This is a genomic window from Weissella paramesenteroides ATCC 33313 (assembly GCF_000160575.1).
Classification (GTDB): Bacteria; Bacillota; Bacilli; order Lactobacillales; family Lactobacillaceae; genus Weissella; species Weissella paramesenteroides.
On record NZ_GG697129.1, the window covers coordinates 188,960 to 230,571 of the forward strand.

39 protein-coding genes and 2 other annotated features are annotated in these 41,612 nt (G+C 37.8%); of the genes, 2 read left to right on the plus strand and 37 right to left on the minus strand.

Features of this window, described 5'->3' with window-relative positions; translation table 11 throughout:
- Nucleotides 1–81 precede the first annotated feature (81 nt).
- From HMPREF0877_RS03780 to HMPREF0877_RS03830, 11 genes are all read right to left on the minus strand, one after another.
- Nucleotides 82–420, minus strand: a complete 339-nt coding sequence (locus HMPREF0877_RS03780) for a hypothetical protein (RefSeq protein WP_002827902.1) — start codon at nucleotides 418–420, stop codon at nucleotides 82–84.
- 375 nt (nucleotides 421–795) lie between these two features.
- Nucleotides 796–1,053: a hypothetical protein gene (locus tag HMPREF0877_RS03785; RefSeq protein ID WP_002827903.1), complete on the minus strand. Its 258-nt coding sequence runs from the start codon at nucleotides 1,051–1,053 to the stop codon at nucleotides 796–798.
- Between the two features lie 532 nt (nucleotides 1,054–1,585).
- Entirely contained in the window at nucleotides 1,586–6,829 is a 5,244-nt protein-coding gene (locus HMPREF0877_RS03790) for a helicase HerA domain-containing protein (protein WP_002827904.1), read from the minus strand.
- Complete coding sequence (gene dptG, locus HMPREF0877_RS03795) at nucleotides 6,810–8,201, minus strand: DNA phosphorothioation-dependent restriction protein DptG (RefSeq protein ID WP_002827905.1); 1,392 nt, start codon at nucleotides 8,199–8,201, stop codon at nucleotides 6,810–6,812. Before dptG ends, HMPREF0877_RS03790 begins: the two co-directional genes overlap by 20 nt.
- An 8-nt stretch (nucleotides 8,202–8,209) precedes the next feature.
- Nucleotides 8,210–10,147, minus strand: a complete 1,938-nt coding sequence (gene dptF / locus HMPREF0877_RS03800) for a DNA phosphorothioation-dependent restriction protein DptF (protein ID WP_002827906.1) — start codon at nucleotides 10,145–10,147, stop codon at nucleotides 8,210–8,212.
- A 407-nt stretch (nucleotides 10,148–10,554) separates the two neighbouring features.
- On the minus strand, nucleotides 10,555–10,947 hold the full coding sequence (gene rpsI, locus HMPREF0877_RS03805) for a 30S ribosomal protein S9 (protein WP_002827907.1): 393 nt from the start codon (nucleotides 10,945–10,947) through the stop codon (nucleotides 10,555–10,557).
- Between the two features lie 25 nt (nucleotides 10,948–10,972).
- A complete protein-coding gene (gene rplM, locus HMPREF0877_RS03810) occupies nucleotides 10,973–11,416 on the minus strand; it encodes a 50S ribosomal protein L13 (protein ID WP_002827909.1) in 444 nt (147 codons plus the stop codon).
- Nucleotides 11,417–11,573: 157 nt separating this feature from the next.
- On the minus strand, nucleotides 11,574–12,323 hold the full coding sequence (gene truA, locus HMPREF0877_RS03815; RefSeq protein WP_002827910.1) for a tRNA pseudouridine(38-40) synthase TruA: 750 nt from the start codon (nucleotides 12,321–12,323) through the stop codon (nucleotides 11,574–11,576).
- Between the two features lie 14 nt (nucleotides 12,324–12,337).
- Nucleotides 12,338–13,141, minus strand: a complete 804-nt coding sequence (locus HMPREF0877_RS03820; RefSeq protein ID WP_002827912.1) for an energy-coupling factor transporter transmembrane component T family protein — start codon at nucleotides 13,139–13,141, stop codon at nucleotides 12,338–12,340.
- Complete coding sequence (locus tag HMPREF0877_RS03825; protein ID WP_002827913.1) at nucleotides 13,131–14,000, minus strand: energy-coupling factor transporter ATPase; 870 nt, start codon at nucleotides 13,998–14,000, stop codon at nucleotides 13,131–13,133. Before HMPREF0877_RS03825 ends, HMPREF0877_RS03820 begins: the two co-directional genes overlap by 11 nt.
- Nucleotides 13,976–14,818: an energy-coupling factor ABC transporter ATP-binding protein gene (locus HMPREF0877_RS03830; protein WP_002827915.1), complete on the minus strand. Its 843-nt coding sequence runs from the start codon at nucleotides 14,816–14,818 to the stop codon at nucleotides 13,976–13,978. Before HMPREF0877_RS03830 ends, HMPREF0877_RS03825 begins: the two co-directional genes overlap by 25 nt.
- A gap of 180 nt (nucleotides 14,819–14,998) precedes the next feature.
- On the opposite strand from HMPREF0877_RS03830, the gene HMPREF0877_RS03835 reads away from it, so the two are divergent.
- Nucleotides 14,999–15,604, plus strand: coding sequence for a TrmH family RNA methyltransferase (locus HMPREF0877_RS03835; RefSeq protein WP_002827916.1), 606 nt, complete (start codon nucleotides 14,999–15,001; stop codon nucleotides 15,602–15,604).
- Between the two features lie 55 nt (nucleotides 15,605–15,659).
- Here the strand turns inward: HMPREF0877_RS03835 and HMPREF0877_RS03840 are convergent, their stop codons facing one another.
- The 26 genes from HMPREF0877_RS03840 to cysS form a co-directional block, all read right to left on the minus strand.
- Nucleotides 15,660–17,339: an NAD(P)/FAD-dependent oxidoreductase gene (locus HMPREF0877_RS03840; RefSeq protein WP_002827917.1), complete on the minus strand. Its 1,680-nt coding sequence runs from the start codon at nucleotides 17,337–17,339 to the stop codon at nucleotides 15,660–15,662.
- A 259-nt stretch (nucleotides 17,340–17,598) separates the two neighbouring features.
- A complete protein-coding gene (locus HMPREF0877_RS03845; protein ID WP_002827918.1) occupies nucleotides 17,599–18,543 on the minus strand; it encodes a metal ABC transporter substrate-binding protein in 945 nt (314 codons plus the stop codon).
- Nucleotides 18,527–19,387 carry a metal ABC transporter permease gene (locus tag HMPREF0877_RS03850; protein ID WP_040760522.1) on the minus strand — a complete coding sequence of 287 codons (861 nt, stop codon included), beginning with the start codon at nucleotides 19,385–19,387 and terminating at the stop codon, nucleotides 18,527–18,529. Before HMPREF0877_RS03850 ends, HMPREF0877_RS03845 begins: the two co-directional genes overlap by 17 nt.
- Nucleotide 19,388: 1 nt before the next feature.
- Nucleotides 19,389–20,123, minus strand: a complete 735-nt coding sequence (locus HMPREF0877_RS03855) for a metal ABC transporter ATP-binding protein (protein WP_040760524.1) — start codon at nucleotides 20,121–20,123, stop codon at nucleotides 19,389–19,391.
- 259 nt (nucleotides 20,124–20,382) lie between these two features.
- Nucleotides 20,383–21,258 carry a serine hydrolase gene (locus tag HMPREF0877_RS03860; RefSeq protein WP_040760525.1) on the minus strand — a complete coding sequence of 292 codons (876 nt, stop codon included), beginning with the start codon at nucleotides 21,256–21,258 and terminating at the stop codon, nucleotides 20,383–20,385.
- Nucleotides 21,259–21,458: 200 nt separating this feature from the next.
- On the minus strand, nucleotides 21,459–21,824 hold the full coding sequence (gene rplL / locus HMPREF0877_RS03865; RefSeq protein WP_002827923.1) for a 50S ribosomal protein L7/L12: 366 nt from the start codon (nucleotides 21,822–21,824) through the stop codon (nucleotides 21,459–21,461).
- 88 nt (nucleotides 21,825–21,912) lie between these two features.
- Nucleotides 21,913–22,416, minus strand: coding sequence for a 50S ribosomal protein L10 (gene rplJ / locus HMPREF0877_RS03870; protein WP_002827924.1), 504 nt, complete (start codon nucleotides 22,414–22,416; stop codon nucleotides 21,913–21,915).
- Between the two features lie 29 nt (nucleotides 22,417–22,445).
- Nucleotides 22,446–22,573 (minus strand) — a sequence feature (ribosomal protein L10 leader region).
- 69 nt (nucleotides 22,574–22,642) lie between these two features.
- Entirely contained in the window at nucleotides 22,643–23,332 is a 690-nt protein-coding gene (gene rplA / locus HMPREF0877_RS03875) for a 50S ribosomal protein L1 (RefSeq protein WP_002827925.1), read from the minus strand.
- A 96-nt stretch (nucleotides 23,333–23,428) separates the two neighbouring features.
- Nucleotides 23,429–23,854 carry a 50S ribosomal protein L11 gene (gene rplK / locus HMPREF0877_RS03880; protein WP_002827926.1) on the minus strand — a complete coding sequence of 142 codons (426 nt, stop codon included), beginning with the start codon at nucleotides 23,852–23,854 and terminating at the stop codon, nucleotides 23,429–23,431.
- 143 nt (nucleotides 23,855–23,997) lie between these two features.
- Nucleotides 23,998–24,552 (minus strand): transcription termination/antitermination protein NusG, encoded by a 555-nt coding sequence (nusG, locus tag HMPREF0877_RS03885; RefSeq protein WP_002827927.1) that lies wholly within the window; start codon nucleotides 24,550–24,552, stop codon nucleotides 23,998–24,000.
- A 104-nt stretch (nucleotides 24,553–24,656) separates the two neighbouring features.
- Nucleotides 24,657–24,827, minus strand: coding sequence for a preprotein translocase subunit SecE (secE, locus tag HMPREF0877_RS03890; RefSeq protein ID WP_002827928.1), 171 nt, complete (start codon nucleotides 24,825–24,827; stop codon nucleotides 24,657–24,659).
- A gap of 23 nt (nucleotides 24,828–24,850) precedes the next feature.
- A complete protein-coding gene (gene rpmG / locus HMPREF0877_RS09970; RefSeq protein WP_002827929.1) occupies nucleotides 24,851–25,000 on the minus strand; it encodes a 50S ribosomal protein L33 in 150 nt (49 codons plus the stop codon).
- Nucleotides 25,001–25,068: 68 nt separating this feature from the next.
- A complete protein-coding gene (locus HMPREF0877_RS03895; RefSeq protein ID WP_040760526.1) occupies nucleotides 25,069–25,620 on the minus strand; it encodes an RNA polymerase sigma factor in 552 nt (183 codons plus the stop codon).
- A gap of 120 nt (nucleotides 25,621–25,740) precedes the next feature.
- Nucleotides 25,741–26,547: a 23S rRNA (guanosine(2251)-2'-O)-methyltransferase RlmB gene (gene rlmB / locus HMPREF0877_RS03900; protein ID WP_002827931.1), complete on the minus strand. Its 807-nt coding sequence runs from the start codon at nucleotides 26,545–26,547 to the stop codon at nucleotides 25,741–25,743.
- Nucleotides 26,531–26,956 (minus strand): Mini-ribonuclease 3, encoded by a 426-nt coding sequence (locus tag HMPREF0877_RS03905; RefSeq protein WP_040760527.1) that lies wholly within the window; start codon nucleotides 26,954–26,956, stop codon nucleotides 26,531–26,533. Before HMPREF0877_RS03905 ends, rlmB begins: the two co-directional genes overlap by 17 nt.
- Before the next feature lie 52 nt (nucleotides 26,957–27,008).
- Nucleotides 27,009–27,629 (minus strand): orotate phosphoribosyltransferase, encoded by a 621-nt coding sequence (gene pyrE, locus HMPREF0877_RS03910; RefSeq protein ID WP_002827933.1) that lies wholly within the window; start codon nucleotides 27,627–27,629, stop codon nucleotides 27,009–27,011.
- Nucleotides 27,630–27,632: 3 nt separating this feature from the next.
- On the minus strand, nucleotides 27,633–28,340 hold the full coding sequence (gene pyrF / locus HMPREF0877_RS03915; protein WP_002827934.1) for an orotidine-5'-phosphate decarboxylase: 708 nt from the start codon (nucleotides 28,338–28,340) through the stop codon (nucleotides 27,633–27,635).
- Nucleotides 28,337–29,308 (minus strand): dihydroorotate dehydrogenase, encoded by a 972-nt coding sequence (locus tag HMPREF0877_RS03920; RefSeq protein ID WP_002827935.1) that lies wholly within the window; start codon nucleotides 29,306–29,308, stop codon nucleotides 28,337–28,339. The genes pyrF and HMPREF0877_RS03920 overlap by 4 nt, the downstream gene beginning before the upstream one ends.
- A gap of 25 nt (nucleotides 29,309–29,333) precedes the next feature.
- Nucleotides 29,334–32,510, minus strand: coding sequence for a carbamoyl-phosphate synthase large subunit (carB, locus tag HMPREF0877_RS03925; RefSeq protein ID WP_002827936.1), 3,177 nt, complete (start codon nucleotides 32,508–32,510; stop codon nucleotides 29,334–29,336).
- Nucleotides 32,503–33,588 carry a carbamoyl phosphate synthase small subunit gene (locus tag HMPREF0877_RS03930; protein WP_002827937.1) on the minus strand — a complete coding sequence of 362 codons (1,086 nt, stop codon included), beginning with the start codon at nucleotides 33,586–33,588 and terminating at the stop codon, nucleotides 32,503–32,505. The genes carB and HMPREF0877_RS03930 overlap by 8 nt, the downstream gene beginning before the upstream one ends.
- A gap of 9 nt (nucleotides 33,589–33,597) precedes the next feature.
- Entirely contained in the window at nucleotides 33,598–34,875 is a 1,278-nt protein-coding gene (locus HMPREF0877_RS03935) for a dihydroorotase (protein WP_002827938.1), read from the minus strand.
- Between the two features lies 1 nt (nucleotide 34,876).
- Nucleotides 34,877–35,779 carry an aspartate carbamoyltransferase catalytic subunit gene (locus tag HMPREF0877_RS03940; RefSeq protein ID WP_002827939.1) on the minus strand — a complete coding sequence of 301 codons (903 nt, stop codon included), beginning with the start codon at nucleotides 35,777–35,779 and terminating at the stop codon, nucleotides 34,877–34,879.
- A 285-nt stretch (nucleotides 35,780–36,064) separates the two neighbouring features.
- Nucleotides 36,065–37,021 (minus strand): KpsF/GutQ family sugar-phosphate isomerase, encoded by a 957-nt coding sequence (locus HMPREF0877_RS03945; protein WP_040760528.1) that lies wholly within the window; start codon nucleotides 37,019–37,021, stop codon nucleotides 36,065–36,067.
- Nucleotides 37,005–37,856 carry a 3-deoxy-8-phosphooctulonate synthase gene (kdsA, locus tag HMPREF0877_RS03950; protein WP_002827942.1) on the minus strand — a complete coding sequence of 284 codons (852 nt, stop codon included), beginning with the start codon at nucleotides 37,854–37,856 and terminating at the stop codon, nucleotides 37,005–37,007. Before kdsA ends, HMPREF0877_RS03945 begins: the two co-directional genes overlap by 17 nt.
- Nucleotides 37,857–38,060: 204 nt before the next feature.
- The gene (locus HMPREF0877_RS03955; protein WP_002827944.1) at nucleotides 38,061–38,540 is read right to left on the minus strand and encodes an S-ribosylhomocysteine lyase; all 480 of its coding nucleotides are present in this window, start codon (nucleotides 38,538–38,540) and stop codon (nucleotides 38,061–38,063) included.
- An 85-nt stretch (nucleotides 38,541–38,625) separates the two neighbouring features.
- Nucleotides 38,626–38,837: a binding site (T-box leader), on the minus strand.
- 79 nt (nucleotides 38,838–38,916) lie between these two features.
- Nucleotides 38,917–40,332 carry a cysteine--tRNA ligase gene (gene cysS, locus HMPREF0877_RS03960; RefSeq protein WP_002827945.1) on the minus strand — a complete coding sequence of 472 codons (1,416 nt, stop codon included), beginning with the start codon at nucleotides 40,330–40,332 and terminating at the stop codon, nucleotides 38,917–38,919.
- Between the two features lie 246 nt (nucleotides 40,333–40,578).
- Between cysS and HMPREF0877_RS03965 the strand changes: the two genes are divergently transcribed.
- Complete coding sequence (locus HMPREF0877_RS03965) at nucleotides 40,579–41,595, plus strand: aldo/keto reductase (protein ID WP_040760529.1); 1,017 nt, start codon at nucleotides 40,579–40,581, stop codon at nucleotides 41,593–41,595.
- Nucleotides 41,596–41,612 lie beyond the last annotated feature (17 nt).

Sequence of the window (41,612 nt, forward strand, 5' to 3'; positions counted from 1 at the left end):
TATCACAATCCTTTGGAGTTTTTTTAAAATTATTAGTAAATAAAAACTTCAGTTCATTTATGCTTACATCATGAAATATTTTTATCTAGATAATGTTTTTTCTATTTCTTGCTTGTCTAGGTCACTAACATATTTTTCTGAGCTGAACAGAGCTTGTAATTCGTTTTTATACTGTAATCGCGCCCTTGCAGCTGCAAAACCATTGAGTTGTTGCACTCTTTGGTACTTCGTAACATTTTCAACTACTTTCTTATGAGTACGATTTTGTAAAATATTATCAATTTCATTCTGGATAATCACATTATCAGTAGATTTCCGAATAAGTTTTAAATCAGTATCTGAAATCGTATTATCTTTTATTGCTTTACTCAACCCATATTCTTGTAATAACATAAATCGCAACTTTTCGTCTAACGTCATAAAACGCTCCTGTTTAACGTCACTTGGACTTAATTTTGACAAATTAAAAACCGTGCTCAAATATACGAACACGGTTAAAGTGACGTATATCCGTTTACAGTGAAGCACCTTACCATTGGGCAGGTTGCTACTAGGTCATTGTGTGTAACCACTCGCTAGTTCTTGATATAGCTCAGAATTAAATTGTTATTTTCATTATATTAACGATTAGCTAATTTATCAAGAAAAAAGTAAAGTCCTTATGTTCGTTTATTGGAACTTTAAATATGGCTTTATATTCCTTGATTAGTCATCTTTAGTATCATCATGAGAAATCATATCTGCAGATATGAAAGATTCAATATCATCTTTCATTCTTTCATCATGTGTTACTATTTACGCAGCTATGTATGTTTTAATATCATCATCGTTATCACTTGTATTGGACATATTTTCTTCCACAACCTTATGAGCTAATTTTATAAGAATATATCCCAAAAATAAACAGTGAAGAATATCATTCGCATGGTTAAAGGAAAAAGACCATGTAAAAACATCTTCAACTAATTCCCACAAACCAAGCCCTATTAATATATAACCAGTTATTAGAAATATGGGAAGAAAGTCATCTAAAAAATTGTATATTCCCTTCATATGGTCTCCTTATTTGATTATATGTAATTACTTAATTTCCCGCGTTATAATGTTATAATCGATTAAATTATAACTCCCTTCTTCCTAAATTACACACATTACTGCTTTACTAGTCTGTCACCAATAACGCTTCAAATAATTTTTTTGAACTGAATTAAAAAAATTTGAATAAAATTTAGTCAATGAATAGGTCATAAAAATTTCCGAAATTTACTTATTGCTTTAATAAGAAATATAGTTATTGATGATAGATCTCAACTTGCCATGTCTTTTATAGTCATCATAAAATGTCATAAGGGCATGCGGATAATTTTCATCAAAAATATTAAACTTGGTTTTTCTTAATTACATTTTATTCTTAGCTTTGGTTATAAATTAATATTGATGTAAAGATGAAACGTAAAAAGCCCATGTGTATGACATAAAAATCAAACTCATAGGCTACTTTTACTCAGAATATATTTATTTATCTGTTTTACTATTGTTCACTTTATTTTATACAAAAACATTTAATAAATATATCTAATTAATCTTAATCGGATCTATCTTCAAATGAAGTAATACTAATTGGTTGAAACTGTATATTTGATAACTTCCCATTTTCTAATAAATTCGGTCCAACATCAATTGCCTCACCCTTTTTTAATCCTTTAAGAAGCGATTCAACTTCAGCACGTTGCTTATCATCAGATGTTAAGCTTCTGGCTAAGTTGTGTACTTGAACCTCAGGAGGTAGAAAATGGATTGACTCTGCTGGGTTATATATTGCTTTTTGCCCATCACCCTTAATTGAATCAATCTGTTGTGTAGCAAAAATTCCTGACCATCCAAATTTACGTCCCTCTTGTAGTATTTTAACAGTAGGTGCATTTGATCCGAAATTTAAGTTTTGCACTTCATCTAGTACAATTGGAATTGGCCTATTCTTAGCATTTTCTCCTCTACTTTGGGAATAACCCCACAAATCCCACAGCATAAATTCAATAAGAATTTTTTGTATATTGGGCTGAAATCCTTTTAGTTGAAAAATGTGTATAGTACCTGTGTTTGATAGCATACTATCCCAGCTAAATTGGTCTTTATATGAAAAAGGATCACGATCTAGCAAAGATGATATTCGACCAATAAGTTTATCATGTGGTGTATCATCGTCTACCAATCTTCCCTTTAATTTAGTAAATGTCAATCTGTCCCCAAAAGTTTGATAGCCTTCTTTAAGAGCCACAGCTAACTCATTTTTTTGTTGTGGACCCAAATTAAATACAAAATCAATTACCTGTGTAACCCTATCAACCATATCTTGAGTGTCTTCTGGAAACTTCAAACCACCTCCAAAATCAATTTCTCTTAGTTTAAATGGATTTATTGGTAATTTTTCTTTAAAAATAATTTTTTGATCAATCTTACTGCCAAGTGATTTCAATAACATTGGTTCCAATTGATTTGGTAAAAATCCATCAGTATAATCTACAACGATAGCATCAATATTTTTTACTGATAAACTATGCAATAATGTCTGTATAAAATATGTCTTTCCTTGTCCAGATTTACCAGTTATTAATAAATGTCTGTTGGCCAATTCTCGATGGCCATATTCCCAATAAAATTGTTGGTTTGTAGTTGTTCCCTTCCCAAGTAAAAGACGAACATTTTCAAAATTATTCTTGTGTTGAACTTCATTATTATCAAAATATTGTTCATTTATTGAAATCGAATCTGATACAGATGGCACAGATTCAATACTCTTTTCTATTTTATGAATATCATTTGTTTTTTTAGGAATTCTATTAAACATGTTTGATAATAATTTAGATTTTGGAAAATCAAATTTATCTGTCTGTATCCAGTCAGTTAATTGTCCAATATTTCCATCAACAAAATGATAAGCATCTTCCTCTGGAACTTTTATCAAGGTTATATCTCTGCTATCATCAATCATAATACTTCGATTTGTTATATGACTAGTAAATTCAAATATAAATCCTTTGTGATAAAATTTTTGTATATCAAATGACACAGTATATTGTCCCATAGATAACTCATCTAATATTTTATCCATAGAATTCCTGAAAACTGTAGGTATAGCAATCAGTTCACTACCAATAAGCTTTTGCATATTAGTTACTAAAATCGACTTAAAGAAATTTCTATAGAACATCCGTGAAAAGTAATCATCATTTTGATCTGATAAATATTCTTCAAGAATTTTAGCAGTGTGCTTTAATTGACCGATAGCTTTATCTGTAACTTTATTATCATTATTACCAACTTTGACCTCTACCGGTACAAAGTGTAACTTCAATTCTCCATCAAATTTATCAATTCCAATAAACAATAAATCATCACTAGTAACACCTTTTTGAGACAGATTTTTAGAACTAAACATTCCTTCGGATTGTTTTAATCCAACCATCGTTGAAACACGTAAAATTTCTTCTAACGATATTGGAATCCAAAGAATATCCGGTGCATACAAAATTCCCATTGTTTCCTTAAACGCAGAAATTAAACTTAATTTTTCCCTAATTACTGTTGTATTATGTGATTTCCAACCTTCAGACGCCAACCTTAGTAGCCATTCTCCATTCAAAACATTAAATGACTTAATAATATTTTCTGTATCAACATCATTTATATCAGCCACATTCTTAATCAACTTATTTTCTAACACAGTTTTATACTGTTCAATATTAGCGGTTACCGTAATAGCTTCGTACTGTGAATTTGTATTTTGATCCATATAATGAATAACAAAAAAATTATTTTCTTCACTAGAAGAGAAAAAATAATTCAAATCTACATCTGGATTTAAAATTGTTACCCAATCACTATTATTCAAAAATTGCGGAATTGTATTATGATCTAATCTACGAACATTATTCGTTAACATTTTATTTTTCAGATAATCATTTATATCATCATTTGCTGCTAGTATAAAACTATTCCATTGGATTGCAAAATCAATCAATTCATTATTACCAGCATTACCACTTTCACCAACACCAAAACCACTTGTAAAAAAATCATCACTATCAGCTGTAAATTGTAACGAGTTAACCAGACCATCAAGTGCATAATTTTTAGGAAGACTCATTATTGATTTTTGTGCTGAATTATTAGATTGCGTAAATTGATAAAATGTTACATGATAATATACATCTGAATTAATTTCAGTATAAATATTAATTTCTTCATGCAACATATTTAAAATTTCATAATCCTCAAATTCAATATTAGAATTTTTTCTATATTCATTAACCAGCAAGTCATTTAAATGATCTAAACTAGTCACCTCATAAAACTGTTTAAATAATGAATTAATTGTAATACCAATATCTTTAAAATATATGTTTACTCCCGTCATTTTAGTAATATCAGAATTAGGAGTAATTTTATTTAGCATAAAATGAATGATAGCATCAAATAGATTTCGTTCATCCACAATATTAATAACAGCGACGTTCAAAGACAATTGATCATTTATACCAAACAAAAACTCATATTGCTGTTCATAATTTAGTAATCTCTGTTGTATAACTTTAGAAGTCATATCTGTCAGCATTCGTTTCTTTTGTTCTTGATAATTTAACCATCCTGGTCTTTCTGAAGAATAGTGTGCCTGTAGCAGGTGCCCATCACGTTTAATATACGGTACCAAATTTTCGGCATTGAGATGTTTCAACATAAATTTTGAAGGAACTTGTGATTTTTCGAGTGTTTTTGCAAGCTGAACTTGATATTGCAATAACATAGGGTTTAATGGTGAAACATCAATCTGACCATTCTCTAATTCAACAATCCCAATATTTCTAATGTTTTTCAATTCAATATCAGAAATTTTTTGTTCATCAACTAAACTATGGAATGCCTTTTTAATTGTTTCCAAAACTTCGTTCACTATTAAAATATATTCATCACTTAAAATAGCTAAACTTGGTAAAGTTTTTTGATTTTGGTAATATTCAAATAATCTATTATATGCATTTTCAACCTCTTTGGGTATATGTAACTCAATTGCATCATATTTATCAACGTCTAACTTACCATAAACTGACTTCTTTAAAATCATCTCTTGTTCAAGATTAAGATAAGTCTGGTAAGTATTCATAACGTTTCTGATTACACTACCAAATAAAATTTTCCCATCACTATAAATCAATTCTTCTTCAGAATTTAATCGCTCATATTCAATATCAATTGGTTTGGCTGGAACGGGTTTGTCCATTCCTCGGAAAATTATTGGAAGTTTATCATTACCAATTCTAACAGGAATAATTGGATCAACATCATCTTCCAGTACCAAATTATCTAAATTCAGAATACAATTTTCGAGATTTCTATTTTCTAAATCAGCTAATTGGGTTACATCTAATATCTCATTACTATAGTATCCCAATTGTTTCTCAGGATTATCTGTAGATATTCCCAGTCCATATTGACTTTTTTCCCCATTATGCTGTTTAAAAACTAATATTTCAAAATCAGGCTTGAGTTTTTTTATTTTGTTTAATTCAAAGGGCAGAATCATAAATTTAAGTTTAAAAGTTAATGATGGAATATTCTTATGACGATATGTTATGAGTCCTCCATATGTTTTAGTGTCATCAAAATGGTTTAAAAAAATTCTAATTTTTTTACCTGAAGTTTCAACCTTAAAATCATCGGTCGTTATCCTTTTTTCACCTAAACCACTAAAGACATACGTATTTGTTTCAACTATTCCGGATTTTTGGACATTATTATCAAAATAAAAATCAAAAGCAAACGTATGACTAGATATTTGACTCTGAGGACGACCTACTGAAGAAAATAATATATTCATCTTGCGTCGTTGTGTTGCAGATTCTCCACTTTTTCTAATCCATTTATCTGTTATATCGTTTGCAAAGTTGTCATAATCCAATTCTAATTTGACTTTTTTATTTTTTTCAAATGCATCAGAAGCACTTAATACTTCTTTGAAAGGGACATTTCTCCATTCATCAGCTGTAGATAATGTATTTATTAAAGAATTATCAGCAATTAGAAAATTTCCTAAACGGTCAGGTGTATCAATCGCCTCCTGCGCTTTAGAAATCTTACTAAATAATTCTTTATTTTGGTTAATTCGTGTCTTTATGATATCGGAATTATCTGTATTATAACTAAATGAACCTAATTGAGAATCTTCAAACAAGTGCATGTCAGAATACTGATTTGAACTTATCTTAACATCTTCTATGATAGAAAAAATAGTGTCAAAATCTTTCAAGGCCGTTGTATTAACACCTTGATCCATATTCTTCAAAAAATCTTTTATTATTTGCTTTTCAAAAATTTGTAAATTTGACTTTTGTACTTCCTTGTTAATATCTTTTTTTATTTCGTTAATATCAAAAGGACCATTTTTCTGTCCAACATCATAAGCTCCTCCAAGAATTGAATCTAAAGGATCTGTAACAATGAAAAATATAGCTGTATTTTTAAATTCCCCTAATTGTGCACTAATACGGTTACGTAAAGTGACCAAAAAATCATTAGTCACCTCAGATGAAGCACTAATAATTAATAGCTTTACATCTTCAATTTTAAGTGCATGCGTAGAGAATTTTAGTGTAGGAGAATTAAATTCAAAACCATCACTTATTTCATCCGGCTTGAACGCATTATATAAATTATCCACTTCAACTTGATCATCAAGTAGTGTAAAAAAACGATCACCTGATTGTATATTATTATTAGATTTAACCCATTTATTAAATCTTGTTATTAAAAAATTATAGTATTGATTTAACATACTGTGCATCCCCACTATCGCTCATCTTTTCCAATAGATTTACTTCTTCATAAAATTTAACAATTTCATTTTTACTAGTTTTATCAAAAAATAAGCCATGATGTTCAAATCCTTCAAAAACACGTCTAAGTAACAAATGTTCATTATTACCTACTACAATTGCTGTAAATAATAAAATGATTTCTTGTGATGCATTTAATACGTTTCCCAAACTCCCTCTGGATTTTAAATAGTTCAACTGTTTTATTTCATCATATGACTTACGATATCTTTTTTGAGTTTCAAGCGATTCATCCATCTTTAACCACTCTTTTAATTCATTAATTTCTTTAACCAATTCATTTTGAATATCAGTTTCAACGGAAATGTTGTTTTTTATATAATCATGGCTAATTGTTTGCGAATATATGCCTTTAAAACTTTGTAAATTTTGTAACAAAGTAAGCAATTCTTTGCTATCCAATGATAGCAATTCAGCAAGCTTTTTTTCACTTGAGTAGGTTTCGGGATTATTAATAATAAAATTTCCCGATAAAACATTCAAGTAATGCATAATATCAATATCAACCAAAATATCTGCTGATAATTCTTTTACTTCATGATAGCCATCAGTTACCGCATATCTCGAACGCGATACTTGTTCTTTTTCGTACGCAAAGTAGTAACGCTTATTATTTTCATTTCTATCTAAAATAGAACTTCCTGTATATACAATATAAATTAAGTAATAGAAACTAAATAGCTTATTAATATTTAAAGATATAAAATCAAAATTTCCGCTCTCCATGAGTATATGAAAATCCTCAGTAAATAATGATTTATAATAATTTGCATTTATTAGTGTAAATTTTTCTTTATTTGTATCTTGAATTTCTAAAGCCGGCAAAGAATCTTTCAATACTTGCGAGTATAAGTTATTCGCATTTTGACCAGATAGGTAATTTAACCAATCTTTGTTATTCTCTAAGTCTAGTAATTGGACAAGTAGATTAGCAACTTGAATTTTCCCTTTTTTATCTTTAGAATCCGAAATAGATATATAGGGTATTAATTGTGATCGCTTTGTATTTTTAAATGCAGTTTGAAAAATCTCAAGTAGCTGATTATCGCTTATATTATCAGGAACCTCTACTGTTTTACGTAAGTTTTCAATAAATTTTTGATTTAAATCTGATAATTCAGGCTTATTCCCTTTAGATATTCTCGCAATAATACCTGTAACCTCTAAAAATTCCTCTTCGAATTTATATCTTTCTGGTTCTCGTGTAAAAAAAGGTAATAAAGTATATCCAAATTTATGCATATATTTTATATATTGTTTTTCCGGATTTAGTTTCAAAAAATCAATTAAGTCTTTAACTGCGCTATTCATAGTTAGTACTATTCTCCTAATTCACGTAAAATAATCTTATCGTACACTTTTTTTAATTCATATTCCTTATTTAAATTAGGGTTATATAATATGTTAGTTCGTTCACCTTTTGTTGATCTAGTAATCGAATTAACAAATTCTTCGAACTTCACTACCATTTGGATATCCTCTCTTTTTAAGATATACCCTTTAACAACTTTTCTAAGTAAAGCATATGTTTTATAGTCAATTTCAATTTGTTGTATCTCGTTTTTTGCAGTGGCATTTTGATTTTCAACAGTTACAACAACACTAAAATTTTTAACTTCCCATGAAATAGGCTCTAATTCTAATTCAACTGCAATTGCAGTTGAATTTTTTGCTCGCATCGTGACAACATATCTCTCTTTAGAAATTCTCCCATTCCATAGATTTACACTTTCATTAATTAACTTAAATAAATCCAGACTACTTCCCGTATTATTTACATCCTGTAATATTTCTATAAAGTCTTGAAATTCAGGATTATTTAATACAGAATTTTGTGCATTAATTAAAAATTTTACTCTGAACATTGTATTCACTAACAATTTAAAATATTTTAAATTGTCTTCCTTATTTCGAAATTTATCAAACATAGGTTCAAATCTTTTATAATCATCTCTAAAGGTTTCTTTAATAAAATTAAATACATCGTTTGAATGAAACAATTTCACGCTCAGTTTATCAACTTCTCTGTTTTGATTATTAGTCGGATCCATAAGACTAATAGTTTTTAGTAAAGCTGATGTTTCAGAATTATCAAAAACTAAGAATGGCAAGTACGAATCATAGTTAATCTTTTCTTTATTAGAAATTAAAATATCATATATAAAATTCATTAGTGTGCGAGCTGAAATTATTTCTTTATATTCAATTTGAGCTCTAATTAAAAGATAAATAATGCTGTTCTTTATATTAGAATCTAGTAGTAATTTATAATTAGCATGAAAAGCTTGCGTATGGTGATTTTTTTTATCTTGTAAATATGCTTGATAGAACGGGTTTTCCTCTTTCATTGAGAATACTTTATCAAACATTGCCAAAAAAAATTGAGATTCTACTTTATTATCATTAACTTCAAACATCTCTTGATTAAAAAATGAAACATTACTAAAAACTGGATGCGTATATGGTTGAACTTCACCATTGCTTATTCCTGATTTTTTTAAATAATTAACCAACTCATTAAAGTTATCATTCTGCTCGAGTTTATATAATAAATTAGTAATAACCCCTAAATTTATTGCAATAATCAAACGTTTTTGTCCACGTTGAATATTGTGATCATTATACATCTCTAATTTGTTAATAAGTGTTTCAATAGCAGTATGATTGGGACTATCACTTTCAGTTGCATCATTAATTAACTCTATTTGTCGATCATTAAACTCATTCGCATACTTTTCTTTCATATATGCCAACAAATGTGACTTACCATCTCCAACATTTCCAACTAGAAAAACTATCCCTTTTGTTTTTTCTAATAGTTTCTGGATTTGGAGTTCTAATTCAGCTTGAATTGGTCTTTCGACATGCATATATTTTTTTAACTCACTAAAATACTCAGAATCTACTACTGCTTCTTTTGACCGCATAGATAATGTTTCCAACAAAGGGCCTAGTGCTGTTTTCTCTACATCTCCTGCAGCATTTCCATTCTCAATATCTAAAATTAAGGAGGCTAACTTTCTTCGCTTTTCCTCAATTTTCTCTTTTGATAGTTCTACTTCTTCATGTTCTAAAATATATGTGACCCCAACAATTTCATCAAAAATAAAATCTGTAATTTTTTTATTTTTTCTCAGGCTCCAAGCAGCATCCCACAGATTATCGGCTGAAAACTGAACTGTTTTAAATTTTTTTGGTCCAACAATTGCTTCATATAACCTTGATGCTTGTCTTTCATATTCTGAATAATTACACATAAACTCTCCTCAACAATAAATTATTAATTAACATTATGATACTAATGTTTTTTCCCCTCAATGATTTTTTAATTTAGTTTATTTTTTATAACTCCCCACTCAAATAAAAAGGCATTAACACATCAAGTCTTGGTGAATTAAAATGTTGAAATTCCCAATACCAATATAATTACCTAAAAATAAAGTAATATTGTTAAATACTTTTTTGTTTTACGAACTATCTCTCCTTTTTTTATATTACGTAAATCATACTATTATAATAATATCAAAAATTAGTATAGTAAAATATAGCTAATTACTGAATTAACTTTAAAATCAACCAAAAAACTCCCAAGTCGGCAAAACCAACTTGGGAGTCATTTTTGTATTCGGATCTTTGACAATCCAACAAAGTGTAATAGTAAATATTAACGCTTTGAGAATTGTGAAGCCTTACGAGCTTTCTTAAGACCTGGCTTCTTACGTTCCTTCTTACGAGGGTCACGAGTAAGTAGACCAGCCTTCTTCAATGAAGCGCGGAAGTCAGGATCAACAGTCAATAGGGCACGGGCGATACCGTGACGGATTGCACCAGCTTGACCTGAGAAACCACCACCATCAACGTTAACCAAAACATCGTAGTTTCCTAGAGTTTCAGTAACGTTAAATGGTTGCACCATAACCTCACGCAAGTTAGCGAAAGGAATGTATTGTTCTGCTGAACGACCATTGATCGTGATAGCACCGTTACCAGGTACCAAACGTACACGGGCAACAGAGTTCTTACGACGGCCAGTTCCAGAGTATTGTACTTGAGCCATGATTAAACTATTCTCCTTTCGTTAATTAAATAAGGTTGGTGATATCCAACACTTCAGGGTTTTGAGCTGCGTGTGTGTGCTCTGAACCAGCAAACACGTGTAGCTTCAAAGCTTGTTGGTGACCAAGAGTACCCTTTGGCAACATACCTTGAACTGAAAGTTCGATCAAACGTTGTGGGTTCTTCTCGCGCAAGTCACCTGCTTGACGCATCTTCAAACCACCTGGGTGGTTTGAGTGGTGGTAATAGATCTTGTCAGTGGCCTTCTTACCAGTCAAAGCAACCTTACCAGCGTTGATAACGATAACGTTATCACCAGTGTCGATGTTTGGTGTGTAAGTTGGCTTGTTCTTACCACGTAAGATTGATGCTACGACAGTTGACAAACGTCCCAATGCAATATCAGTTGCATCAACGACGTACCACTTGCGATCGATCTCACCTGGCTTTGCCATATAAGTTGTACGCATGGAAAATTTCCTCCAGTTTTCTGTTTGTTTACTTTACCAATAATTAAAAAGTCGTACCAGGACATTCCCATTTGTGGTTGGTAAACAATACCGATTTCTATCTTATCCTGTTTTACAGGAATAGTCAATGAAATGTCCTTGACAACTTGATGTTTTTTTAATATTTAACATCCATTAAATATAATCCTTGGGCTGGGGCCGTAAATTGCGCTTGTTGTCGGTCTTTTACTTCGAATAAACGCTTGATATCATCTACCGGACGCACCCCATTGCCAATCTCTAACAAGACGCCGACCATGATACGAATTTGGTTATATAAAAAGCCATTTCCTGAGAATTCAAACCAAATTTCTTCTTCCTCAGGTTTAACCCACATTTTTGCAGAATAAACCGTGCGCACCGTTGTTTTTTGTTGATAACCAGAAGCCACAAAGCTTAACCAATCATGTTCACCAACATAATCACCGATGGCTTGCTGCATCAATTCCGGATTTAAACGGCGATGCCAATGACCCGTATAATTACGCTTAAATGGATCAATATACTCACTCGTTGAAAAGCGATAAAAATAGGTTTTATTATGAGCATTAAACTGGGCATGGAAGTCATCACTGACCTTCTCAACTTTTTTAATACCAATATCGTAAGGTAGCATCGTTGATAGCCCCTTTCGAACGGCGTCAGCTGGAATATCAAATGGCAAATCAAAATGTGCCACCTGTCCCTTGGCGTGTACGCGAGCATCCGTCCGACCGGACCCTTGCACACGAATATGCTCGGCTGGATTCTTAGCCATTTTATTGACCACTAACTCCATCTCTGCCTGCACAGTTCGCTTATTAGGTTGTACTTGCCAACCAAAAAAATCAGTCCCATCATAAGCAATGGTTGCTTTATAACGTGGCATGTTTTAAATCCTTTCTACATCATCCACCGCGTTGCAATCAAAGCAATCGTGAAGATAACAAATCCAATCATGGCAACAGTATCTTGGGTATGCCAAGTTAAGATACGATACTTTGTTCGATGGTCACCACCACGATAACCACGTGCTTCCATCGCATCCCCCAACTCAATAGCCCGCTTAATGGCGTTCACAAATAACGGAATCAACAAAGGCACAAATGATTTGATACGTGCCATCAGACTGCCCTCATTAAACCGCACACCACGTGCCCGTTGTGCATTCATAATACTCTGCGCCTCATCCATTAACGTTGGAACAAAACGTAACGCAATCGATAACATCAAAGCTAGTTCAGAAACCGGTAAGCCTACTTTCTTGAACGGCTTCAATAAACTTTCCATCCCATCAGCAACGGCTAATGGCTGCGTCGTTAATGTCAAAATCGTTGAAAACATGATAATCAACATGAAACGCACGAACACGACAATACTATTGATCACACCATCAGTTGTGATTGTAATAAATGCCCAGTGCACCAAGATATCCCCAGTCTGAACAAAGAACAGTTGGAGTAATGTCGTAATGAACATCAATAAGACAAGTGGACGTAAACCACGTAGGAAGACACCAATGCCTAGTCCCGTCATCATAATTGCCAGCAAGGTAAAGGCCGCTGCTAATGCATAACCAATGACATTGTTCGCAAAGAAAACAACAAAGATAAATGCAATACTTAGTACCAATTTAGTACGAGCATCTAGCCGATGGATCCATGAGTCACCTGGCATATAGCGACCAATAATCATATTACTGAACATGATCCACCTCCCCGTTTAATCGGGCAGCTAATTGATCAGCCAATTGATCGATGTCTAACACATCATGTAATTGCACACCTTTTTCTGCCAAGGCATCCGCAAACTGTTTGGCTGCAGGTACATCCAGTTGCTTTTCATGTAACCAATTTTCATCCGCAAAAATCGTAGCCGGTGATCCTGATTTAACAACCGTCCCATGTTCAAAGACCACCACATGATCAGCATATTGGGCAACATATTCCATTTGATGCGTAATCAGCACCACCGTAATTTGTCGTTCTTTTTGTAAATCAGTAAACAAAGTCATTAATTCACGTTGCCCTTGTGGGTCCAGACCTGCTGTTGGTTCATCTAAAATCAATAAATCTGGTTCCATGGCAATAACACCCGCAATTGCCACGCGACGCATCTGACCACCTGATAATTCAAATGGTGATCGTTCATACAAATCGGCCGAAATACCGACTTTTTCTAAGGCAACTTCAGCAGCTGCCCGGGCTACTTTATCTGATGCGCCAAAATTTTTAGGTCCAAACATCACATCTTTAATGACTGTTTGTTCAAACAATTGTGCTTCTGGAAACTGAAAGACTAAACCAATATGTGCACGCAATTCATTGAGTTCTTTTAATTTTGTCTCAGCAGTCACAATTTGATTACCCATCGTGACTTTACCAGTTGTTGGCAAAACTAATCCATCAAGGTGTTGCACCATCGTTGATTTACCAGAACCTGTATGACCAATCACAGCTGTAAATTTACCATCTGGAATTTCAAATGAAACATCATGCAGACCTGATGTCGCAAACGGTGTATTCGGTTGGTAGGTAAAACCTACTTGGTCGAAATTGATTGCCATAACCACGTTACCAGCCCTTCCGTTGTCAAATATTCATTAGGGACGCTAATTCCCCGTACCCGTAATTGTTCCTTTAACTGCTCAGCGAATGGTACTGCCAGTCCAAAACGCCGTAATTGATCCGCATTTGCAAAGATTTCTTCTGGTACACCTGTTTCCATAAGTTCACCATCATTGATAACCATGACACGGTCAGCACTTGCTGCTTCATCAATATCATGAGTAATCGAAATAACTGTTAAGTCATCCCCCATACGTGCTTTCAATTCATGAACTAGCGCAATCATCTCACGACGCCCTGTTGGATCTAACATAGCCGTTGCTTCATCTAAAATTAAAATCTTCGGTTGTAAGGCCAATACTGATGCAATTGCCACACGTTGCTTTTGCCCACCTGACAAACGAGCTGGCTCACGATCAGCAAATGGTGCCATCTGCACTTCGGCTAAGGCAGCATCCACCCGTTTAATCATTTCATCACGTGGCACACCACGATTTTCCATACCGAATGCGACATCATCCGCTACCGTAGCACCCACAAACTGATTATCAGGATTTTGAAAAACCATCCCAACCATGTCACGAATCGTCCACATATTTTCTTCAGTGGCAACAACATCGTTCACTTTAATTTCACCTTCAGTCGGTGCTAGTAAGTAATTTAATAATTTTGCAAAAGTTGATTTACCGGATCCATTATGGCCGATAATCGCAACCCACTCACCTTTATTGATTGTTAATGATAAATCACGTAAGGCAGGTACGTCACTATTTGGATATGCGTAAGTCACATGCGACAACGATATAATTGGCGTCATGTCCGCGCCTCCTTTTTATTTTCTCATACCTCTAATCATAACAAATTACTAGTCAATATGCTTTGAAATGTTCAATTTCATCTTATTTTATCAGCCCTAACCAAGTTTGACACGTTACACGCCCCCCGATAGAATTAAACTATTCATTCTGGTCGATGGGCTAGTTAATAAGGAGCAACTATGTCAGATATTGATTTAACACGTTCAGCTGATTATCGTAACGTGACTGATTTTTATAAAGGTAAAACTGATGATGAGATTCGAGCATCATTAGATATGCATCGTGGTAAAATGATTTCCATTATGCAAAATCTTAGCCATGATTTTAACAAGGCGTCTGCCGTTCGTAACAGCAATGCCTTTGGTATGCGCAAGTTAATTTTTTTGAATCCCGAAAATCCAGCGATTCCTGAGGCAACTGAAGGTATCAAAAAATGGGATCGACGTGGCTCATTAGGTACGCAAAACTACGAACACATTGAACATCACCGCATTATTGATTATCCAGCCATTTTTGAGCACCTTCATCAAGAAGGTTACACAATTTACGCCGTGGATAATACCCCTGGTTATGACCCACAGTCGCTGTATGATATGCACTTTCCGGCTAAATCGGCCTTTCTATTTGGTGAAGAAAAGCTCGGTTTGGCTGACGATCTGATCAATGCAGCTGATGCAATGGTATATATTCCACAATATGGCAGCGTGCGCTCGATCAATGTCGGCGTTGCTCATGGTGTTATTGCTGCATTCTATGCATCACAACACCAACCAAAATTATCATAAAAAAAATTACTGGTGACTTTATTAAAAGTCACCAGTAATTTTTGTTTTTAACAGATTACTTGTGCATGTCGTTATAGTGTGACTTTGCTTTACCATACCATGATGCACCTAGTGAACGCTCTAGGAATGGTGTTACCCAGTAATCCAATCCGATTGTACGTCCAGCACCGTTCATCAAGGCAAGTGAGGCAAATGGAATTAACAAGGCAGCCACAGTCACACCGGTACCAGCAAAGACCATTACCAAACCAAAGATGAAACCAACAAATGCGGCAATTGATGTTAGGAAACCAAAGACAAGCAACCAACCAACGATTGTTGCAATCATACCAGCACCACCACCAAGGGTTGCACCTAATGAGATCCAAGTAATTCCCATAACAATACGCAAAGGCACTGACCACAAAACGTTGCCGACACGTGACGTCCAACCGAAGAATGGGTTACGCCCATTTGGTGTACGGAAGAATTCATCCAATGTGTATTGGAACATGTGGTAACCACTTGAGATTTGCATGAAGAAGTAGAAGTTGATAATGTGCTTGAACATGTTAGCGATAAAGCCAGTTACCGACCAACCATCCTTACCAATCTTCATATTACCAATTTGTTGTACAACACCAACCGTGTAATGTGAACCGATTGAAACGGCATATCCTTGGTAGTGACCCTTAAATTCATGACGTTCACCAGTTTGACCAGTTACATCGTAAACAACGTTTGGTACAACAGTGTTAGCAGCTGACTCACCACCTTCAACAGTTTGTGGTGTCCAACCAGCACGTGGATTATTAGGATCTGCAAGTGCAGGTTCTTGATAAGCGGCCACGTCACCCGCAACATAGATGTCTTCTTCACCCAAAGCACGTGAGTACTCGTCGGCTAGGAAACGGCCACCAGGGCCTTGTTGTAAGCCCCACTTAGCACCTTGTGGCTTAGCCTTAACACCGGCTGTCCAAACCAAAGTCTCAGTTGGCACCTCTGTACCATCCTTCAATAGTGCAGCGTGCTCCTTAACCTCAACAACACCAGCTGACTTACGCAACTTGATGCCGTGGTTGATCATGTATTGCTCACCCTTGCCGGCTAGCTTACGATCTGACAACATATTCAAAATTGTTGGCACAGCTTCGATAACTTCCAACTTGATTTCTGATTCATCCAAGTTGTTTGCACGAGCTAATTCACGACGTTGTTCAATCAATTCACCAGCTAATTCAACACCAGTAAATCCTGATCCGACAACAGCAATCGTCAACTTTGCCTCACGTAATGCTGGATCGGTTTCCATCGCTCCTTCGCGGATAACTTCTTCGATGTGTGCACGTAATTTAACAGCTTCTTCAAATGACCATAGCGTGTACCCATACTCTTCAACACCAGGCGTACCAAATGTATTTGTCGTACCACCAGTTGCAATAACCAATTTCTCATAAGTGAATTCACCTTCTGATGTCTTGATTACCTTTGCTGACTTGTCGATGTCCTCAACGTTAGCCGTCACGATTTTTACATTTGATTGGTGCTTAAATAATGTTCCCAAATCAAATTGCACGTGCTTTGGCTCGACACGCTTCGTTGCAACTTCATGTAACTCTGTCATGTAAGTCATAAATGAGTGACGATCAATCAATACGATTTGATAGTCGGTGTTTTTCAGTCTTTTAGCCAATTTACGCGCAGTGAATACACCGGAAAAGCCGGCCCCTACTACAACGATGTTTTTGCTAGCCATATTAAATCTCCTCAATAAAAATTCCTACAAAACCAATAAATTAATAAGTCCAATGATACATTGTATCGTTGAATACTCGCTTTGTAAACCTAGTTACCCAGAATGTTAACCGGATAGCTAATTTTCTCACAATTCCATTATAACAATTTTTATGGAAAACAATCACAAATTTGTCACAAATATCGTACAGTTATTCAAGTAAACAAAAAACGCATTAACTAGTTTAAAAACCTAATTAATGCATCTATTACTTATTGATTTATTTTGCTAACATACCGTCATGAATTTTGTCGATATTCCACTTAACCATGTCGTAGTATGTGTCACCTTGCGTACCCTTCTTAGCCAATGAATCCGTATAAATTTTTGAATAAATTGGCAACTTTGTTTCCTTTGATACTTGCTTCATCGACTTGGGTGAAACTGAACTTTCAACAAACAATGACTTAACGTCTGACTGATCAATCTTAGCTAGTACTTGTTTCATCTGTTCAGGTGTACCTTGCGCTTCAGTGTTGATTTCCCAGATAAATGCCGGTGTAATCCCGTATGCTTTTGAAAAGTATTTAAAGGCACCTTCCGATGTCACTAATAAACGTTGCTTTTCTGGGATATCTGCAAACTTACTTTGCGCTTCTTTATGCAATTTTGCTAACTTTTCAACATATGCATCTGTCCGCTTTTGATATGCTTTTGCGTGCTTCGGATCCTTATCTTGTAGCACGCCGCTAATCATATTGACATACTTTATCCCATTGTTAAGATCTAGCCAAGCATGCGGATCAGTTTCATTTTCCTTGCCAGATTCAGTCAAATACATTGGTTTTACATGTTTTGAAGCGGCAAATACTTCTTTATCATCACGCTTATTAGCTGTCTTTGTTAACTTACTGAACCAGCCACTTCCCCCCGTTTCCAGATTCAAACCATTGTGGAATAGTACATCTGCTTCGGTTGCTGCCGCAATGTCATCAGTTGTTGGATCATATTCGTGCGGGTCCGTGCCACGTTTGACAATACTGTAAACTTGGACATGCTTACCACCAACTTGTTCAACCATATCTTCTAAAATAGAATTTGTTGTCACGACCCGCAACTTCTCGCTTGTCGTTGATTTTTGTTCACCACGACCATTGACGAAGAAGAAAATACCACCACCGACAACTAGTAAAGTAATGACAACAATACTAAGCTTTTTTAACATTTTTAACTCCTAACTTGGCAAGAATACCTTGCTTTGGGGCAACAACAAATGAAACCAAAAAGATAATGGCTGCGACTAACACGATTGCTGGACCAGATGCCCAATTCATCGTGTATGACAGATATAATCCAATGATTGAAGCTAAGGCACCGACACCAGAAGAGACAAATAACATGTGTACTAAGCGGTTTGTCCATAAGAACGCCGTAGCTGCGGGCGTAATTAACATTGCAACAATTAAAATGATACCAACCGTTTGCAAAGCTGAAACAGTTACTAATGTCAGAATAATCATTAAACCATAATGAATAATGCTCGTATTCAAACCATATGACTTTGCAAACACTTCATCAAATGAGGTGATTTGCAATTCTTTAAATAAGACGAAAATAAAAATGATAACAATCGCCAAAACAATAAATGTTGATAATAGATCTGAATCAGAAACCGCTAAAACATTTCCGAATAGGATATGATGCAAGTTTGTTGATGATTCTGCCATTGAAATTAGAATAAATCCTAATGCAAAAAATGCTGAAAAAACAATACCAATAGCTGTGTCATTTTTTAACTTACTATTTGAGGCAACAAAACCAATCAATAATGCTGCAATAACACCAAACGTTGTTGCACCAATCATCAGGTTGACACCCAACATGTAAGCAACGGCCACTCCAGGTAAGACAGAATGTGAAATCGCATCACCCATTAATGACATACCACGTAAAATAATAAAACTACCAATGATTCCTGACATAATACCAACCATAATGGCCGCCATCAGCGCACTTTGTAGGAAGTTATAATGTCCTAATGCATGCAAAAATTCAATAATACTTTTCATATTAAGCACCTGCAATCTTATTGAAGAGCACGGCACTTAAATCAGCAGAAAACGCACGCGTCATATTCTCCTGAGTGTATACCGTTGAGACGGGACCATGAGCAATCACACCATGATTCATAATCAGTAACTCATCAAAGTAGGCAGCCACTTTGTTTAAATCGTGATGCACAACGATAATTGTTTTACCTGCATTACGCCAGCCACGTAAAACATTCATAATTTCTTCTTCAGATTTCATATCAATACCGACAAATGGTTCGTCGAGAATCACAACATCAGCTTGTTGAACGATTGCCCGTGCAACAAAGACGCGCTGTAATTGGCCACCTGATAATTCACCAATTTGACGATTTTTAAATTCGACTAGATTGACTTGTTTTAAAGCATCAATTGCCAGTTCCCTTTCTTTTCGACCAGGGCTTTTGAATAATCCTAACTTGCCATACGTGCCAGTTAAAACCACCTCAAAAACACTGATAGGAAATGTCAAATCAAGTGCCGCACGTTGTTCAACGTAAGCAATTTTTTGACGCACCCGGTTAATGGGTGTCCCACTTAAAGTAGCATTACCAGAACGACGGACTAATCCCAAAGCACCCTTGATTAAGGTTGACTTACCAGCACCATTCGGTCCAATTATCCCTGTAATTTTCCCTGATGCAAAATTAACGGATAAATCTGTGAATACTGGTACATTGCTGTAAGCGACAGTTAAGTCGTTGATTTGCAGCATAAATATATCTCCCAATTCATAAAATATTTTCATTGTTTTAAAAATATATTTTTCTTAAAACAACTTATTCATCATAATAAATTTCATAAAACTAATCAATATATTTTCTTAAATGAAAAATAACCGTAAAGACATCTCAACTTTGTAAATTTTGTTGCACAAAAAAGAGCCGATTTAACCATTTAAAATTGGTAAATCGACGTCTTATGAAATCAAATATTAAAAGTAACGAAGCCTTATTTTAACAACAACACTGTTCTTATTTTGCTAATTCACGATAGGTTTGTTTTGATAACTTCTCGATTAAATTAATCCCATCTTCTTCTGTATCACTACCATTTGTCAAGACAGCAATGACATAATCCGCTTGCTTGTTTTTAATGTGCCCAATACTATTAACGATCCATCCATCATCATCTGGTAACCAACCATTTTTTAAGGCCATCTTCGCATCAGATGGTACACCAGCAGTAATTCCCCAACGTTGACTAGGTTCTACCTGACTCATCAACTTCTGCGCGAACTGTTGCGAATCTGATGACAAAATATTACTTCGATAGAAAATATTACGTAACAAAATTACTTGGTCAGGGGCGGTTGTTGTTGAGCTACCCCAGGCCGCAACATCCATTTTAGAATCATTCATTGATAAGGCATTAAATAAATCATCAGGCGCAGCATACCCACCCATTTGATATAACAAATTTGTCGTCGCGTCATTGTCACTATCTTCAATCATGGCTGTGGCTAATGTTTGCTGATCGTCTGTCAATGTCTCATTAGCAACCTCGTGCTGACTTAATAGATTCGCCAAAACAGACACCTTCACAACACTTGCTGTCGGAAAGGTTTCTTGATTGCTATCACGCAATGTTATCAATTGCTTATGTTTTTGATCATAAACAGCTATATCGACGTTAACTTTTTCTCCCTTTAATGATTTTTGCCATGAATGTGTGAGATTTTTTTTATAATCAATTTTTTTCATCTTAGGTGTAATGGTTCTCATAATTTCTTTATGATGTGGCCACACGATAGCAATAATACCAACGGTAAAAATTGCTGCAATGGCCAGTGATAACCACTTCATCTTTTTCTTTTTAGGGTTTTCTTCACGCGAGCGTAACCCTCTCATGTTTTTATTATTCATATCTAATAGTATACGACAACATTCAGTAAACGGTGTTAACCAATTGTGTCATAGATATGTCAAAATCATTTGCTATTAGTAACGTCACATCATTTTCAAATCAAACTTACTTACAATACAAAAAAAGCTACTTGCTTACACAAGTAGCTTTTTTTAGTCATTTCTGACTGCTCAACCGAATAAAATTACTTTACAGTAACTGCGGCACCAGCTTCTTCAAGCTTTGCCTTCAATTCGTTAGCGTCGTCTTCTGAAAGACCTTCCTTGATGATTGAAGGTGCATCGTCAACAAGACCCTTAGCGTCCTTCAAGCCCAAACCAGTTGCTTCACGAACTGCCTTGATAACCTTAACCTTAGCAGTACCTGCTGAAGTCAACTCAACGTCGAATTCAGTCTTAGCAGCGGCGTCACCACCAGCTGCACCAGCAGCTGCAACAGGGGCAGCAGCTGAAACACCAAATTCTTCTTCGATAGCTGAAACCAAGTCAGCCAAGTCCATGATCGTAGCTTCCTTCAATGAAGCGATGATTGAATCCTTATCAAATGCCATGATAAATAATCTCCTCTTAATATTTGCTTTTTGCAATTTTAATTTTGGGCAATGCCCGATAGTTTAAGCTGCGAATCTAAGCGATTGCTTAGGCTTCAGCTTCTCCCTTTGCGTCTGATACAGCTTTAACTGCATAGGCAAAGTTGCGAACAGGTGCTTGCAATGTTGACAACAACATTGATAGCAAACCGTCGCGGTCTGGCAATGAAGCGTACTTATTGATTTCGTCAATAGATACGATATTACCATCGATGTATCCACCCTTGATTTCCAAGGCATCGATATCATCAGCATACTTCTTCAAAACACGGGCAGGTGCGATTGCATCGTCGGCTGAAAAGGCAACAGCTGAAGGACCAGCAAATAGGTCGTTCAACTCTGACAAATCAGCAGCTTCAGCGGCGCGAGTCAAGACTTTGTTCTTGATAACACGTAGCTCAACACCTTCTCCACGTAATTCAGCACGCAACTTGTTTGATTCCTCAACAGTCAAGCCACGAACGTCAGCAACAACGGCAGACGTTGCGTTCTTGAACTTGTCAGCAACTTCGGCAACTTGTTGTGCTTTAACAGCAATGGTTGCTTCACTCATGGTATAATGTTCCTCCTGTTTAGATTTTGATTCTTACCAAAAGACCCCCAGTACATACTGCACCGGGGGTCAAAAGTCGCTTTCGCGTTTTTTCACTTCCTCGGCGGGATATTGAGTCTTGCGACACCTGCGTCTTAGGTAGAATCGATTTATTACTTCAACTACTTTAACAGGTAGTCGAGGAAGTGTCAACAGATGCTTCGACTATTTTTTAGAATAATCTAAATTATAGTGAAGAAATGTCGATGTTCACAGCAGGACCAAATGTTGAAGCGATTGATACGTGTTGTACGTATGTTCCCTTAACAGCGGCTGGACGTGAACGCAAGATAACAGCAGCCAATGACTTGATGTTTCCTGCAAGCTTGTCAGCATCGAATGATACCTTACCAACTGGTACAGCAACGTTTCCGTCACGATCAGTACGGTAAGTAACCTTACCTGACTTAGCTTCTGAAACAGCCTTAGCAACGTCAAACGTAACAGTACCAGTCTTAGGGTTAGGCATCAACCCCTTAGGTCCCAAGACACGTCCAACACGTCCAACTTGTGCCATCATATCTGGTGTTGCGATTGCAACATCAAAGTCTAACCATCCACCTTGGATACGTTGTACCAAGTCAGCGGCTCCGACAACATCAGCACCAGCTTCTTCAGCTTCTTTAGCCTTATCACCTTGTGCAAAGACCACAACAGTTTGGTCCTTACCAGTACCGTTAGGCAAAACAACGGCACCACGCAATTGTTGATCAGCTTGACGCGTATCAACGTTTAAGTTAAATGCAATTTCAACAGTTGCATCAAACTTGGCAAAGTCAATATCCTTTACCAATGCAGCAGCTTCCTCAACAGTGTACAACTTGACACTGTCAACTTTTTCAGCAGCTGCTAAATAATTCTTACCATACTTAGCCATGGTAGCTATTCCTCCTTGCAAACGCGGTCAAACGGTCATTGACCTCCCGCTTGATCTTGCTTAGTTTCCTATGCGATCCGTACGTTACTTGTTTAATTAGCCTTCAACAGTGAAGCCCATTGAACGAGCAGTACCTTCAATCATGCGAACAGCTGCATCTACGTCAGCTGCGTTTAGATCTTGCATCTTAGTTTCTGCAATTTCACGAACTTGTGCTGCAGTAACTGTAGCGACCTTCTTCGTGTTAGGCTCACCAGAACCCTTTTCAACACCAGCGGCCTTCTTCAAAAGAACAGCTGCTGGAGGAGTCTTGGTAACGAACTCGAATGAACGATCTTCATATACAGTAATAACTACAGGGATTAGCAAACCGCCTTGGTCGGCAGTGCGAGCATTAAACTCCTTTGCGAATCCCATGATGTTAACACCAGCTTGACCCAAAGCAGGTCCAACTGGAGGTGCAGGTGTAGCCTTACCGGCTGGAATCTGCAACTTAACAATACTTGAAACTTTCTTAGCCACGATTGTTTCCTCCTTCGTGTTTGTGGTGTAAATGGCGCGTTTCGATTTACGCCTCCCACATATGTGCCTAATAACAACACATACTAAATTATAATAACAAAACACTCAGCTTATAGCAAGCTAAGTGTTCAAGTTTTTTATATTTATTTAACTGGCTTAATGTCGTTAAATGAAATTTGGGTTGGTGTATCACGACCAAACATGTTGATCAAGATCGTTACTTCTTGATGTTCATCATCAATGGCTGTAATTTCACCTTCTTGACCCGCAAAACTACCTGAAACAACATCAACTGAATCACCAACGACAACATCCAAGTGTTCAACTTTACGTTCAACTAAGTTCATTCGTGCCAACATATCATCAACTTCTTCTGGTAGCAAAGGCACTGGCTTTGAACCACCACCGTGAGAACCTAAGAAACCAGTCACACCTGGTGTATTACGAACAACGTACCAAGCTTCGTCAGTCATGATCATTTCAACCAAAGCATATCCTGGGAAATCATTTTCTTTAACAATCTTTGTCTCGCCGTCTTTTTCAACTTCAACTTCTTGTTCTGGCACCAACACACGGAAAATATAATCCGTCATACCCATTGTTTCAATACGTGATTCCAAATTTGACTTCACACGATTTTCGTATCCTGCATATGTGTGCAAAACATACCATTGCTTATCGAACGACTCAGTTGCCATGATTGCCTCCTCAGACTAATTGACATAAATTTTTGTAAATTAAAAACCCTCCAAAGTTGAGGGTTTTATCTGCTAATTGATAGCTATAGTATAGCGCATTTTGTTTACTTAGACAACCAAGTAATTCCTTGTTCAAATACCCAGTCAGCGCCCCCAAAGATAAGCGCAAAGGCTAATCCGGTAAACACAACAATCGTTGTATTATGGACATTCTCACTAAAGGTTGGCCAAGTAACTGTATGCATTTCTTTAATAACACTTGATATAAACTTCATCTGTAAACCTCTGTTCGATGCTCTTACATTGTTTCTCGATGCAACGTGTGATTACCACAATACTTGCAAAACTTCTTTACCTCTAAACGTTCAACACGAGTAGGCTTTTTAACAACCATGTAATTTCGTGAACCACAAACACTACATGCTAAAGCGACTTTTTTCACTGCCATTTGGCGCCACCGCTCTTCCTAATTTCTATTTTCGTACCATAAAGTGTAACACTTTTATTAGTAAACAGCTAGTTGTTTTTCATTTCTAGCTGATAGAGATGGTGCCATTTACGCCGAATGCCATAACACCATGACCGCGAGCGCTGAATACGTTGTGCTGCTTCTGCCATCCCGTAACCTTGCACCAGCCAAAAGACTAGTTCACGTTCTTTACCGGGAAGTGTCGCATACCATTCCAAAACAAACGACATCAAATATTGTTGATGACTCTCAAAGCGTTCGCAAGCGGTCTCTGTTTCATAAGGGACAATCGTTTCTTGTAAAACAGGAACTTGAAAATCCAGTACACGGTATTCATTACGCCAAAGTTGCACAACATGGGTTTGTAAAGCTTGCTTGTAGTAGAGCGTCAGTGCTGCCCAGGTCCGATTACGTAATAATCGTAAGGTCTTATGCAGGACGACCCGACATTCATGCTGCCAATCAATTGGCTGCGATCGGACACGTTGTTGTTGATAGGTCTTCCAAATTAGTCCCTCAAATTCATTGAGAATGGCTTGAAATGCTATCTCATCCCCAGATTGGGCAGGCAAAATTAAATTCACTCGTTTGTCACGCACAGTATTCACCCTTTCCTTACTAATGTAAGAAAAGCATACTGTAAATCCTGGCAAAACGTCACACTTATGCTGCACAAAATAACTAGCACCCACGTAACTATGTTGTCAGAGCATATTTTCTTATGCTAATGGATGACGACTATTATAGCCTTGATAAATAAGTAGGCTGGCTGCCACTGAAGCATTCAAACTTTGGACATGGCCAATCATTGGGATGGTCAATGTTTCATCAACAGACTTTTTCAATAATGGTGAAATACCCTTACCTTCATTGCCAATAATTAATGCCGTTGCTCCTGTGGCATCCCAACGTCGATAATCGTTACCATTCATATCAGTACCAAATACCCAAACACCACGTTCTTTTAGTTGTTCAACTGTTTGCACCAGATTTGTCACCCGCGCAACGGGTACATGTTCAATCGCACCCGTTGAAGTTTTAGCAACAACTGACGTTAACTGCACTGCTCGGCGCTTTGGAATAATAATACCGTGAACACCTGCAGCATCAGCCGTTCGCATGATTGAACCAAGATTATGTGGATCTTCAATTGAATCTAGCACTAAGAAAAATGGTGCTTCATCTTTTTCAGCTGCTTTAGCAAACAAATCATCAATCGTTACATATGCATAGGCTGCAATTGATAACACAACCCCCTGATGATTTTCACCATTCGTTAATTCATCAAGTTTTGCCTTCGGTGCATCTTGCATGACCAAACCACGTTTTTTAGCTAAGCTCGCCAATTCATTACGTGCTTTATCAGCCAAGCCGGTCTGTAACCAGACTTTATTGATTTCTGTTTGACCTTTTAATGCCTCAACAGCTGCATGATGTCCGTAGACAAATTCCGCTTGATTTTCACCTTGTGGTTCATGTTGTTGTCGCTTGCCACCGGCTTGTTTTTTATTATTTCGTTGTCCCATGATTAACTGTTTGCCCACTTTCCACTTGTTTATAAATCCATGAAATTAGCTCTTCTAAGCGTTCTGTCTGATTACTAGCACCTAAATAACCAATGACTGCTTCGAAACCAGTTGAAATTCGGTAGGTAACAACATCTGTGTTCTTAGCCTTGGTATGTGAATTAGCATTACGTCCGCGTTTAAAATATTTTTGTTCCGTTTCGGTATAAATTCCTTCTGCTTCGATTAACGCATATAATGCTGCATGTGCCTTAGCTGAGACATACTTCTTTGATTCACGTTGTAATTTAGCTGGCTTGGTAATACCTTTTGCTAGTAGGTGTTGTCGAATGTAAACTTCATAGACAGCATCCCCATAATAAGCTAAATCCAGCCCATTTAATTGTTCATAATTTATCTTCTCGTTCATGTTTCCTATCATACCATTTTATGCATAAAAATGGACATAAACTCGTTGATGACTATTCAAGGGTCCTGTGCCAGTCAGCAATCATCGTTAACTCTTCAGCAGTGATTTTACCAGTTTGTTGGGCAACCTGAATTAAGCTAGAAAAATTAGTGAGTGATGAAAAATGCGTGGCTGCTTGAGCAAAGTTCATCGTGGCTGCGGGTAATTCATAAGAGAAAATAGCCGCAACTCCCAGCACTTCACCACCAGCAGCTTGTGTCGCCTTCACAGCGCCCAAAACAGAACCCCCCGTCGAGATTAAATCATCAATTAGGACAACTTTTTGTCCGGCGGCCAGCAAACCTTCAATTTGCTTTCCAGTGCCGTGGTCCTTGGGCTTTGATCGGACATAGATCATTGGTAACTCTAATTTTTCAGCAACCCATGCTGCATGGGGGATCCCAGCAGTCGCAACACCGCCAATCACTGCGACATCTGGGTATTGTTCTTTAATTAAAGCAGCAAGACCATCAATAATAATGCGGCGAGCATCTGGGAAAGAAATCGTCTTGCGATTATCTGTATAAATTGGACTTTTAATACCTGATGCCCATGTAAATGGATCATTTGGTTGTAATTTGATTGCAGCAATATCTAATAAAGACTTAGCAACCGCTGTTTGATAATCTACCATTTTTCACCTCTTATGAAATTCTGTCACTACTTGTTCGTAGGTCACAACTGGATCCAGTGCCTGAGTGATTGATCGTCCAACAACAATGCCATTCGCACCTCGTTGTTGTGCTTGGACGGGTGTCATGACGCGACTTTGATCACCTTGTTCATCGCCTAATAGGCGGATACCTGGTGTAATCGATAAAAATGACTCACTGGTTGCACCATGAATTGCTTGTGACTCATATGCTGATGAAATCACACCAGCCAGTCCTGATTTTTGAGCCAGTTGTGCCAGATGAATAACCGAATCATTCAACGACACTGCCAGTTGTTGCGTGGCTTGTAATTCGTCTTCAGTGAATGAAGTTAGTTGCGTAATTGCTAATAATTTTGGTCCTTTAGTCTGCGTCAATGTTGCTTCTTTAGCTGCAGTCATCATGCGAATACCACCAGCAGCATGCAATGTTAAATAATCCACCCCGAGTCGTGTGATATTCTTCGTTGCCTGGCCAACTGTGTGTGGAATATCATATAATTTCAAATCAAGAAATACTGTGTAACCACGTTCCTTCAAAGCGGTGACAAATGCTGGCCCTTCACGATAAAACAATTCCATGCCGACTTTCACTGCTAGTTGTTGATTTTTTGGAAATCGGTCTAGAAAACGCCATGCTACTGACGCTTCAGGAAAATCTAAGGCAATAAAAACTGGATTTAGGGTACTCATGATTGCTCCTTTTTAATAGTCTGCCAGTCATGTTCATTCTCTGGTAATGCACGTAATGCATTAGTGACATCACTTACCTTATCAAAATGATATTTATCTAATGCTGCCGGCAAAGCATCGATCAACTTAGGCAGGCATAACTTATCAATGCTATTCATGACCCCGACCTGGACAGCTGATGCGCCTGCCATCATTAATTCAAGGGCATCGTCAATCGATGACACCCCACCAACACCGATAATCGGAATATGAACAGCTGATGCGGCTTCCCAAATTAATTCTACTGCCAATGGATGCAGCGCTTCACCGGATAAGCCACCCTTACCGCGATATAAACGTGCGGAACGGCTTTGCAAATCTAAGCTCATACCGACGAGCGTATTAACCATCGTCAAGCCATCAGCGCCTGCATTTTCTGCAGTAACCGCTAATGGTTTAATATCTGTAACATTTGGTGACAATTTGGCATAAATGGCCTTTGTAGTCACTGCACGTACGGCACTCACAACTGAATGAATCCCTGACTCCGTAACCCCAAAAGCACACCCACCTTCATCAACATTGGGACATGATAAATTCAATTCAATCGCATTAATTGCTGGTAATTTGTCGATAATTTTAGCCAATTGCACAAACTCATCAACTGTTGCACCTGAAATTGATAACATCTTCGGTAGGTCGGGTAATTTTGCTGCTAATTCTGGTAAAAAATCTGCTTTTACGGCTGCAATACCTGGATTAGCCAATCCAACTGAGTTTAAAATACCTGCTTTTGTGTTTACGATCCAAGGTTGTGGGTTCCCTGTGCGTGGTGCTAAAGTGGTGGTTTTTAACACTAAAGCACCTAACTTATTGAGGTCAAAGTCATCCATATGGTCAAGACCATAATAGAAGGCCCCCGACGATGGCATAAAGGGATTCTTAAGCTTTAGGCCTGGTAAAGAAACTGCGTAGCGTTCATCATTCATGTGCTAATTCTCCTTTATTATCGTGTTATGCCGGGGTAATCGTAAATGCTTGCGATTCAAGCACACTTAATAGCGCCTTCACTGTATCAAAGGCTGTAAATAGAGGCACCGCATTTTCAATAGCTGCATTACGAATCAAACGGCTATCGTTAACAGTTGCCACATCTTGGTGCGTTGAATTAATCACTAACTGTAAATCACCTTGGCTTAGTGCAGTCACCGCATTATGATTCGTTTCACTGATTTTATCGAGAACCTGCACATGTAATCCGTGCTGCATCAGATACTCACCTGTCCCGGCTGTTGCAAATAATTGGAATCCCAGTTCATTAAAACGTTGGGCCAAGGTCAGCGCTTCAGCCTTGTCTTCATCAGCAATGGTGAACAAGACATTCCCTTCATGTGGTATTTTAATGTTTGAAGCCACAAAGGCTTTGTAAAGCGCCTTCTCAAAAGTCCTGTCTGACCCCATGACTTCACCGGTTGACTTCATTTCAGGACCTAGTAAGGAATCAACCGCTGGTAACTTCGTAAATGAGAAAATAGGTGACTTCACATGAACCATCGTCGATTCGGGAACTAGGCCAGTTGTGAATCCCATATCAGCTAACTTTTCACCTAACATGACCCGTGTCGCTAGCTGTGCCAACTTCAAATGGGTAACTTTTGAAATGAATGGTACAGTTCTTGAAGCTCGTGGATTAACCTCAATCACATAGGCAGTATCTTCATGAATGACAAACTGAACATTCATCAAGCCAATCGTATCCAAACTCTTAGCCAAAGCGATTGAAGCCGTAATAATTTCCTGTTTGACCTTATCAGACAACGTTTGCGTTGGATAAACCGACATTGAGTCACCAGAATGGACACCAGCTCGTTCAATGTGTTCCATAATTCCTGGTATCACAACCGTCTCGCCATCAGATAACACATCAACTTCCGCTTCAGAACCGACCAAGTACGAGTCGATCAAGACGGGATGATCATGTGAAACTTGCACAGCACGACCCATATAATCTTGTAACTCCACCTCATTATTAACAATTTCCATTGCACGGCCACCGAGCACATATGAAGGGCGTACCAAAACTGGATAGCCAACTGTTTCTGCAGCATGTAGCGCTTCGGCAATCGTCGTCGCTGTTTTACCCATTGGTTGTGCCAAAGCTAACTGTTTAATCACTTGATCAAATTCTTCACGATCTTCTGCGCGATTTAGATTTGCCACACTAGTACCCAAGATATTTACACCAGCATCAACAAGTGGCTCAGCTAAGTTAATGGCCGTTTGGCCACCGAATTGCACAACAACACCCAATGGTTGTTCTAAATGCACTACATTCAAGACGTCCTCTAGTGTTAATGGCTCAAAATACAACTTATCAGAGACCGAAAAGTCTGTTGAGACCGTTTCTGGATTTGAATTCATAATAATCGCTTCATACCCAGCTGCCTGAATGGCTTTCACCGCATGCACTGTTGCATAGTCGAATTCAACACCTTGACCAATCCGAATCGGACCTGAACCAAGAACCAGCACACTTTGCTTATCAGTCATGACCGATTCATTCTCTGTCTCATACGTTGCATAATAATAAGGTGTTTGTGAAGAAAATTCTGCCGCTACCGTATCAACCATTTTATAGACCGGCTGAATAGCAGCATCTACCCGGAATGATGCCACTTCTGCGGCTGACCACTGCCAGATGTCAGCAATTGTCTGATCAGCAAAACCATTTTGTTTTGCTTGTTGCAAGACTTGTTCATCACCAACATGCGCTACCAAGTTTTCTTCGATTTCGATAAGATGCAGGACCTTATCTAAGAAGAAATAGTCAATCGCTGTGCGCTGATGGATTTCATCTACCGAAATGCCACGGCGTAATAATTCACCAATCATAAACAAACGATCATCGCGTGCCGGCATTAAATCGGCAAGTAGTTTTTCAGTTGAAATTTCTGGAAAATTGACATCCCGTAAACTGATTGCCCCAATCTCTAATGAGCGCACTGCCTTATTCATTGCCTCTTCAATATTGCGCCCAATTGCCATCACCTCGCCAGTAGCCTTCATTTGCGTACCCAAGTGACGATCAGCGGTTGCAAATTTATCAAATGGCCAACGTGGAATTTTAACAACAACATAGTCTAAAGCTGGTTCAAAAGCTGCCTTGGTCGTTCCAGTGACCGGATTGATAATTTCATCCAATGTTAAACCAACTGCAATTTTAGCTGCCATCTTAGCAATGGGATAACCCGTTGCTTTTGATGCCAATGCTGAAGAGCGTGAAACACGTGGATTAACTTCAATAATGTCGTAGTTAAATGAATTTGGATCCAAGGCCATTTGAATATTGACCCCACCTTCAATTTTCAATGCCCGAATAATCTTTAATGCTGCATCTCGCATCATTTGTAATTCACGGTCGGACAATGTTTGTACTGGCGCCACCACAATTGAATCCCCTGTATGGATACCAACTGGATCAAAATTTTCCATTGAAGCAACAATCAAGGCATTATCAGCTGCATCTCGCATCACTTCAAATTCAATTTCTTTATAGCCCGCAATTGACTGCTCAATAAGTACTTGTGTCACTGGTGATAATTCCAACCCATTTGCCGCAATTGTCTGTAATTCAGCTTCATTATTTGCAATCCCACCACCAGTACCACCTAATGTGTACGCTGGTCGAACAATAACTGGATAACCATTTGTTTCAGCGAATGATAAGGCTTGTGCAACTGTGACAGCAATCATTGATTCAGGGACCGGTTCATTTAAGCGGGTCATTAAGTTTTTAAATGCTTCGCGATCTTCTGCTTCTTCAATTGCTGATAATTTTGTACCAAGCAAGATAATGCCTAATTCATCCAAAATCCCTGTTTCAGCTAGTTGCTTAGCCATATTCAGACCAGTTTGACCACCAAGCGTTGGCAAAATCGCATCAGGTCGTTCTTTACGTAAAATTCGTGATAAAAATTCTACTGATAATGGTTCAATATAAACTTCATCGGCAATTTCACTGTCAGTCATGATCGTGGCTGGATTTGAATTTACCAAAACGACTTCATAACCCTCTTCTTTGAGCGACATCGCCGCTTGCGTACCTGAATAATCAAATTCGGCAGCTTGACCAATAATAATCGGACCTGAGCCAATCACCAAAATTTTGTGAATATCTGTACGTTTAGGCATGTTGTTTTTGTCCTTTCTTCGTTGCGACAATCATTGCGAGGAAGTCATCAAATAAATATTCTGCATCATGCGGACCAGGGGCGGCATCCGGATGAAATTGTACGGAAAATGCTGGTCGATTCTTCAAACGGAGTCCTTCAACCGTGTGGTCATTAATTTCCTCATGGGTAATTTCTAGATTTGTACCAATAATTGATTCAGCAGCAACTGCGTAGCCATGGTTTTGCGATGTGAAATCAATTTGATCTTTCACCAAATTTCTCACTGCGTGATTGAAGCCACGATGACCAAACTTTAGTTTATAGGTTTCGGCACCATTCGCTAACGCAAATAATTGGTGGCCTAAACAAATACCCATTAGAGGCAATTTCGCTTCTAACTCACGAATAACCGGTAAAATGTGTGCGACTGATTCAGGATTTCCCGGTCCATTTGAAAGCAGCACCCCATCAGGATCCATATCCAAAATCGTCTGTGCTGCAACATCAGCAGGAAATACCATCACATTAACGCCACGTTTTGCTAATGAACGGAGAATTGAATTTTTCAATCCAAAGTCAATCAGAGCAATTGATAATCCTTCGGTTGGATTCACATAGGTCGTCTTTGTTGTCATTTTGGCAACTTCATTCGTGATTGGTTGAATATCTTGCAAGTTTGCTACGGTCTCATCAGTTATTTCATCAACAATTGCTGCCTTCATGACGCCATGCTCACGAATTTCCTTGGTCAAGGCTCGTGTATCGACACCAGTAATACCTGGTAAATCCATCTTTTCAGCCCATTCCGCGATGGACATTTGTTGTCGCCAATTTGATGGTCGCCGTGCAATTTCATGAGCCACAATTGCTGTTGCGGTGGGCTTTAGTGATTCATAATCATCACGATTGATGCCATAGTTACCAATTAGCGGATAAGTAAATGTCAATATTTGACCAAAATAAGAAATATCAGTCAATGATTCTTGATAACCGGTCATACCGGTATTAAAAACAATTTCGCCTGCAACAACTTTTGCTGAGCCAAAACCTTCTCCGATATAAACTGACCCATTTTCTAAAACAAGATAACGTTCCATGTTTTCCTCCTATGCCTCATAAGCAATCTGACCGTCAACGACCGTTAATAAGGTTTGTCCATAAATCGTTGCGCCGATAAATGGTGTGTTAACACCTTTTGATGCAAATTCATCTGCTGTAACTGTATGTTCGTGATCAATATCGAATAATGCCATATCTGCTGGTGCGCCAATGGTTAATTCACGATTGCCTGGTAGATTGAATGCCTGACTTGGTTGAATAATCATCCAGTTCAATAACTGTTCCACAGTGGCAATCCCTGATTTTACAAAATGCGTGTACATCAATTGAAAACTCGTTTCAATACCAGTAATCCCGAAAGCAGCGCCAATAAATGAACCTTGCTTTTCTTCGTGACTATGTGGTGCATGATCAGTGGCCACCATGTCAATCGTGCCATCCAATAAGCCAGCAATGACTGCTGCGCGATCAGCTGGTGTCCGCAGTGGCGGATTCATTTTAAAGTAGGCATTATCACCCGTAATATGGGTTTCATCGAGTAATAGATGGTGTGGTGAGACTTCAGCAGTAACATGCACCCCCTGTGATTTCGCAAAACGCACTAAGTTAACTGATTCTTTCGTTGAAATATGTGCGACATGGTAGTGTACCCCAGTTGCTTTCGCGATAACTAAATCTCGTGCCAGTTGCGATGATTCAGCCAATGGGTCAATACCAGGTAACCCTAATTCTCGTGAACGTGTACCCAAATTCATCACACCACCATTCACAAGTGATTCGTCTTCCACATGCGCGACTAATGGCCGATGAACCTTGGCAGCTGCTTGCATTGCCGTCAACATCGTTGCAGCCGTTTGAACCCCTTTACCATCATTTGTAAAGGCAATGGCACCATCTGCCGCCAAAGCAGCCATATCACTCACATCTTCAGCTATTAATCCTTCTGAAATGGCGGCATATTGATAAATATGGACCCGCCCATTTGCTTCATTATTAGCTTTGATTTGCTGAAACGCCGCCTGTGTTGCCGGTACCGGATTAAGATTTGGCATTGCAAGTACGGTCGTAAAACCGCCACGAGCTGCTGCCAGTGAACCTGTTGCGACCGTTTCTTTATAGGCAAAGCCCGGTTCACGGAAATGCACGTGAACATCGACCAATCCTGGTGTTAGCAAGGCGCCATGCGCATCGATTGTACGTGTAGCAGGTGTTGTTACTTTATCAGCAATTTCAACAATTTTTCCGTCATTGATCAATACATCCTGCATCTTTAACTCATTATCATGAATCAAGTGGCGGGCATTTTTAATTAATAATTGTCCCATCTTATTGTTCCTCCATTAATGCGCTCAAGATGGCCATCCTTGCATAAACACCATTTGCCATTTGGGTGAAAATTCTTGATTTATCAGCTTCAACCAGATCATCAGCAATTTCGACATCCCGATTAACTGGCGCTGGATGCATAATAATCGCGTCATCTTTTAGCTGATTATACCGTTCATGTGTTAATCCATACTGTTGGTGATAATCAGCCACTGCAAATGTTTGATTCTCAGTCATTGCTAAGCGTTCATGCTGTACACGTAGTAACATCAGGACATCAATCTCGTTCAAATCATCATCCAATGATTGATAGGTACCATATTGATCAAAATCAGCTGGATACCAAGCTGTTGGTCCAGCAAAACTAACCGTAGCACCTAAACGATTGAGAATTTCTGCATTTGAACGAGCCACTCGTGAATGGGACAAATCTCCCACGATACGTACTTTTAAACCCTCAAAGTAGCCAAACTGTTCATAAATGGTTATCAGATCCAACAAGCTTTGTGATGGATGTTGCCCATTGCCATCCCCAGCATTAACTAACTTTGGCATCAAGGGTGACTGTTCCGCTATCAATGGAACGTACCAGTCATTGATATTGTGACGTAGCACAACCACATCCACGCCGATGGCGCCGAGTGTCTTCAACGTATCGCTTAAAGTCTCCCCTTTTTGTGTAGAACTTGTCTGTGGATTGACGATAATCTGAGACCAACCTAACTGGCTCTCAGCCATTTGAAAGCTACTAGCAGTTCGTGTTGAGTTTTCGAAAAACAAATTGGCAACATGCTGCTTTGTCTGCGGAACAATCTTTTCCGCCGTCTTATAAGCTAAACTTGTTGCAATTAGCGATGTTATTTCTGACGTTGATAAATCATTCAAATTCACAAAATTCTGCATGTTATCTCCTTATTGATGACACAAAAAAAGCCTTACGAATCCAGTGATTCCTAAGGCTTGCTCATTCAATCGTTGATGCAGTTATCCCATGCTAGGTTCCCCACTCATCAATTAACGTCACCTTTATTAGCCTCACTGGACTACAATTAAAAGGTATTTATGATTGGGTTTAATATAGCACGCTTGTACCATTTAGTAAACAGTTTAACGGATTTTAAAAATCAGTTAAAACGTTTAATGAACTGATATCAACGCATAAAATATTTTTAAAAAAATTTGTTTGATTTATTCATCAAGTACATCATGAATCGTAATGATTCCAACAACCTCGCCGTCATCTTCAACAACTAAGTTAGAGATATTGTGTGAGGCCATTTTCTTCCACGCAACACTATTACGTTTATCAACATCGATACTAATGAATCCCTTGGTCATGTAATCAGCTGCTGTTGATTTTTTAACCATGGATACCTGCAACATCTTCTTACGAATGTCACCATCAGTCACAATACCAACAGCTTTGCCATCTTCATCCTTTACCAAAGTCATACCAACACCGAAATCACTGATTCGATAAATGACATCATTGATTGGTGTATTGATATTGACATATGGGATTTTGGTATGCATCACATTCTTAACCGTTTGCAACAACAATTTTCCAATTGAACCACCTGGATGATACAATGCAAAATCGTCACGCGTAAATTCTTTTTCTTTTTGCACGGCAATCAATAAAGCATCGCCAACAACCAATGTTGCTGTCGTTGAACTTGTTGGCGCTAGTTTGGTGGTGTCTGCTTCAACCGCAACGTCAACAATTAATGGATATGTTGAATTTTGCGCTAATGTGGAATCAGATGCCCCTGTTAAGGCAACGGTCTTGAGATCATCCCCAAAAATTTGCTTGAGAGCAAAAAAAGTTTGAATGACTTCTTGTGTCTCACCACTATTAGAGACAAAAAAAACCAGATCATCTGCTGATACTCGGCCTAAATCTCCATGAAAAGCATTACCAGCATCGATAAAGAAACTAGAAACCCCAATAGATGAAAATGAAGCTGCAATCTTCTCAGCAATAATTCCTGATTTACCAATTGCAATAAAAATTAAACGTCCAGTTGTGTCTAGAATTTCTTCCACGACCTGGTCAAAACTCTCATCTAGTTCATCACGTACTTTTTCTAAGGCCGTAATTTCAGTATTGAAAGTTTCTTTCGCATCATTATAGTAAGTCTTCATCTGCATACACCGCCTTGTTTTCAAGATTTTGATGGAACAATCGATTAGCTTCTTCTAAAATAGGGCGTGCCTTTGATAGATATAGCTGACTGTCCTGATCTGAAATAGCCTTTGGTGGATTTGGATGAACTTCGGCAAAGATACCATCAATTCCAATTGATAACGCTGCCCGCATCAATGGGAAAACATAGTCACGATTACCACCAGAGTGATTACCGTAGCCACTTGGAATCTGGACTGAATGTGTTGCATCAAAGATAATTGGATATTCTGTTTGACGCATCTGAATGAGGCTAGTCATATCAACAACTAACTGATGATAACCAAACATCGTACCTCGTTCAGTCACAAGAATATGCTTATTTTGAGAAGCAACCTTATCCACAGCACTTTGAATATCTTCTGGTGCCATGAATTGTGCCTTTTTAATATTAACAACGCGACCGGTCTTAGCAGCAGCTAGTAACAAGTCTGTTTGACGACTTAGGAACGCTGGAATCTGCAAAACATCTGCTACCTCAGCAACTGGTGCACACTGATATGATTCATGCACATCAGTCACGATTGGTACATTATAATTTTCCTTAATTTTACGTAAAACTTCGAGGCCCGCCTCCATACCGGCACCTCGATCTGATGAAATGGAACTTCGATTTGCCTTATCAAACGATGACTTAAAGACATAATTAATTCCTAACTCATCAGTTATCTTTTTTAGCTCCTCGACAACCTCGGCACAAGTCTCATAAGATTCTATGGCACAGGGTCCTGCTAGTAAAGTTAAACGATCGTCCTTAAAGCCGTACTCATGAAATACATCACTAATCTTTGGCATAAATATTTCCCCCGTTCTAAACTAGTACATCTAAAAAGTAATATTAAAGATTATTAATTTTTTAATATTATATGCTTTTTGCAATTACTTTTCAACTTTTAACTCTTATAGTCAGGTTTTTATTGCAGAAAAAAATCGGCTAATTCCTTATTTATCAAGGGATTGACCGATTATAAATTTAATGACAAAAACTGCCACTTTTTATTAAGCTTGGACCACATGACGGACATATGGGTCATCTGAGAAGCCTTGCTCAAGGATAATTTTTGACCATTCTTTTGCTGAGTGGAGACTGTGATCTTTGTAATTACCACATTCCTTAGCAACTGTTGCTGGCACATCATCCCAAGTGATATCATCACGGATTTTACGTAAGACGCGTGTGAATGTTTCAGCAACTTGAGTTGGTGTGTAATCTACCCAACTGATAATGTGAAACCCTGTACGACAACCAAATGGAGAGATATCAATAATACCATCTAATTCATCACGTACTAAGCTGGCAAATAAGTGCTCTAATGTGTGCACCCCAGCCGTTTCAATTGCGGTCTCATTTGGCTGTGTCAAACGCAAGTCATAATTGACAATTTGTCCCCCATTTGGTCCTTGTTGCGTTTCAATTTTGCGCACGTAAGGTGCCTTTACCTTTGTATGATCCAATGTAAAACTTTCAACTTCTGCCATGTTTAAATCCCTCCTAAATGAATCTTTCTTTTCCCCACATTCGTCATTATAACAACAAACAAAAACGTCCCGCAATCATCTCTGATTACGGGACGTTACCACGTGTTACCACCCGAGTTTGATAAGACAAGCTTACCCTCTAAACGTTATAACGAGCGACCCCGAATGGCACTAGCAATCATGTTCGTGTCATTATGACTCCAAGACCATCTTCTAGCGAAATCGTTACTAGTTTCCACCACCCACTAGCTCTCTACAAACGATCAAACACTATACTCATCTCTTCTATGTCGATACGCCTATGCTAAATCTTCCGTCACGTGGTGTCAACAGAAAAATGAAAATTTTTTCATTTTATAATTTTTGTAGCTATCAATCACTTACGATGCCAACGCGTACCTTGTGGTGTATCTTCCAGAATAATTCCTTGTTCAGCCAATGAATCTCTGATTTCATCAGAACGCGCAAAATTCTTGTTGGTACGTGCATCGTTACGTTCTTGAATAAGTGCCTCAATATCATCATCTAGCAATTCATCATCTGATAAACCATCAACCCCAAAAATACTCATCAGCACAGTAATTTTGTCCAATATAAAGTTTACCGTATCCTGGTAAACCACCTCGGTTGCAGCATATTGATTAGCTAAATCAACAAGTTCATAGATTGCCGTTAAGGCATTGGGTGCATTAAAGTCATCATCCATCGCTGTATTAAACTGCACAACTAATTCACTTGCTTTATCGTCGATCAAGGACTCATCACCAGCAACCGCATCCGTCAAACGGAATGCTAAATTACGATATCCCGTACGAATACGATCTAAATTATGGGCAGCTTGTGTCATATTACTTTCTGAATAGGCAATTGAGCGACGATATTGAGTCGTTGCCATAAAGAAACGTAAGACCATTGGATCATCAATTTGCTGTAATAAATCATGAACCGTTACGAAATTACCCAAAGACTTAGACATCTTTTCATTTTCGTCACCCACAGTAACAAAGCCATTATGAAGCCACTCATTGACAAATTTTTCACCTGTATGAACTTCACTTTGCGCAATTTCATTCGTGTGATGTGGAAATGCCAAATCGATACCACCACCATGAATATCAAAATGATTACCTAAATATTTTGTCGACATCACTGAGCATTCAATGTGCCAACCTGGGCGACCTTTGCCCCATGGTGACTCCCAAGCAATCGCGCCATCACCGTTCTCGCCCTTCCAAACCGCAAAATCCATTGGATCCTCTTTGCGCTCTAGTTCTTCATCATTCAAGCGACCAGCGGCATTAGATGTCATTTCTGCCAAATCTTGATGTGCCAGTGCACCATAATTGTGGAATTTCTTTGCACGATAATAGACATCCCCAGCAGATTCATAAGCATATCCTTTATCAATCAAATCAGCTACGAAATCGATAATTTGGGCAATATGCTCGGTCGCTCGTGGGCGAACCGTTGCCGGCTTAATATTTAAAGCTGCTGTATCCTCATTGAAAGCAGCAATATATTTATCAGCTAATTCCGGTACGGTAATTCCTTGTTCAGCTGCTGCCTTAATCATTTTGTCATCAACATCCGTGAAGTTTGAAACGTAGTTTACTGTGTAACCACGATATTCAAAATAACGGCGAATTGTATCAAACGCAATGGCAGAACGCGCATTCCCAATATGAATATAGTTATAGACAGTTGGTCCACAGACGTACATATTGATTGTGTCATCATGTATTGGGTGGAATGGTTCCTTTGCCAACGTCATTGTATTGAACATTTTAATCATATTCGCGTCCCTCTCTCTTAAAAAATGTCATTTTTATAGCGCCTAAATCAATCTTTCGTCTACTCTCTAGGCTTACACAAATATTTTACCATAAATTTCATAACTTCTAGAATGACTATTAGACAGGCATTAACAAGAAAATTCCTTTGTCATCTTCATTTCTCTTACTTGGATAGAACTAATATAAAAGTTACAATTGACCTTGAAACAATGTCATGCACTTCTAGTCTAGGGGGATTATTCAACATGTATCAAGCAAACGAAAATCGATACAACAACATGGTTTACAATCGTGTTGGTAAAAGCGGTCTCAAACTTTCAGCATTTGGTTTAGGGCTATGGCACAATTTTGGCAGTGTCGATCCACTTGAAAATCAACAAGCAATTATTCATCAAGCATTCGATTTAGGCATTACTTACTTTGACTTGGCTAATAACTATGGCCCAGTGCCTGGTAGTGCTGAAAAGAATTTTGGAGAAATCATGGCTCATGATATGCATGCCTATCGTGATGAATTGGTGATTGCTAGTAAAGCTGGTTACGAAATGTGGGATGGCCCTTATGGCAATTGGGGATCAAAAAAGAGTATCATTGCCAGCGCTGATCAAAGTTTGCGGCGACTACAATTGGACTATGTTGATATTTTCTACTCACATCGTCCAGATCCTGAGACACCAGTTGAAGAGACTGCATTAGCGCTTGATCAACTCGTTCGTTCAGGCAAAGCATTATACATCGGTATCTCTAATTATTCTGGCGAACAAACCAAGGCAATTATTGATGTCTTTAACGAATTAAAGACACCATTTATTATCCATCAGCCTCGCTATAATATGTTCAATCGACAAATCGAGACTGATTTATTACCTGTTTTACGTGAAGCTGGTAAAGCGGCGGCAGTATTTAGTCCCCTTTCACAAGGATTATTGACAGATAAATACCTACATGGTGTGCCAGAAAATTCGCGGGCTGCCAAGTCAACAAGTCCTTTCCTCCATCCACAACAGGTTGAAGCCACAATCAAGACAGTGCAACAATTAAATGAAGTTGCGCAAGCACGTCAACAAACACTTGCTGAAATGGCGCTTGCTTGGAATCTACGTGAACCAGAAATTGCTAGTGTCATTATTGGTGCCAGTCGACCAGAACAATTGGTCGATAATGTTAAAGCCCTTGATAACCTTACTTTTAGTGATGAAGAATTAGCAAAAATCGACGATATTTTAAGTCAACAACCATTGGTTGACTGGAAAGCACATTAAACACAAAAAGCGGCTGA

Coding starts and splice junctions, on each gene's coding strand:
- HMPREF0877_RS03780 (WP_002827902.1), bottom strand. CDS start 420: ATGACGTTAGACGAAAAGTTGCGATTTATGTTATTACAAGAATATGGG.
- HMPREF0877_RS03785 (WP_002827903.1), bottom strand. CDS start 1,053: ATGAAGGGAATATACAATTTTTTAGATGACTTTCTTCCCATATTTCTA.
- HMPREF0877_RS03790 (WP_002827904.1), bottom strand. CDS start 6,829: ATGTTAAATCAATACTATAATTTTTTAATAACAAGATTTAATAAATGG.
- dptG (WP_002827905.1), bottom strand. CDS start 8,201: ATGAATAGCGCAGTTAAAGACTTAATTGATTTTTTGAAACTAAATCCG.
- dptF (WP_002827906.1), bottom strand. CDS start 10,147: ATGTGTAATTATTCAGAATATGAAAGACAAGCATCAAGGTTATATGAA.
- rpsI (WP_002827907.1), bottom strand. CDS start 10,947: ATGGCTCAAGTACAATACTCTGGAACTGGCCGTCGTAAGAACTCTGTT.
- rplM (WP_002827909.1), bottom strand. CDS start 11,416: ATGCGTACAACTTATATGGCAAAGCCAGGTGAGATCGATCGCAAGTGG.
- truA (WP_002827910.1), bottom strand. CDS start 12,323: ATGCCACGTTATAAAGCAACCATTGCTTATGATGGGACTGATTTTTTT.
- HMPREF0877_RS03820 (WP_002827912.1), bottom strand. CDS start 13,141: ATGTTCAGTAATATGATTATTGGTCGCTATATGCCAGGTGACTCATGG.
- HMPREF0877_RS03825 (WP_002827913.1), bottom strand. CDS start 14,000: ATGGCAATCAATTTCGACCAAGTAGGTTTTACCTACCAACCGAATACA.
- HMPREF0877_RS03830 (WP_002827915.1), bottom strand. CDS start 14,818: ATGACGCCAATTATATCGTTGTCGCATGTGACTTACGCATATCCAAAT.
- HMPREF0877_RS03835 (WP_002827916.1), top strand. CDS start 14,999: ATGTCAGATATTGATTTAACACGTTCAGCTGATTATCGTAACGTGACT.
- HMPREF0877_RS03840 (WP_002827917.1), bottom strand. CDS start 17,339: ATGGCTAGCAAAAACATCGTTGTAGTAGGGGCCGGCTTTTCCGGTGTA.
- HMPREF0877_RS03845 (WP_002827918.1), bottom strand. CDS start 18,543: ATGTTAAAAAAGCTTAGTATTGTTGTCATTACTTTACTAGTTGTCGGT.
- HMPREF0877_RS03850 (WP_040760522.1), bottom strand. CDS start 19,387: ATGAAAAGTATTATTGAATTTTTGCATGCATTAGGACATTATAACTTC.
- HMPREF0877_RS03855 (WP_040760524.1), bottom strand. CDS start 20,123: ATGCTGCAAATCAACGACTTAACTGTCGCTTACAGCAATGTACCAGTA.
- HMPREF0877_RS03860 (WP_040760525.1), bottom strand. CDS start 21,258: ATGAGAGGGTTACGCTCGCGTGAAGAAAACCCTAAAAAGAAAAAGATG.
- rplL (WP_002827923.1), bottom strand. CDS start 21,824: ATGGCATTTGATAAGGATTCAATCATCGCTTCATTGAAGGAAGCTACG.
- rplJ (WP_002827924.1), bottom strand. CDS start 22,416: ATGAGTGAAGCAACCATTGCTGTTAAAGCACAACAAGTTGCCGAAGTT.
- rplA (WP_002827925.1), bottom strand. CDS start 23,332: ATGGCTAAGTATGGTAAGAATTATTTAGCAGCTGCTGAAAAAGTTGAC.
- nusG (WP_002827927.1), bottom strand. CDS start 24,552: ATGGCAACTGAGTCGTTCGATAAGCAATGGTATGTTTTGCACACATAT.
- secE (WP_002827928.1), bottom strand. CDS start 24,827: ATGAAGTTTATATCAAGTGTTATTAAAGAAATGCATACAGTTACTTGG.
- rpmG (WP_002827929.1), bottom strand. CDS start 25,000: ATGGCAGTGAAAAAAGTCGCTTTAGCATGTAGTGTTTGTGGTTCACGA.
- rlmB (WP_002827931.1), bottom strand. CDS start 26,547: ATGGGACAACGAAATAATAAAAAACAAGCCGGTGGCAAGCGACAACAA.
- HMPREF0877_RS03905 (WP_040760527.1), bottom strand. CDS start 26,956: ATGAACGAGAAGATAAATTATGAACAATTAAATGGGCTGGATTTAGCT.
- pyrE (WP_002827933.1), bottom strand. CDS start 27,629: ATGGTAGATTATCAAACAGCGGTTGCTAAGTCTTTATTAGATATTGCT.
- pyrF (WP_002827934.1), bottom strand. CDS start 28,340: ATGAGTACCCTAAATCCAGTTTTTATTGCCTTAGATTTTCCTGAAGCG.
- HMPREF0877_RS03920 (WP_002827935.1), bottom strand. CDS start 29,308: ATGAATGATGAACGCTACGCAGTTTCTTTACCAGGCCTAAAGCTTAAG.
- carB (WP_002827936.1), bottom strand. CDS start 32,510: ATGCCTAAACGTACAGATATTCACAAAATTTTGGTGATTGGCTCAGGT.
- HMPREF0877_RS03930 (WP_002827937.1), bottom strand. CDS start 33,588: ATGGAACGTTATCTTGTTTTAGAAAATGGGTCAGTTTATATCGGAGAA.
- HMPREF0877_RS03935 (WP_002827938.1), bottom strand. CDS start 34,875: ATGGGACAATTATTAATTAAAAATGCCCGCCACTTGATTCATGATAAT.
- HMPREF0877_RS03940 (WP_002827939.1), bottom strand. CDS start 35,779: ATGCAGAATTTTGTGAATTTGAATGATTTATCAACGTCAGAAATAACA.
- HMPREF0877_RS03945 (WP_040760528.1), bottom strand. CDS start 37,021: ATGAAGACTTACTATAATGATGCGAAAGAAACTTTCAATACTGAAATT.
- kdsA (WP_002827942.1), bottom strand. CDS start 37,856: ATGCCAAAGATTAGTGATGTATTTCATGAGTACGGCTTTAAGGACGAT.
- HMPREF0877_RS03955 (WP_002827944.1), bottom strand. CDS start 38,540: ATGGCAGAAGTTGAAAGTTTTACATTGGATCATACAAAGGTAAAGGCA.
- cysS (WP_002827945.1), bottom strand. CDS start 40,332: ATGATTAAAATGTTCAATACAATGACGTTGGCAAAGGAACCATTCCAC.
- HMPREF0877_RS03965 (WP_040760529.1), top strand. CDS start 40,579: ATGTATCAAGCAAACGAAAATCGATACAACAACATGGTTTACAATCGT.